The following is a 54137-nucleotide window of genomic DNA, read 5'->3' on the forward strand; positions in this document are numbered from 1 at the left end:
CTTTCTTATCGGCGTTCTTAGACGCGCTCACCGTGGTAGCGGTAATCATTGCGGTAGGTTTAGGCTTTTACACGATTTACCACAAAGTGGCATCGGGTAAAGAGTTCCACCACGACCACGATCACACCGACGACGGCAATGTTCAACTCGGTAGCGATGACCTTGAGAATTTCCGCGCATTTTTGCGTAACCTGATGATGCACTCAGCAGTAGGTACTGCCCTCGGTGGTGTAATGACCATGGTAGGTGAACCGCAAAACCTGATCATTGCCGACAAAGCCAGTTGGGGCTTTGGCGAGTTCTTTGTTCGTATGTCTCCAATCACTGTTCCTGTGTTTATTTGTGGATTGCTCACAACCGTATTTCTGGAGAAGGCAAAATTGTTCTCCTACGGCGCGAAGTTACCTGAAGCTGTACGTGACATTCTGGTGTCTTACGACAAACACATGGACCAAGGCCGCACGAATCGCGACAAAGCGCGCCTGGCGGTACAAGCATTAATTGGTGTTTGGCTGGTTGTTGGGCTTGCCGGTCACTTTGCGTCTGTGGGTCTTATCGGCCTGTCGGTTATTGTTCTGGCTACCTCCGCCAGCGGCATCATTGAAGAACACGCACTGGGCAAAGCCTTCGAAGAAGCGTTGCCGTTTACTGCGTTACTTTGCGTATTCTTTGGTGTGGTTGCCGTTATTATCGACCAGGGCCTGTTCCAACCTGTTATCCACTGGGTACTGACATTCGAAGGCGAAATGCAGCTTGTTATGTTCTACCTGGCCAATGGTGCACTGTCTATGGTGAGTGATAACGTATTCGTAGGCTCTGTATATATAACAGAAGTAATGGCTGCGCTTCAGGAAGGCCAAATCACCCGTGACGAGTTTGATTTACTAGCGGTTGCTATTAACACCGGAACAAACCTGCCTTCGGTTGCGACACCTAATGGTCAGGCGGCATTCCTGTTCTTGCTCACCTCTGCCATTGCCCCACTCCTTCGCCTGTCATATGGCAAGATGGTGGTGATGGCACTGCCTTATACTATTGTACTCACCTTAGTAGGACTGGCAGCCACCTATTTTGGATTGGCAGACTCGACCCAGTGGCTTTATGATATGCACCTTATTGAGCATCATACTGCGTCACCGATGATGGGTGGCGAATCGCACTAAGGTCATTATCGGACAATGAAAGTCATTCAATGGATTAGCAGCCAGGCGGAGCACAAACCCGCCTGGCTGTTGTTGTTTCTCTCTGCCCTCGGGCTCTTTTCTACCGCATTATATTTCCAGCACGTAAACGGCTTACAACCCTGTATTATGTGTATCTATCAGCGCACCGCTGTGATTAGTATTATGCTGTCGGCGCTGCTGGTGTTAATCGTGAACAACGGCGTAACCCGCATGCTGGCATTTGCTGGCTGGATCATAGCTTCAGTATGGGGTTTTATGATTGCCCAGGAGCAATACGAAATCATCCATAGTTTTTCCCTTTTTTCCAGCTGCGGTATTGTGCCTAACTTCCCGGAATTTATGCCTCTGCACGAATGGCTACCGCCTATTTTTGAAGCGAAAGGCGATTGTCTTGATGATGGCTGGCGCCTGTTCGGTTTGGGCATGCCTGAATGGATGATGGTGATCTTCGGGGTTTACACTACCGTATTCGTAATCGTGTTTGGCAGCCGTATTCTGGACAAGAAACCCTTTTGATAGACTTATCTACCCTCCCTTCCCGGCTTCCTGCTATCGCTACCACTGCCAGCCCAATTAGTATTGAGCGGATCAGTGAAAAGCATGCTGAGATGCTTTGTGAAGCCGCACAGTTATCTATTAACCACGTACGTCCGTGGATGGGTACTGCGCTGTGCCCGGTTACCCTACCGCAGGCCCGTCAGTGCATCGCGACGTTAAAAGCGCAACGCGATAGTGGCTATGGCATTACCTACCTGCTTGTGATGGACGGAAAGTGTCTTGGCATGGGCTTTATTAACTATATTCACCCGCTGCATGGCAATGCTAACCTTGGCTTCTGGATCCGCCCTGAGGCGTGCGGACAAGGCGTTGCGGTGCAATTAAGTCAGGCACTGAAAAAGCTGGCATTTACTCAAATGAACCTGCACAGACTGGAACTTCTGATCGAACCTAACAACAAGGCAAGCCTTCGGGTGGCAGAAAAGTTGGGGGCAGAAAAAGAGGGTTTTTTACGCAAACGGGTGAGTGGAAGAAATGCACTGCTTTATGCAGTCACAACGGAATAACATGATTGAATTAAGCGAGCAGTTAAACAAACTGCTCGCTATTGCTCTGCCTCGTAAGAAGCCAGCGCTGTGATTAATCGATATCTTTTAATGGCCAGCTGGCGATGTAATCTTCGAAGGCATCCAAATCGACATCGGTTTCAAACACCGTTTTACCTCTTACCGACATCCCTTGTTGATGCATCTTAGCTTTCTTGCCTTTATGCAGCAACGGATGCCAGGACGGCAAACCACGTCCTTCATGCAGGCGACGATAAGCACAGCTTGGCGGCATAAAGAAGATGTCTTTCAGGTTCGCTTTCGTTAGCTTTACACAATCAGGCACCAACTTAGTTCGCTCGGCATAGCGGGTACAGGCACAGGTTTTGGTGTTCAACAGTGAGCACGCGATATTGGTGTAATGAATTTCCTCGCCTTCACTGATAACGTCTGTTGGGGCAGCTTCTTCGGCCTCATCGTCCTCAATGAACTTGTGCAAACAACACTTTGCGCAGCCGTCACATAACGATTCCCACTCGCTATTACTCATTTCTTCTAGCGATTTGGTTTCCCAGAAACGTTCCATTACGCTTCCACCCGGCTTGTAACCATTAAGCCACCCTCAAGAATAGCTTCAATGTTGTCACCGGCCACTAAAGGACCCACGCCTTTTGGCGTACCAGTGAGAACCACATCGCCCGGTGTCAGCGTAAATACACGCGACATTTCGGCAATGAGCGCTAATAAAGGTCGAATCATCTTAGCGGTATGCCCCTGCTGCTTCATCTCACCATTAATATGAAGGGTAAAATGAATATCGGTAGGATCAGAAAACGTAGACGCCGGAACAAAGCCTGATAATGGACAGCTACCATCGAACGCTTTTGCACGTTCCCACGGGTAACCCTGCGACTTGAGTTTACTCTGTACGTCTCTCAAGGTGAGATCCAACGCCAAACCGTAACCTTCAATTGCACCCAACACGTCCTCTTCAGACGCATTCTTCAGCGGTTTATTCAACAAAACCGCGAGTTCCAGTTCATTGTGACATTCGCCTAAATTGTCAGGAATCGTTACCGGCTGCGACATATCGCACAGTGCGGGAGCCGGCTTCATGAAAAACAACGCTTCATCGGGAACAGCATTGTTTAATTCTGCAATGTGGTCGTGATAATTACGGCCTATACATACCGCACGAGTAACGGGCAAATCAATGACTTGTCCATCTGAAGTTTTATGCTGGTACATGCTATTGCCCTTTTTTAATGCGATCGGCAAGATAACTCACAGAAATGCCGAAATAGGAAGACCGGTTCCACTTCATCAGTGTATGGAAGTTATTGTAAACCAGATACAGTCGCCCATCGATGCCATCAGGCATAATTAACGACGCGTTAATATCGACATCCGGTAAATTGGATAGGTCAAACTTACGCACACCATGTTGTTGCCATGTTGCAAGAGGGACAAAATCCGCTTTGCCTAAGCCAGCATTTTCACCCTTATAGCCATCAACAAATTTCACCTGACGTCCCCAGGTGTAATCGTCATTCCACCCTTCGCTAGACAAGAAATTGGCAATCGACGCAAACACGTCCGCTGGGGTTTGCCAGATATCTTTTCTGCCATCGCCGTCATAGTCCACAGCATAAGTTAGAAACGATGTGGGCATGAATTGGCTTTGTCCCATTGCGCCAGCCCACGAGCCTTTTAAATCATCAACGTGAATGTGACCATCCTGAATAATTTCTAATGCGGCATAAAACTGCTTTTTGAAGAGGGTTTCCCGGCGGCCTTCATAAGCCAACGACAACAGAGCGGAAAACACCGGATAGCTACCCTGTATTTTGCCGAAGTTAGACTCGTTCCCCCACAGAGCTAGTATAAAGCGAGGCTGTACACCATATTGCTTACCGATTTCATCCAGTAACGCTTTGTGCTGGTTATACAAATCCAGTGCTTGCTTCACTTTCCAGTCTGGTACCCGGGTGGCCAGGTAATCATCCAGGGTAATTTTCTTTTCCGGTTGATTTTTGTCAGCTTTCACCACCGTGGGTCTGAACGTTACGGTGGCCAGCGCACTGTCGACCAACGCAGCGTCAAAGCCTTTATTTACGGCTTCGGTTTTGATGTCGGCTAAATAAGCATTGAAACCCGCTTCTGTTTTTTCTTCGGCGTGCACGCTGGGTATGGCTAGCGAGAGCATTATACCTGCCACCATAAGGCAGCGTTTAGTCTGATTGAAAAACATTAGCGCTTGTTATCCACATTGGGGGCTAACCCCTGCTCTACGCGATGGGTCGCAAGCATGTCCTCTTCCTTTGGCGGCATTTGTAGATAAAAGCCTTTATCCTTTAACGCGGCTTCGAGATCGGCTTTGCTCACACCGGCTAATTGAGGCCGTTTATCAAGGGGAATGAGCATCACTAATTCAGGAGTGCCGAATTTTTGCATTAGAATTTCTGGCACGTCGTCAAAGGCATTTTTGCCCGGCACATACAAATACATGCCTTCTTTGCGACGAGTTTTATACACTGCACACAACATAAGATTTCCTGGGTTTATTCGGTATTATCGAAAGCCGTTAGCCTACTTGTCAAAGGCCAGTGGGCCCAATAGAGAGGTCAGTTTTTCCTCCAGCAGCGGCCGGCGCCATCCGGAGAGAAGGTCTGGTAACAAACCTTGTGAACGGGTTTCATCTAAATCGAACCACTGCCACTTCAGTAATTGATTGATTTGTTTTTTCGACGCTATGACTTCTTCGGTTACGGATTGTGCTTGCGCCACTTCCGCACAGATCCGTTTTACTGCCGCCAGGTTTTTCTTGTATTCAGGAAAATCGATAAGTCGGCGTATAGGTACAAGCTTACGATCAGCCGGCGTGTCTTCGAATAACTCTCGGGCTTCGGCCACCAGGTTAATAAGTATGTCACCATAGCGGCGCAGCGTTTGGGGCTGCAAGCCCTCGGTGCGACTCAGTGCACTACGACTTACTGGCATTCTGACAGCAATATCAAACATCTGGCCTTCTCGAATCACAAAATTCAATGCTAGATTCTTCTGCCGCGCCACTTTTAGCCGCCATGCCGCGAGATGACGAAATACCGTGAGTTGTTCAGGTGTTAAACGCCACAGGTTTTTTAGATGCAGATATGCCTGCTCTAAAGGCACCTGGGCTTTCTTTTTTTCTGCCAGTACAGCTATCTCCTGCGTTACCCACTCGTATTTACCAACCTGAGCAATTTTCTCAGCCAATTGGCGGTAAACGGGTAACAGGTAAAGCACATCGTTGGCGGCATAACTAAGTTGCGCTTCGCGCAATGGACGTGCCAGCCAGTCTGTACGAGACTCGCCTTTATCCAGCACCACGTTGCTCATTAATTCCACCAACCTGGCGTAGCCCAACGTGGGCCCCATGTCTAATACACTGGCAGCAAACTGGGTATCGAAAATGGGAGCTGGCACCATGCCGAAGGCAGCCAGAAACGTTTCTAGATCTTCAGAACAAGAGTGCAGCACCTTAACCACATTCGGGTTGGCCATCAGATCGACAAATGGAGACAGATCGTCAATCGCCAGCGGATCGATGAGTACCAGGTTTTCGCCATCGAACATCTGCAACAAACCTAGCAGAGGCGTCAATGTGCGGGTTCGCACGAACTCGGTATCAATGGCTACCGCATCAGCTTCCGCCGCTTTTTCGCACACGCTTCTCAGCGCTTTTTCATCGGTTATTAGTTTATATTTCATCATACAAAACAGCCGGCAAAGTAGCCGGCTGTCCCAAGTGTTTATTCGAGCAGGAGCGATTAATCCCGTAATTCCCGTCGCAGGATTTTGCCTACGTTTGTTTTCGGCAGGTCATCTTTAAATACCACTTTTTTCGGTACTTTATAACCTGTGAGATGTTTCCGACAGTGGGCAATAACCTGCTCGGCAGTCAGACTTTTGTCTTTGGCCACGACGAACAATTTCACCACTTCCCCACTCACATCGTGAGGCATGCCTACCGCGGCTGCTTCCACGACACCTTCGTGCATGGCTGCCACTTCTTCAATCTCGTTCGGGAACACGTTGAATCCGGAAACCAGAATCATATCTTTTTTACGGTCAACAATATAGAAATAACCTTCGTCATCCGACTTCGCAATGTCACCCGTTGACAGCCAGCCGTCTTTTAAAATTTCCGCGGTGTCTTCAGGACGATTCAAATACCCCTTCATCACCTGTGGGCCTTTTACCAGCATTTCTCCTGCTTCACCCGGCGCCACATCGTTACCTTCATCGTCTACCAGACGAATGTCTGTTGACGGAATAGGCATGCCGATGGCCCCTTTGTACGCTTTAATTTTAGGCGAGTTCACCGCAACCACTGGGGAACATTCCGTCAGACCATAACCTTCCAACAAAACCGTACCTGTTACGGCTTGCCAGCGCTCTGCTACCGGACGCTGAACGGCCATACCGCCGCCAAGACCAAATTTGAAATGGGAGAAATCTAATTCTTTGAAACCAGGTGTGTTCAGCAAACCGTTAAACAGGGTGTTTACACCAGGCAGTATCGCAAATTGATGTTTAGACAGCTCTTTGACAAAACCTGGCATATCCCGCGGATTAGTAATAAGCAGATTAGGACAGCCAAACTTCAAGAACAGCAGACAGTTCGCCAACAGTGCGAAGATGTGATAAAGCGGCAGCGCGGTAACCACTAAATCTTTACCGGGCTCAATAACGATTTCAAGAATACCGGAAACTTGCTCAAGATTCGCAATCATATTCCGGTGCGTCAGCATGGCCCCTTTAGACACACCTGTCGTGCCGCCGGTGTACTGCAGAAAGGCTAAATCCTCACCCTTAATGTCAGGACGTTGATAGCTTAACTTTTCTCCCGATTTTACTGCCGACATAAAAGATTCGGCAGTAGGCAGTGAGAAGTCAGGTACCAGTTTTTTGATATATTTAACGCCCAGGTTGACCACCCAACGCTTCGGCGCAGGCAACATATCGCCCAGGGCTGTGCGATAAATATGTTTAAGGTTTGTTTTGCCGACCACTTGCTGCAACGTGGCAGCAAAGTTATCAACAATCACTATCGCCTGAGCATTGGCATCATTCAGTTGATGCTCCAACTCCCGAGCAGTGTACAACGGGTTTACGTTTATAACGGTTAAACCGGCGCGGAGAACGCCAAACATGGCAACAGGATACTGCAGCACGTTGGGCATCATAATAGCAACGGCATCGCCTCGCTTCAGGCCACTGCTTTGCAAATAGGCTGCAAACTGGGCTGATAATTCATCAAGTTCTCTGAACGTGATGCTGTGCCCCATGTTCATGTAAGCAACCTGATCGCCATAGGTTGTTACAGACTGCTCGAAGATATCGACAATAGAGGCATAGCGGTCAGGGTCAATGTCTGCCGAAACACTTGGGTCGTAATGCTCTAACCAAATTTTTTCCACACACCCTCCGGTAACATTTATTTTTATAGTTGATTTACAGATACTGCTTAACCAATATTTTACAACTGGTCTGATTAGTTGCGTATCTTATAGGATGACAACAAAAAGATAAACGTTCCTGTTTACAATTGTTCAACAAACTGGCGAATTGCCCTCCCCACTTCGTCAGTTTTTTCCATATGAATATGGTGACCCCCATCAAACACTTCACATTGGCTAGAAACAAACCAATCTTTACGCGCGCCATATACATCCGGCATTTTCTTAAAGCTGTTGCTAGCAGCAGCGAACCACACCGGGCAAAGCACATTTCGCATGAGCGCTTCGGCCTGCTCTTCAGTATAGCGCAGGGTAGATTTGGTTCGCAGTTTAGGATCGCTCGACCAGAAACAGTGCCCCGATGCATCTTGCGTGAGATTGCGGGAGAGAATCACTCTAGCGTTGTCTTCATCAATATCTGATACCGCACAACGGGCTTTAACCGCATCCTCTAAATCAACGATATTTAGCCGGTTTTTGCGTTTCTTAAAACGACTTTGAATCGATTCTCGCATTTGTTCAGCACTGCTTTCCGCTGATTTTGTGAGTGGTCCACAGGCATCAATGCTAATAACGGCTTTGACGTGGTCGGGAAAAGCGGCAGCGTACAGTGTTGCTAAAATACCCCCCAGGGAATGGCCTAATAGAATAACGTCTGAAAACGCATTTTCTGTGATCAGCGCATACAAATCTTGCAGGAAATCAGCTTGATGGTAATGGGCGCCAGCCGGACGATGGGAAGAGTGCCCGTGACCAGCTAAATCCAGCGCGATAAACCGGCTGTTCTGCAAATACGGGGCAAGTGGTGCTAGAGAAGCCGCATTATCCAGAAAACCATGAAGTCCGATTACCACCGTGCCAGCACCCTGGTTGTCCAATGCTGATAGTTTGATATCACCCAGTTGAAACTCTGTTTCTTTCATCGCCATTCTCTCCAGCTATGCGGCAACAAATAACAAAAGAGCGGCAATCTCTTGCCGCTCTGCCAGGAAAAACGTGTCCGCATTTTATTACTGTTCTTTTCTCACAACAGATCGTGTTGCGCTTGAAGTTGGCCGTGGGGCTGCGCGACTCGATACGCTGCTTCGGTTTGAGCGTGAAGAACTACCCACGTTATTGATCGACGTTTTTCTCATACGAATGGCCGGACCGTTGCTGTACTGATAATAACCATTGTAAATACCAAAGCCCCAAGGCGATGAGAACGGTCTATAAGCACCGTAATAGAACGGAGAGTACCAGCCCATGCGGTAATCAAAGAACAGCGGATTGATATAGTTAACCGAGTTCTTACGCCACATATGATAATTTTCACCATTTAATAACGGATACATGTACGGTTGCTCGCCAACCATGCCGGCAATCGGTTTTTGCACTTCACCCACGAACGTCACCAGGCGCCCTTTTTCAAAATGAATAGGATCAACAAATCCGTCCATCGCGACTTTAAAGCGACCGATAGTCTCCTCGCCCGCGTTAGGTTTTCCGTAATGATTCAAAGGGAAATTAACGATTTCGACGAAGGTTTTTTCGGGTTTATTTTCCACTCCAACAATAATCCCGCCCCATCGAGCAGTCTGTCCGATTACAGAATCCCCACCGGTTACAGCGCGGTTATACGAAACAAGATTCGTATCGTCAGGCAAATCGATGTCGTCCGGAACAACAGAGCAACCTGTTGCCAGTGCAATTGCAGCTAATAAGAAAAGAGAACGCAGCATAGTAGTTCCTGAATATTTGATAGGCATGTTCATTATCCTACTGCAAGCTGAATGCTAGCTGAACAATAGGTATTCCTAAACATTATACGAATGAAGCACTAAGAAGGTTAACGCCTTATCGCATTAGGCGTAGAGATCAACGCCAAGTAATTCGCGAATATTGTCCCGTTGCGCTTCCCGCTCAAGACTTTGATAAGCTGCGACAGCTTGTCTGCCCTTTCCTTCAGGCTGGTCATAACCGGTTTGCTGTTGAAATTTGCGTGCAGAATTTAATACGTCGTCAGAGGCATCGTTGCGGATAGGTTTTAGCTCAACAATGCCCTCGAGCGGTTGAGCCTGGTCTTTCTGACGGGCATCAACACGCTCAGGCTGTGCGCGTTGCGGAGCCTGTTCCGGTCTGATGATGTCAAAGCCAGATTGGATTTCCATAATGTAAACGCGTTAACCCTTACAATTTATCGATTACATTTTATACAATGAGAGCCCATATTGAGAAAGAAGTCAAGCAAAAATTGCGCCATCACTCTCTTCCAGGCAACTTTTTCCAGGTGACCTTATCGCGTAAGTAAACCGGCTCAATATGTTCAGCTTCGCTTACATCACCTAGAGCAAATTGCTGTTCGCCAAGGCTTAACATAAAGCGAGCATCGGGATACAAAACCGCAACCTCGGCGTCGCACTTGGCTGTGAGTTCCGAGTACGCTGCCCACCCTGTTCCTGCTTGACTTGCACTATCGCTAAGCAAAGACGCAGCATGTTCGGGAGGACAAACCCTCTCTTCATCCAGCAGTTGTACCAGCCCGTTTTCAGCCTGATATTGTGCAAAATACACTTCGCTCATTCGCGCATCAATAGCCACTGCAACCGATGCGCTCCCCTGTGATTCAAGGACTTGTTGCGCCATCGCAGCAAGCGTACTCACCCCAGCCACTTTCAAACCTGAGCCCAAAGCCAACCCCTGAATCATACCGGTTGCGATGCGCACTCCTGTAAAACTCCCCGGGCCACGACCATAAACCAGACCATCAATGTCTTTTAGCGTAACGCCAGCCTCTTTAAGCACCTCGTCTACCATGGGCAGCAAACGCTGGCTATGTTGTTGAGGACAGATTTCAAACCGATGAAAATCACCCTGATCAGTTCTCACAGCCACTGAACAGGCTTCTGTGGCGGTATCTATAGCAAGAAGGTTCATACAATTCCTGTTAATCGATGGTTTTTAAAAATGACTCAACCACATCGAGTGAGCGGGTACGTTTCATGTCTGGCAGACTGGCAATAAATGTCTGCGCGTAATTTTTGGTTACCAGGCGATTATCGCAAATAACCAACACCCCTTTGTCGGTAGGGTCGCGAATTAAACGCCCTGCCCCTTGTTTAAGGGTGATAACTGCCTGTGGAATTTGAATGGCGGCAAACGGGTTCGCCCCCCGCTTTTTCACATCATCCATTCTGGCCTGTAACAACGGATCGTCTGGCGAGGCAAAGGGCAGTTTATCAATCATCACGCATATAAGGTCGTTTCCACGAACATCAACCCCTTCCCAGAAGGCACCGGTACCCAGTAATACGGCTTGTTCGTCGGCAAGGTATGCATCGAGCAACGCTTGTTTTGTGGTGGTGCCCTGAACCAGCAAGGTGTTTTCTACGGCAAATTCCAGACGTTTAGCAATTTCCCGCAACATGGCGTGACTGGTAAACAACAAGAAACATCGGCCTTTACTGGCGGCAATTAAACGTTTGGCCGTTTCGAATAAGGTATCTTTCATGCTGAAGCTGTTTGGCTCAGGCAAATACCGGGGCACACATAAAATGGCTTGTTCGCGGTAATCAAACGGGCTTTCTAATTCCAGGGTTCTGGCATCATCCAGGCCCATCCGCTTTTGAAAATGGATGAATCCGCCATCAACGGTAAGAGTGGCAGACGTAAACACCCAGCCGCGGGGCACTGCATTAATGAAACGACGGAACTTGGCTGCAATAGAGAGCGGTGTCAAATGCAGAATAAGATGACGCTGGGTGGTTTCATACCATAAGCTCACCCCATCCTGCTGGCCGTCACACAACGCTGCGAGCTGGTCGCGGGTTTGTGCTACACGCTCATAAATATTGTCGAGATCTTTATCACGCCCCAAGTGCAGTTTAATGACTTCGTAGAGCACAGCAATGCCGTCGGTCAAGCGGGAAATCTGCGTTTGGACGTCCTGCCTGTCGAGGGCTTCCGCCCAGTTGCCTTTTTCCGGCTGCTCAGGAAACAGCAAGCGTAAATCTGCAGCAGCAATTCGGCATTTCTCAGCAGATTTATCCAGTTGGTCGGCGTCTTTAAGCACGGTGCGATAAAGCACGTTGATGTCTTTTGCCAGTTCCTGCAGTTGGCGTGTCGACAACGATTCACCAAAGTAGTCACTGGCAATGTCTGGAATTTGATGCGCTTCGTCGAAAATAATGGCATCAGCTTCGGGGATCAGCTCACCAAAACCCGTATCTTTTAAGGCCATATCTGCAAAAAACAAATGGTGATTAACCACAATGATGTCGGCTTCCAGCGCTTTGCGACGCGCCTTTACAAGATAACAATCTTCATAGTCCGGGCAATCCCGCCCCAAGCAGTTATCCACCGTGGAGGTGATAAGTGGCAGAACTTTGGCATCTTCCGGCAGGGTTTTCAGTTCCCCTACATCACCGGTTTTAGTCGTTTCCGCCCAGCTGCGCACGGTAGAAAGCTGCCCCAGCACTTCTTTTTCCACCAGCATTGAATTTCCGCCATGCTGTGACATTCTATGCAGACACAAATAGTTGGCGCGGCCTTTAAGCAATGCCGTTTTACGGCGACTTCCCAACGCTTTCTTCATCACCGGTAAATCACGGTGATAAAGCTGTTCTTGTAGGTTTTTGGTACCGGTGGAAATGATCGCTTTACCTTCTGCCAGTAGCGCGGGGCCAAGATAAGCAAAGGTCTTACCGGTACCCGTTCCGGCTTCTACAATCAGGCTGTGTTGGTCGTCCAGCGCTGACTTCACCGCCAGCGCCATATCGGTCTGCGCTGCACGGGGCATAAAGCCAGGTATCGCCTGAGCCAATAATCCGTCAGCAGAGAAAATTGAAGAAACAGAAGGCATAGATCACAACTAAAAATTTAAAGCGCGTAGTATGCCAGAATTATCAGGAAAATGGGGCAGCTTTTCACTGCTCGGAAGAATGGATTCTCGAAGGCGTTTTTTTAAACGGCTTCGTAAACGCGATACGCCCATGGCGACAAAATTGGCGGCTGGGAGGCATCCAGTTCCACGCGCTGTTCACTGAGCACATCGATGTATTGCCCATTGTATAAATCGGCATCGAAGGTAGGAGAAACCACATCAGCTGACAAATTAAGGATAACTAACACCTTGCCGTTATCATCTTGCCGAACATAACTGAAAACCCGAGAGAGATCGTTACACACCACCTGCAACATTGTGGCACCGTATTCACCGTTCCATAACGCTGTAGTCCGTTTTTTGAGCGCGATGAGCTGTTTATATAGATCACCGATGGGATGTTCCTGCCATTCGATGGGGTCACGTTCAAAGAACGCCAATCGCTTTGATTCCCCGGCTTCCTGACCATTATGGATGAGTGGCACACCCTCACCGGTTACAGACAACACAATCGCGGCTTCTAAGGCGTTGGCAAATTGCTCGTGTTGCGTGCCATCCCAGGCGTTTTTGTCGTGGTTACTAACGAATGTCATCCGGTAAGCGGATTTTGGCCAACTGCGCTCATTCCAGGAATAATACTTTCTTAACCGGTCAACCGGCGCTTGCCCATGAGCGATTCCATGTAGCGCCTCATTCCAACTCCAGGCATAAGACATGTTGAAGGCTTTTTCATGCAAATCGCGATTTTCCCATTCCGCCAGCAGAAAAACCGGTTTAATGGTATCTAACGCCACCCGCGCCTGCGCCCAGAAATCATTCGGCACATACCCGGCAACATCACAACGGAAACCGTCAATGTCAAAATGCTCAACCCAATAGCACATGGCTTCCACCATGTAACGTCGAAGTGCGGGTACGTTGTAATCGAATTCGATGATGTCGTCCCAATCCCACCAGGGAGATGGTCGGAAATTTCCTTTGTGATCCCGGGCATACCAGTCTGGATGAGAAACGGTTAACGGGTTGTCCCAAGCACTATGGTTTGGGATCCAGTCGAGGATCAGCTTCATGCCCAGCGCGTGCACAGCTTTTACCAGCTTTTCAAAACTGCTGGCATCGCCAAACTCCGGGTTGATGGCATAGTAATCTTTTACCGAATAAGGACTTCCCAACTCACCTTTGCGATTCATTTCGCCAATGGGATTTACCGGCATCAAATAAATAATATCAGCACCAAGTGCTTTGATCCGTGCTAAGCCTTCCCGCACGCCGTCGAAATCGCCATTGCTGCTGAACTGACGGGTATTAACCTGGTAAACAACAGCATTTTTTGACCATTCAGGTTGTGACACCTGATAGGGATTTTGCGGTACAAACGGTTCTGCCATCTTCATTCCCTTTTCAGATTGAACGCCGGTAATTCCCTCGCATTTCATTAGCAGGTTTTCACCGGCACTACATTGTTTACGGTGCAATAGAGGAAAAGTTTGTCAGGCACTACAACATTATTGGCGCTAATGAAAAACCGGCAAGCCACTTAAGCCAAGTAACAGCACCCAAAAACCAAAAAACAATTTCAGTTTTTGTACCGAAAATGCTAGCACCACATAGCGGGCCAAGCGGCCGCCGATGATTGCCCCTGCGCCTGCAAATAATACCACCTGCCAGGCTACCGCCTGCGTTTCGACAACATGGTAGATGACGCCAAACCACACGGTTACCGCAGAAAGGATAACCGCCACTGCTATAGCCATGGTGACGCTAAAACCTCGCAAAATAAGTAGCACAGCCACGAGCTCACCAACACCAACAGATAACCATGCGGTAATCGCACCGCCGACGAACCCCACCACAGGTAGCAATAATACTTCCACACTGGACATTTCCGATTTGAATGCAGTTTTACGCAGCAGCGGAATACTGGCAAAAATCACCAGGGCTAGAAATACAGAAAATACGCCAAAACCAAGGTGTAAATCGTCCACATTGCCTTGAATGGCAGAGAGAAAAGGCACACTGCTCGCCGCGTACTGCGCCATAAGTAAACCACATACCGAACCAGGTATGGAAAGCACAAGCACCTGGGGTAAAACCGACCATTGCGCATTTTGCCTTTCAGTATGCGTAAAATGTCCCCACCAACTAAATGCCCCGGCAGTCATACCACAGCATTGAATGGCAAAGCTGGTGGCAACAATATCTACCGGTGCAAACCCTAAGTGGTTAAATACGGGTACGAATACGACGCCTCCACCAGCGCCCGTGGCGTTGGCGAAAATAGCCCCAATGACACCAAGCACAAAAAAGCCGCCAAAATCCGATGCCAGGTTTAGTGGTTCAGGCTGACTAAAAAACACCACGCCCCACACAAGCAGCAGAATAGAAGGTACGGTAAAACGGTTTAACAGAGTGGACACAGATAGTTACTTCTCAAATTCGATCATATTTTCGCCACTGGGGCGTAGAATCATAATGCGGTTTGTACTTTGATGACATTAGCAGTAAATTGCATAGCGAATAAATAGGGAATCGTAGCAAAGGAGTTCACCAAATGCGAAACATCAGGGGCCGCTTTAAGCCAGTTTTTCTTTCCAGCTTGTTCACCACGTTTCTGCTCAGTGCATTATCCTGCCAAGCAGCCTCCGTATGGCAGGTTTCCAAAGGTGACAATACGATTTATCTTGGCGGTACCTTACACATTCTGAGTCCTGATGATTATCCTCTGCCCAAACAATACGAAGTCGCTTACCAGGCTGCCGATTTACTGGTTTTCGAAACCGACCTGGCGGCACTCGTTTCTCCTCAGTTTGTTGAGCAAACACAACAATTAATGACCTACAAGAACGGACGCACCATTCGTGACGATTTAAGTGAAGATACGTACCAACAACTGAAAACCTATCTTGCGCGCTACGGTGTGAGCGTAACGCAGGTAGAAAAAATGAAACCGTCGTTTCTTGGCATAACACTTTCTATGATGGCGCTTCAGCATGCCGGGCTTACTAATCCCGGCGTCGATAACTTCTTCTTCACCAAAGCAGATGCCGACGAAAAACGGGTAGACTGGTTTGAAACGCCCACTCAACAACTTGAGATCCTGTCTAAACTTGGGGAAGGCGAAGAAGATGCTTATATTCGCTACTCTCTTGAAGAATTAGATACCATGTCTGAAACCCTGGAACCCATGAAGCAAGCCTGGCGCAATGGCAACATGAACCAGTTGTTTGATTCATCGATGGACACATTCAAAAACGATTACCCACAAGTCTACGCCAACGTACTGACAAAGCGTAATTTAGCCTGGCTGCCGAAAATAGAAGAATATCTGGCTACGCCCGAAACCGAATTTGTATTGGTAGGCACCATGCATATGGCTGGCCCCGATGGCGTGCTTAGCATGTTAGAAACCAAAGGTTTCACCGTGCATCAGCTCCAGTAAATAGTACAAATAAATGCTTAGTTTTTGTTTCGCTACATAAAAAATATAATCAGATGAAATAAAAACTCTCTTCATTTGAAGTTTTAAACTATTCTTACAGCATGACCCAACGAGAACATCCCGGATCTGACGCGACTGGTCCGGGCCCTATTGAGCTTTGCTTAGCTGAGAGATAAGCATTGTCGGAGTTTCCATGTCTATTAAGCGTAAGTTTTTAATTTCTATTTCTGCGGTTATCGCCCTTTTCACCGTTGTAATTTGTATCGTTACCGTGAGTGCGATTAAAACAGACATTGACGAACGGATCTCTTCACAGGTTGATGCAACCACCAATCGTTTGCTGAACATATTCACTGTTACCGATTCAATAATGAGTGAACGCGTTAAAAGTAGTATGGCGCTGCTTAAACAACGTGGACAAGCTATTGGCATACCGTCTCAACGGGGAACGGCAATGGTTAAAGAAACCACTGCCAATCAGCTCTATCTTGGTAGCCAACCACAGGCAAATAATTTTGCGTTGGTAGATGGCCTTACGCAAATAATGGGCGGCACAGCAACCTTATTCAGTAAGACTGGCGACGACTACATTCGGGTAAGCACCAACGTTATTAAAGACGGACAGCGCGCCATCGGCACCAAATTAGCACCTCAGGGCAAAGCCATGGCAATGATAAAAAAGGGCCAGGCTTACTATGGTGAAGTCGATATTCTGGGTAGTCCCTACCTTACTGGCTACGAGCCCATGTTTAATGCATCGAATCAGGTTATTGGTATTTGGTACGTAGGCTATTCAGCGGATCTAAAAGTGTTGGAAGAAGCTATTTCGTCCAGTCACATTCTCGATAAGGGTTTTGTGGCGCTTAGAGATGCGAAAGGCAATGTAAGAATGCACTCTTCACATGTAAAGATTTCAGACGTAGACGAAGCTTTGGCAAATCGCGGCGATTGGAAAATCACAGTAGTACCTTTTAAGAATTGGGGTTATGACATCATTCTGGTTGAATCGGAAAGCGAAAAATCCGGCATGTTGACCTCTGCGATTCTCCACCTGCTGGTCAAAATTTTGCTCGCAGGTGCCATCATTCTTATCGCCCTGGTGATACTGGTTAAACGGGTTGTTGGTCAGCCTCTCGACGAATTCCAAAAAGTGGTCAGCGACTTATCCAGTGGTGAAGGTGACCTCACCTTCCGTTTCGATGTGAAAAACGATGATGAATTTGGCCGCATGGCTAAAGCGTTTAATAATCTGTTAGAGCAGCTACAAACAACCTTACAGACAGTCTGCCAAACAACACAAACCATGTTGGCGAAATCACAAACGTTGAACGATACCGCCCATGGCGCTAAAACAACGGTGGCGTCACTCACCAACGAAACGGATGCCATTACGGGCGCGATCACAGAAATGCACCAAAGCGCTGAAGCCGTGTCCAACATAGTTATTCGCTCAAGCGATGCCGCCCGCGCTGCCGATACCGATACACGAAACAGTGTGAATGTACTCAAAGCCACCATTGCTGACATCGAGAAGCAAGCCCAGGAAGTCGACGCATCAGTACAGGTAATCACCGAACTTGCCCGCTCTAGCGAAGAAATTAGCGGTGTCATGGATGTCATTCGCAATATTGCCGAGCAAACAAACCTACTAGCGCTTAACGCGGCTATTGAAGCGGCGCGCGCCGGTGAACAAGGCCGGGGCTTTGCGGTGGTTGCCGATGAAGTTCGTTCACTCGCCAGCCGAACACAGAGTTCTACCGAAGAAATCAGAGTGATGATCGAACGCCTGCAACAAGGTAGTCGTGATGCCTCTGAGCGTATGCAATCGAATAAAGAGAATGCTTATAACACAGTGGAAGTTACGCAGAAAGCCGGAGAAACTCTGCAACAAGCGCTTACCGCTGTGGCGACTATTTCTGAATTGAACCAGGAAACGTCATCCATGGCGACGCAGCAAGCTGCCGTTTCTAAAGGTATTTCTGGTCGATTAGACAGTATTCAGCGCGCGGGTCAGGAAAATCTGCAGCATGCGCAAACGGTGTCTGATAACTGTGAAGAACTGGTGCAGCAAATTTCGCGAATGCAGGAACAGCTCAAACGTTATCGCTTTTAATTGTAGTTAAATGAGCGGCGTAAATCCGACAATGTGTCGGCAATTTGCGCCGCTTTTTTATTGTTAAAAGAACTGTAAATCTCGATTCCACCGCTTAACTCAATGATAGAGTTAACTTTTCTATACTTTGCACATTAATTGCAGTCAACGCTTATAACAATATTGTCGAAAGACAAATTGCCTGTTCAGCAAGTTGGCATCAGGCTGCTTTAAAGGAGTAATGAATGAAAAGTAAAATAAAAATGATAACAAGCGCACTGGTTCTGGCGACGATTGTCGCGGTATCTGGTTGTGCGTCAATGGGTCAAGGCACCATAGCTGAGAAACGAGAAGCGATTCTTACCATGCAAGATGTCGCGCTGGCTAAATTGTATAAAGAAAAACCGGATGTTCGTGCCCAAATCGAAACGGCACCAGGCTATGCCGTGTTCAGTAATGCCAACGTGAATGTGATTTTTGTTTCTGCCGGAACAGGGTACGGCGTGGTGAACGATAATGCCACCGGTCGTCAGGTCTATATGAACATGGCTGAAGGCGGTGTCGGTTTAGGTATTGGTGCAAAAGATTACCGCATAGTCATGGTATTCCATTCTCGCAAGGCTATGGATTATTTCGAAAAGAATGGTTGGACAGCTGGCGGCAATGCCGACGCAACAGCGAAAGCCGGTCAGAAAGGTGTTTCCGTAGAAGGTGAAGGCTATCTCGGCGATATTACTGTGTATACGCTGACAGAATCTGGTCTATCGCTACAAGCAACAGTTAAAGGCACAAAATTCTGGGTAGACAAGGCCCTCAACTAATTTCAGCGAACTAACCAGACACGGTGACAACTCAGATCTGATGAAACGCCTTAAATGATAACAGACACCCGCGAATTAACGTCGCATTGTGCATCGCTTCTATGGCAAAGTCCTGTACATAGGTCTTGCTTGGAAGCGGTGGCAACAGATATGGCCAAAGCTCTGGATCAACCACAACATCAAATAATACGCCTATATCACTAACCGTTAACTCTCCTTATTGACATGCTAGCCAACATATGTGAAATTACACATATGTTTAAAAACGTATATGTGATTTGATTCATTGTATGGATGTACTGCAACTATTTAAATGCCTAAGCGACGATACCCGCCTTAAGTGTGTGATGTTAATTCATTGCTTTGGCGAGGCGTGTGTGTGCGAACTTATGGAAGCGCTGGCACTGGACCAACCCAAAATATCTCGCCATTTAGCGCAGCTGCGAAAGTGCGGCATTTTGCTCGATGAGCGCCGTGGAAAATGGATGTATTACCGCTTACAGCCTGAATTATCAAAGGCTGCACGCGCCATTATTAGCACAGCGGTTGATTGTCAAAATACTGAATTTGACGCCCTTAAAGCAAAATTCACCCGCTGTCAGATCAGTGACTCTGGCTGCTGTTAACCGCTACTGAAAACATCAAGTAAGGAATATGATGAAAATATTATTTATCTGCACACACAACCGTTGTCGCAGCATTTTAAGTGAAGCCATCACCAATAAAATAGGCGAAGGTGTGATTGAGGCGCGCAGTGCGGGTAGTCAGCCCGTTGGTGATGTGCACCCGCTGTCAGTGAAGTATTTGGAAGAAACGGGCTATCACACTGAGGACTTGCGCAGTCAGTCCTGGGATGAATTCGAGGCATTCGACGCGGATTTAGTGATCACTGTTTGTGACTCTGCCGCTGGCGAAACCTGTCCGGTATGGTTTGGGAAAAGCGTTAAAGCCCATTGGGGGCTCTCTGATCCGTCGAAGGTAACCGGTACAGAAGAAGAGATTAAAGCCGCTTTCCTTGCCTGCATCGACATCATCGAAAAGCGTGCCGCCGAATTGCTTAGCATTGCGACACATAGCAAAGAACCAGCTGCACTCAGCGCCGCTTTAAAGAAACTAGGGGCACAAGCCTAATGACCAAGATACCAGATCTACCTAATATCAATGAGGACCAGTGGCATTCGCCAACATTTGATGCTTGCGCCCCAACGTCGCTCACACATAAACCACGCATTTTACTGCTTTATGGATCATTACGGGCCCGTTCATTCAGCCGCCTTCTCGTAGAAGAAGCTGCCCGATTGCTTACCGCCATGGGCGCTGAAGCTAAGGTGTTTAATCCCGAAGGGCTCCCCCAAACCGATACCGAAGACGAGCACCATCCCAAGGTAAAAGAATTGCGTGAGTTGATGATGTGGTCTGAAGGCCAGGTTTGGTGTTCGCCAGAGCGTCATGGCGCAATGACCAGTATCTTCAAAAGTCAGATTGACTGGGTGCCGTTAAGTATTGGTGGTATGCGCCCCACCCAAGGCAAAACCCTTGCGCTGATGCAGGTATGCGGTGGATCGCAGTCATTTAACACGGTGAATCAGATGCGGATTTTAGGACGTTGGATGCGCATGGTCACCATTCCTAATCAGTCTTCGGTTCCCAAAGCTTTCCTCGAGTTTGAAGAAGATGGACGAATGAAACCCTCGCCTTTTTACAACCGCGTTGTGGATGTGATGGAAGAGTTGATCAAATTCACCCTGTTGCTGCGCGGCAACAAAGATTATTTTGTCGACCGCTATTCTGAACGGGTGGAAAGTGCTGAAGCACTCAGCAAGCGTGTAAACCAAAAATCGATTTAGGACATTGTAATGGGATTATTTGAACGCTTCTTATCAGTGTGGGTGGCTCTCGCTATTATTACGGGTCTGGTGGCAGGCAGTCTGTTTCCGGATTTATTTGCAGCGGTAGCCGGGCTGGAATATGCCCATGTAAATCTGGTAATTGCGGTTCTTATCTGGCTGATGATTTATCCAATGATGGTACAGGTGGACTTTTCCTCTATCAAAGATGTGGGTAAAAAGCCTAAAGGATTGCTATTAACTCTTGTGATCAACTGGCTGGTGAAGCCTTTCTCTATGGCGTTTCTGGGTTGGCTGTTCTTCAAAGGCCTGTTTGCTGATTGGGTCGACCCACAAACCGCCAGCGAATACATCGCCGGTATGATTTTACTGGGTGTAGCGCCCTGCACAGCCATGGTATTTGTATGGAGCCAGCTAACGAAAGGCGATGCAAACTACACACTGGTACAAGTCTCAGTAAACGATATCATCATGATTTTTGCCTTTGCGCCTCTGGCAGCTTTTCTGCTTGGCGTAACCGATATCACGGTTCCCTGGGATACGTTACTGTTGTCTGTAGTACTGTACGTATTAATTCCACTGGTGGCCGGCGTATTCACTCGCAAAGCGCTAGATAACCACAATAACCACCAGCGGTTGAACCGCTTTCTTGCCACCATGAAACCCTGGTCAATTATTGGTTTACTGGCCACCGTGGTGCTGTTATTTGGTTTTCAGTCTGAAACCATCATCGCCGATCCGCAGGCCATTGTTCTGATAGCGATTCCCCTGCTTATCCAGACTTACGGTATTTTCGCTATTGGATATTGGCTGGCGAAAAAAATGGGGCTATCGCATCAGGTGGCCGCACCGGCCTGTATGATTGGCACCTCGAATTTTTTCGAGCTGGCAGTGGCCGTAGCCATTTCACTGTTTGGCCTGCACTCCGGTGCAGCCTTGGCGACCGTAGTCGGTGTGCTAGTTGAAGTGCCGGTGATGTTGTCGCTGGTGTGGTTTGCTAACCGAACTCGACATTGGTTTGCCTGAATTCGCTGCAACCTAATAGCAAATGCAATAAAAAAGGCAGCGTCTGGGTTCAATCAGACACTGCCTTTGTTTTTTCAAAGTAGAAGATTACTCGATGTCGAGCATCACCACTTTGCCCATCTTCTCAAGTTCGGCTTTATATAACGAAGCGTCCCCTACAATCATGTAGACAATATTGTCGGTGGTAAACAGGTCAGACTGCTCGCGCACATCGTCTAGTGTTAACTTGTCATATTCCTGCTGTAGTAGCATTGGATAATTCAGAGGTTTCCCCTGCATCAGACTGGACTGAATTTCAGACAGCACACTGTTGTTAGTCTCAAATGAACCCGGCAGCTTGCGGACCTCGGTAGTAACTGTTTCTGAAAGCTCGGTTTCTGTAGCCGGATTCTTACCGTTATATTCTTTCATTTCACGATCGATCTCTTTGATAGAGTCAACGGTTTTATCGCTCTGCACGGGCGCATAGGCGAACCATGGACGCATACCCGCCGTGGTCAGCGACATGGTACGGGCACCGTAGGCCCAACCTTTGTCCTCACGCAGATTCATATTCAGACGTGCCGTGAATTTGCCGCCAACGATAGCGTTAGCGGTGTCGATTGCCAGCGCATCTTCATCGGTAACGGAAGGAATTAATTTACCCGCCAGAATCAACGACTGCGGTGAGTCCGGGCGATCAGCCAGATAGAACGTCCGGCCCTTCACCTGCGGCACATCAGCAATGTCTTTTTTACCTGCTTTACCAGAAACTTTCCACTCGCCAAAGCTATCGTTCAGCATGGCTTTCAGCGTCGATTTCTCAATATCGCCTACCACGATGATTTGCGCATTATCCGGACGTAGCCAGGTGCTATGGAAATCTTTCAGCGTTTTAGTGGTAATGTTGCCCACTGACTCATTGGTACCCGAACCGGTTAGCGGCATGCCATAAGGATGATCGTTACCAAACAGCAACGTCGGCAGTTCCCGGAAAGCAAGCTGAACGGGCTGAGATTTCTCCTGCGCAATGTTCGACAGCCAGATTGGCTTCAGTTTGGTCAGATCATTATCTCGCATTGCAGGTTTTTGAATCACTTCACTGAAAAGCGACAGTGCAGGCTTCAGATTCGCCGTCAGTGATTGTAGATGGGCATAAGAGCTGTCCAGCGATGCGCCGAAATAACTGGCTGCGCCCAACATATCCATTTCGGTTTTATATGCCTCGCCGTCAGTTTTACCACTTCCCTCTTCCAGCATCCGCATGGTCATAGAAGACGTGCCCAGCGGATAACCACTGGCATCAGCGGCGTAACCACTGTCAAATACCACGCGCATGGAAACATCAGGCACCGCATCGCGTTTTACAAAGTAAACGGAAATGCCGTTGTCCAACTTGAACTCTTCAGGCGTCGGGAACGCAAGTTCAGGCATTTCGGTGACTTCAGGGAGTTTAGCGCGATCTGCGCTTTCACTGCTCACAGCATAATTAGGGAACGGACGCACAATCACCTGATGAAACCCGCCGCTCAGCCACGCTTTTGCGACCTCGTTGAGATCTTTTGGTGTTGCACCGGCATAGCGCTCGAGACTCTCCATATAGTGATTTGAGTCATCGGCGTAAAGCTCACCTTCGGCCAGTACGTTTGCCTTACCACCGAAGCCGCCGATTTTCTCCATACCGCGAATCGTCCGCGACAGCGTGCGCATACGGGCACCGTCCAGCTCAGACTTGGTTACCTTAGACTTCACCAGCTTTGCGATTTCCTCATCAATGATAGCGGAAACCTTTTCTTCATCCGCGCCGTCTGCCAGCGTCACTTCTACATTGAAAATACTGGCAAGCGTGTGTTCTTCAACATAGGCACTGACGCCGGTAGCCAGTTTTTCTTTTTCAACTAAACGCTGATAGAGACGCGATGTTTTACCTTCACCGGCAATTTTTGCCAGCAGGTTCAGCGCTTCAATATCGTCGGTAGTACGACCTGCCACCGGCCACACCCGATAAATTCTCTCGGCAGCGACCTTATCGAAGACCTCTTCATAGCTGCTGATTTCTTTTTCCGGCACATAAGATCTCAGGCGCTTAACTGGCGGCCCAGGCGGTATATCACCGAAGTAATGTTCGACCTTTTGTTTGGCTGCTTCAGCAGTAATATCACCGGCCAGTACAATAACAGTATTCGCCGCTCCGTAATATTGCTTAAACCAGTCTTTCACGTCGTCCAGGCTCGCGGCATTGAGATCTTCCATGGAGCCAATGGTGCTCCAGCGATACGGATGGCCTTCCGGAAAAATCCCTTTCAGCAAACTATATTCAGCTTTACGATATGGTGAGTTATCGCCCTGGCGTTTCTCGTTCTGTACAACGCCACGTTGGTTATCCAACTTTTCCTGCGTAATCGCCCCGAGTAAATGCCCCATGCGGTCCGATTCCATCCAAAGCGCCAAATCTACAGCCGTAGACGGTACGTTCTGGAAATAATTCGTGCGATCAAACCAGGTGGTCCCGTTCATGTCGGTGGCACCGACCTGTTCGAACGGCTTAAAGTATTCGCCGTCATAGTTCTCAGAACCATTAAACATTAGGTGCTCGAACAAATGGGCAAAACCGGTTTTACCTGGTTTTTCGTCTTTTGAGCCCACGTTGTACCACACCGACACCGCCACAATAGGCGCCTTATGATCTTCGTGAACCAGTAAGGTTAATCCATTGTCGAGTTCATAACGTGTGTGGGGAATTTCAAGGCTGTTAACGTCGATAGATTGCGCAAATAGGCTGGTGTGCGTAACCGCGAGAGCGGCCAGCAGAAGCGTCTTTTTCATGAGTTCTGTCCGTAGTCATTATTTTAGGGGCATTGAAGCGAAGCGACCATGTATAAGCCGCAACCCGGCCAACGTCTTTGTGACCAATTTTTATACTAGCGGATATTTGAACTGGGTGTGACGAAAAAAACGTTACTAAATATAAATATCAAGATGCTTAATTTTATCTTCATTTTCTGCATCTGGTTCAGCATCCTGATGTTCCTGCTCCTCTTTCAGATTCGCATTGCTTTCCTTGGTCTCATGTTCTTCGGCCATATGCCCATCTCGACCATACAAGTCATCATGCTCATGGAGATTCTGCTGATATTGCTTCCGCTCCTGTTCACTGCTGACACGGCGCTCTTCATCGTGCTCCATTCGCTCATGTTCACCAAGCGCTTCAATACGAGTAATTTTGCCAATTTTTTTCACGCGATTTCGAAATTGAACCGGCACGCGGCTATCCCGGGGAAGAATGGGAAACAGCAAATCATTTACCATAATTTCGCCTCCATTTATGACAATACTTGCACAAACACGTCAGTTTCGACCTTTTAAACTGAAGGATATAACTTATGACCAAACATTTGGTCTAATAATTCCCTAAAAAAGCCGTTTTGGGGTTGATTTAGCGCAGCCGATTAGCTAATGTTTGCCGCGTCTAAAGATTGGAAAGAATTACGTTACATGTTTAATTGCGCTGCGAACCATCACCACCATCATAAAGCATAGCCTTTCAGGTTTGTGCTGGAAGGTTATTTGTTCCTTCCAGCGGCGCAGATAAAGAATTCTCGACCCCCGGAAGGAAACTTCCGGGGGTTTTTCGTTTTAGCAGCTTCAAATCAGGTTCATAAAAGAGGAATGTTCACATGGGTGACAGCAAACGTCTGCGTATTGCAGTTCAAAAATCAGGCCGTTTAAGCGATGACAGCATCGCGCTGCTAAAAGCGATCGGTATAAAACTCTACATTCGCGACCGCCTCCTCATTGCCCATTCAACCAATGAGCCTATCGATTTGTTACGCGTTCGCGACGATGACATTCCAGGCTTGGTCATGGACGGCATCGTTGATCTCGGCTTCATTGGCGAGAACGAGCTGGAAGAAAAGATGCTTGAGCGTCAGTCTGCAGGTAAGCCCGCAGATTTTGAAGTTCTGCGTCGCCTGGACTACGGCGGTTGCCGCCTTTCTCTGGCAGTGCCGCAAGAAATGACGTACGAAGGTGTTCAATCGCTGGAAGGCAAAAAAGTCGCAACCACCTACCCTTACCTGCTTGAGCGCTACTTTAAAGAACAAAATATTAATGCCCGTGCGGTCATGCTGACCGGTTCAGTGGAAGTTGCACCTCGCGCTGGTGTGGCCGATGCCATCTGTGACCTGGTATCGACCGGCGCCACACTGGAAGCCAACGGTCTGGTAGAAGAAGATGTGATTTTCCGCTCCAAGGCAGTGCTTATTCAGCGCGCCGACGGTGCCCTGTCCGATGAAAAGCAGGCGCTGGTTAACCGCCTGGTGCCGCGCATCGACGGTGTGACTCAGGCTAAAGAAAGTAAGTACATCATGCTGCATGCACCAAAAGCCTATCTGGAACAGGTGAAGAGTCTGCTGCCAGGCGCAGAGAACCCAACGGTTCTGCCACTGGCTGGCGTAGATGATGTAGTAGCCGTTCACGTGGTCAGCCCTGAAGATCTATTCTGGGAAACCATGGAAAAACTGAAATCCTTAGGTTGTCGCTCTATTCTGGTTATGCCAATTGAAAAAATGATGGGTTAATCTGCAATGATCAACTGGTCCTCACTCTCACCTGCCGGGCAGACCGAAGCCCTTGCCCGGCCGGTAATGAAAAATTCAGACAGTCTGCGGGTGACCGTTTCAGACATTCTTGCTGCGGTTCGCCAGCAGGGCGATGCCGCGGTGCTGGAATACACCCGCAAATTTGACTGCGCCGCACTTGAATCTCTTCCTTTGTCCGTTGCGAAGCGTGATGAACTGGCGGCCCGGGTTGCTGATGAAGTCAAAGAGGCTTTGTTAGTCGCGTTCAATAACGTAAAACAGTTTCACGAAGCACAAAAGCCTCAGGATATTAACCTCACTACTACGCCGGGCGTAGTCTGCGAGCAGCGTTTTACCGCGCTGGATGCAGTTGGCCTGTATATTCCTGGCGGCAGTGCGCCGTTACCGTCAACCGTGATGATGCTGGGTGTACCGGCGCTGGTTGCCGGTTGCGAACGCAAAGTGCTGTGTACGCCACCTAATCAGGCCGGTGAAATCGCGCCGGAAATTGCCCTCGCCGCTTCATTATGTGGCATTGAAGAGATTTACCTCTGTGGCGGAGCCCAGGCCATCGCTGCCATGGCATTCGGCACAGAAACCATTGCTAAAGTAGATAAGATTTTTGGCCCGGGTAACAGCTTTGTAACTGAAGCCAAACAGCAGGTCAGTCAGCGTGCTGATGGTGCCGCTATCGATATGCCAGCCGGTCCTTCAGAAGTATTGGTACTGGCTGACGGCAACGCCAATGCCGCATTTGTGGCTTCGGATTTATTGTCTCAGGCAGAACACGGTCCGGATTCCCAGGCCATTTTAGTGACTGACAGCGAAGCGCTGATTGAAGTCACTAAAGCACAGGTAGAAGTGCAACTGGCAAAACTGTCCCGCAACAGCATTGCCTCACAGGCAATGGAGAATGCACGTTATATTCTCACCGGCGACATTAGCGAAGCCGTGCTGGTTAGCAATGCTTACGCGCCAGAGCACTTAATCGTGCAGACCGACAATGCCCGTGATCTGCTGATCGATATCAAGTATGCCGGTTCGATTTTTGTCGGCCGGTGGTCGCCAGAGTCTGCAGGTGATTACGCTTCAGGCACTAACCACGTACTGCCAACCTATGGCTACGCAAGAAACTACTCCAGTTTGGGGCTGCTTGATTTTATGCGTCGCTTCACTGTGCAGGAACTGTCTGCCGACGGCATGCGTAATCTTGGGCCCGCCATTATGAAGCTGGCCAGCGCCGAAGGCCTTGACGCCCACGAACAGGCCGTTGCCCTGCGCATGGCTGAGCTCGATAAGGGGGATGATCAATGAGCAGCCTGGTCGACCAACTGATAAATGACAACCTGATCCCGCTGAAGCCTTATGAGTCAGCGCGCCGCCTTTACGCCGGTGGCCAGGACTGGCTGAATGCCAACGAATCACCGTTTGCCAACCACTACGATGTGGACAGCAGCCACTTCAACCGCTACCCGTCCTGTCAGCCGGACGGCGTGATCAACGGGTACGCGACTTATGCTGGTGTTGCAAAAAGCCAGCTGATGGTGACCCGCGGCGCTGATGAAGGCATTGAACTACTCATCCGCACGTTCTGTACGCCGGGCAAAGACAGCATTCTGATTTGCCCGCCTACCTACGGCATGTACGCCATCAGTGCAGAGACCTGCGACATTAGTGTGAAGAAGGTGCCTCTGAAGTCCGATTTTAATCTGGATGTGGAAGGCATTTGTAGCAATGACGATGTGAATGTGGTGTTTATCTGTGCGCCGAACAATCCTACTGGCACACAAGTCGCCAAACAGGATTTAGACACTGTACTTCGCCACTTCACTGACAAAGCGCTGGTGGTTGTGGATGAAGCCTACATTGAGTTTGACGCAGAAAACACCTGGGCGAGCAAGCTGGCCGAGTATCCGAATCTGGTAATCCTACGCACCCTGTCCAAAGCCTTTGCCCTAGCCGGTCTGCGCTGCGGTTTTACTATCGCTAATGACGATGTGATTGCTGCGCTGATGAAAGTGATTGCGCCCTATCCTATTCCGGATCCGGTGGCGCAGATTGCTGCCGAGGCGTTAAGCGAAGAAAACATCGGTCGCCTGCATGCACAAGTCAATATTCTCAACACCGAAAAAGCCCGTCTCACGGAAGCACTGGATGCGTTTGAAGAGTTTGAGATGGTGGGCGACACCAAAGCCAACTACGTGCTGTTCCGTTATGCGCGCTGCAAAGAACTTATGGCATATTTGGTTGAGCGCGGCATGCTTATTCGCGACCAATCCAAACAGCTGAATCTGGAAAACTGCCTGCGCGTAACCATCGGCAGTCCGGAGCAGGACGACCGCCTGCTACAGCTAATTAATGATTATTTTTCCCAGACAGGAGCTTCCAAGTGAGTCAGCAAGCTATTTTATTTATCGATCGAGACGGTACGCTGGTTGAAGAGCCGCCGGTAGATAAGCAATTAGACAGCCTGGAAAAGCTGGTATTTGAGCCAAACGTTATTCCTGTTTTACTAAAATTAAAAGCTGCCGGTTTCTCACTGGTGATGGTGTCGAATCAAGACGGTTTAGGCACTGACAGCTTCCCGCAGGAAGATTTCGACAAGCCGCACAATGCGATGATGGCGATTTTCGAATCTCAGGGCGTCACGTTTGATGATGTGCTGATTTGTCCGCACTTCGACCACGAAAATTGTGCTTGCCGCAAACCTAACCTCGGGCTGGTTAAAGACTACCTGCAACAGGGCCGCATCGACTTCACCCGTTCTTATGTGATTGGCGATCGCATCACTGATGTGCAGCTGGCCGAAAACATGGGCATCAAATCATTCCAGTACAATCCGGAAACCAACAACTGGAAAGACATTGAGAAAGCCCTGCTGGCGTCTTCCCGAATTGCCGAGGTAGTGCGTAAAACCTCAGAAACCGATATCCGCGTGCGGGTGGATTTGGACTCTACGTCCAAATCACAAATTCACACCGGGATGGGCTTCTTCGACCACATGCTGGATCAGATTGCTACCCATGGCGGTTTTGAAATGCAGGTGTCGGTTGACGGCGATCTGCACATCGACGATCACCACAGCGTAGAAGACACGGCACTGGCTCTGGGCGACGCGCTGAAAAAGGCGTTGGGCGATAAGCGCGGCATTGGTCGCTTTGGTTTCGCACTGCCTATGGATGAATGTCGTGCCGAGTGCATCATGGACATTTCTAACCGCCCTTACCTGAAAATGGATGCCGAGTTCAGCCGCGATCAGGTTGGCGAAATGGCCACCGAAATGGTACCGCACTTTTTCTATTCACTGGCGCAGAGCATGGGCCTATCCCTGCACCTGTCCACCAGCGAAGGAAACGCGCACCATCAGGTAGAAAGCCTGTTTAAAGTGTTTGGTCGTGCATTACGTCAGGCCATTACCCGTCAGGGCGATGCCTTGCCGAGCAGTAAAGGAGCCCTGTAATGGCGCAGAAGATTGTCATTGTAAACACCGGCTGTGCGAATATCTCGTCGGTAAAGTTTGCCCTTGAGCGCCTGGGCGTTACTGTCGATGTGTCTGATGATTTCGACATTATCAAAGCCGCCGACAAAGTGTTTCTGCCCGGCGTGGGCAGTGCCTATGCCGCCATGCGCAGCATTAACGGCAAGAACCTTACCGACACCATTCGTTCACTGGAACAACCGGTGCTTGGCGTGTGTTTAGGTATGCAGCTAATGGTCGAAACCTCGGATGAAACCAGTAATGGCCAAATTGACTGTCTGGGTCTGATGCCTGGTCACGTTGCCCGCCTGCAGGCCGGTAATCTGCGCCTCCCTCACATGGGCTGGAACACGGTTACGCCGCTTGAGAGCAACACGCTGTTCAAGGGCATTCCGGCTGACACCTATTTCTATTTTGTGCACAGCTTTGCCGTGCCGGTATACGACAAAACCCTGGCTACCTGTGAGTACGGCCAAACGTTTTCTGCCGCCCTGCACAGCAATAACTTCTTCGGTGTGCAGTTCCACCCCGAGCGAAGCGGCGAAGCCGGCGCACAACTTCTGACTAATTTTGTGGAAATGTAATGATTATTCCAGCAATTGATTTAATCGACGGCGCCGTAGTGCGTCTGTTTCAGGGCGACTACAACCAGAAAACCCAGTACCAGAAAGATCCGGTAGACGTGGTACACGACTACGCCGAACAGGGCGCTGAGTGGCTGCACATTGTCGACCTCACCGGTGCCAAAGACACCAGCAAGCGACAGCTTACGCTTATTCGCAAAATGGTCGATACACAACGCATGAAGTTTCAGGCTGGCGGCGGTATTCGCAGCGAAGAAGACGTGGCCCAGCTGTTAGATTCTGGTGTAAGCCGCGTGGTCATTGGTTCATTGGCAGTAAAACAGCCTGAGCTGGTGAAAGGCTGGATGCAGAAATACGGCGCGGAAAAAATTGTGCTGGCGCTGGATGTAAACATCAACGACGCCGGTGAACGTATGATTGCCACCCACGGTTGGCAGGAAGACTCCGGCGTGGCGCTGGAAGGCCTGCTGAAAGATTTTCAGGAAGTGGGCGTGAAACACGTGCTGTGTACTGACATCAGCCGTGACGGCACCCTGCAAGGCAGCAATGTAGATTTATACACCGACGTATGTGCCCAATTCCCGCAAGTAAGCTGGCAAGCTTCCGGCGGCATTGGCGGCTTGGATGACATTCGTGCTCTTCGTCCTACCAATGTAGGCGGCGTGATCTTAGGCCGTGCCCTACTGGAAGGTAAATTTACCGTTGAGGAGGCAATCGCATGCTGGCAAAACGGATAATTCCCTGTCTCGACGTTCGTGACGGCAAAGTAGTAAAAGGCGTTCAGTTCCGTAACCATGAAATCATTGGTGACATCGTGCCGCTGGCCGAACAGTACGCTAAAGCCGGTGCCGACGAACTGGTGTTTTATGATATTACCGCGTCGTCTGATCAACGTGTTGTCGATAAAAGCTGGGTAAGCCGTATTGCCCAGGTCATCGACATTCCGTTCTGCGTAGCCGGTGGCATTAAATCGGTAGAAGACGCAGGACGCATTTTAGAAATGGGCGCGGATAAAATTTCCATTAACTCCCCTGCTCTTTCTAATCCAGATCTCATTAACGAGCTGCACGACATTTATGGTCAGCAGTGCGTGGTCATTGGTATCGACAGTTTCTACAACGAGGCGAATGGGCGTTACGATGTGTACAAGTTTACCGGTGACGAAAGCCGCACTCAGCAAACTCAGTGGCACACCATCGACTGGATTAAAGAAGTACAGTCACGCGGTGCAGGTGAAATCGTACTGAACTGCATGAATCAGGACGGCGTGCGTAAGGGCTACGACATCGAACAGCTGAAAGCCGTGCGTGAAGTATGTAAGGTACCACTCATCGCCTCTGGCGGTGCCGGCGCCATTGAGCACTTTACCGATGTATTTAAGCAGGCAGATGTGGATGGCGCGCTGGCCGCGTCAGTATTCCACAAAGGCATCATTGATATGCACGAACTGAAAGATACTCTGGCGTCTCAGAATATTCCCATGTGTATCCGTCACGCCCGTTAAGGAACCAATTTAATGATTATTACTAAAGAAAATCTGACGCAACTGGCGTGGGATAAAATGGACAATATGCTCCCGGCTATCGTGCAGGATGCGGTGTCTGGCAAGGTACTGATGCAGGGTTATATGAACCCGGAAGCACTGGAAACGACGCTGGACACGAAAAAAGTCACTTTTTTCAGTCGCTCTAAACAGCGTTTGTGGATGAAAGGCGAAGAATCCGGCAACGTACTGAATCTGGTAGAAGTGGGCAGCGACTGCGATAACGACAGCCTGCTTATTCTGGCTCGTCCTAAGGGCCCAACGTGCCACACTGGCGCGGAAAGCTGCTGGTTCGATAATAACCCGGCTTCGTTCAGTTTCCTGGCAGATCTTGAGCGGGTACTGGCGGATCGCAAGTTTTCCGACCCGGATTCCAGCTACACGGCATCTCTGTACAGTAAAGGCATCAAACGCATTGCCCAGAAAGTGGGTGAAGAAGGCGTGGAAACCGCGCTTGCAGCGACGGTGCAAGACAAAGAAGAGTTAAAAAATGAAGCGGCTGACTTGCTGTATCACCTAACCGTATTACTTCAAGCCAGCGATATGTCCATGGACGATGTCATTGCTGTGCTACGTGCTCGTCATCAGAAGTAGCATTGATGCCAAGCTGCTGTGCAGCGTCTTTCAGGCGCTGTACCACTGCTTTGTCAGTACCTTTACTCGCCGCGAGATAGCCCGTTAACGCCAGCTCTGGAATATCGGTCACCGGTACAATCTCTTCCCCGTTGATGTTTAATCGTTTTGCCATGGGTGCAATAAGAGACGGGTCCTCAATGATAAAATCTACTGTCCCACGAACCAGAAAATTCCACGAACACTGAATGTCGGCACACACCATGAGGTTATCTCCCTCGGTAAACCCCTGCTCGACCAACCAATCATGTGCCACATCGTCGCGCTGCACGGCGAAGGTAAAACGTGAAATGGTATCCATGGTAACCAATTTGTTTGCCCGTGCTTCATCCCGAAGGCCGACTACCGATAAGTGAAATTCCGATACCTTGGCTATCCAATAAAACTTATCTTTCCGATCTGCAGTTTTAGCAAGTGAAAAGATGAGTGTATCGGCATTTTTCTCCGCCAGGGTATACGAGCGCGCCCAGGGATAAACGGAAAAATCGGCGTCCAATGCAGCAAGTTTAAGGATCTGGCGAACTTTGTCGGTACTTTCCCCCGCCACACGCCCATATTTATCTACGTAGTGAAGCGGCGGTGATGACTCTGTGACCACAGACAGTCGCGGTGATTGCGCATAAGCGAACCACGGAAACAAAATAAACAGGGCAGTAAATAAGCGCATGTTGCATCAATGAATTATGATTATAAAACATACAATATCACTGTTTTACAAGAATAGCAGCCTAAGCCTTTAATGGATTACAGGAAGCCTACCAGGCAACTCAGCCACGATTTGAAAGAATTTGTTACATCTGCAACTGAACAATACAACCCGCTTAGCGCTCTAAGCCATGAGCAATTATCGACACAGAGGAAAAGATGAAAAAAGGACTCTCACTGAAAAAGATCTGGCAGGAAAATAAATCGTTTTTTATTTTTCTGGGACTCATGTTGTTTGTTCGCGCCGGTGTGGCGGACTGGTATTACATTCCCTCCGGTTCCATGGAGCCGACTATTGAGGTTGGCGACCGAATTTTTGTGAACAAACTGGCTTATGATGTCAAAGTGCCTTTCACCGACATCAGCCTAACAGAGACTGGCTCCCCTTCCCGTGGAGATATCATCGTTTTCGACAGTAAAGCTGCAGACAATCGCTTGATTAAACGTATAGTGGGCTTGCCCGGCGACCGCATCGCCATGCGCAACAACGTGTTGTATCTGAACAATCAGCCCCTACACTATTCCGGCGATGATGAAGATAAGCAGGAGCAATTGGGTGAAGTGCTTCATCAGATCCATCTGGACAAAACCGGCTCGCCGCTATCCTCCTTCAATACGGTAACTGTACCGGAACATCATGTGTTGGTGCTGGGCGACAACCGAAATAACTCAGCAGATTCCAGAGTACATGGCTTTATTCCTATGGATGAAATCATCGGCAAAGCCTCGCACATCGCCTATTCACTGGATAACGACAACGCCTATATACCAAGGCTCGCACGCACATTTCAGACGCTTGAATAAAAAAATTTAAAATTTTTTACTTGGAGGTGTTGAAAAGTTTTTTTTAGCACCTACATAGTAATTGTCGGCGCTTGATAGCAAGGTCGACAGAACCGCTGCCGCTATGTCGGGGCAAACATTTTAAACATATTGCTTTATAAAAAGGATATGACTATGCGTACTATCGATCTATCTCCACTTTACCGTTCTTTTATTGGTTCAGACCGCCTAGCATCTTTAGTGGATGCCGCTTCACGCTCTGAAAGCCAAAGCACCTATCCCCCTTACAATGTTGAATTACTGGGCGATGATAAATACCGCATTTCCATGGCCATTGCTGGCTTCTCTTCTGACGAAGTGGAAATTGTTGCACAAGACAACACCTTAACCGTAAGCGGAAAAAAAGCTCAACAGGAAAATGCCGCAGAGAGAAAGTTCCTGCATAAAGGCCTGTCTGAGCGTAGCTTCGAACGTAAGTTCCAACTGGGTGACCATGTGAAAGTCACCGGTGCAGATTTAAAACACGGGCTGCTTCACATTGAACTCGCACGGGTAGTGCCAGAAGCGAAAAAACCGCGTCGTGTTGAAATTGGCAAACCAGCATCAGATTCCGCTGAATAAGCCTTAAATACTTTGTTATTGATTTCCGGTATCGGTTTCCGTTGAGCCGATACCGTTAAAAAACCAGCTGCCGTATTCGGGGCTGACAACTTTACATATTGCTTAATTGAAAGGATATGACCATGCGTACTATTGATTTATCACCACTTTACCGTTCATTCATCGGCTCAGACCGTCTGGCTTCTTTTATTGATAACGCCACCCGCTTTGAAAGCCAGAGTGCGTTCCCTCCTTACAACATTGAGTTGCTAGAGGAAAATAAATATCGCATCTCTATGGCTGTAGCAGGCTTCGCCGACGATGACATTACCATTGAAGTGCAAGAAAACACCCTCACCGTCACCGGCAAGAAACCGGACGATGAAAAAGATGCAGCCCGTAAATTTCTGCACAAGGGGATTTCTGAGCGCAACTTTGAACGCAAATTCCAGCTTGGCGACCATGTGAATGTTACCGGCGCGAACTTGGAAAATGGCTTGCTAAGTGTGGATCTCGAGCGAGTTATCCCTGAGGCGAAAAAGCCCCGCAAAATTGAGATTGGCAACGCGGCCATCGAACACAAAGCTGAATAACTAACAGCAGAAGAATTGAGAACGGCACCTTCGGGTGCCGTTTTTGTATTCTGCGTTTATAAACCCGCTTCCTGAAACGCATTTTCATCCGGTAATAGTTACAGCTGAAGATACTATTTTCATAGCACGCCGGTTCTTCTCTCTGAACTATTTAAAAAAAGAAGCAGTAGATAACTTGCAATACACTGAAATTAATTAAGTTTTCAACTCTTAGATATATTCCGATGAATACAGCGTACTGGCATTTAAGATGCAGCGCTTAAAGCATAACTGTTTTTTGTTGAAGCGTATTCAACGAGCCAGATAGCTTAAGGAGTAACCGATGACCATTAATCAATTACCCACACTAGCACAGGCTGAACTAGAAGCTAGAAGACATGCCCAGGAATCCGAAGCGACTACAGAAGAACCTACAGCGACGGCGGCCGTTGCACCGGCTGAAGCGCTGCAGGCAGATGAACAACGCGAACAAGTACGTGAACAAGACATACGTGAGCAGGAAATACGTCGCGAGGAAGTCCGACGCCAGGAAGAGCGACAGGACGAGATAGAGCAACGACAAGCCCAAGAGGCTGAACGTCGTGCAGAGCGTAACGATGAAATAGAGCAACGTCGTACAGCTCGTGAAGAAAATCGCCAGCAGATATTGCGTGAACTGGATGAGCGTCAGGATGAGCGACGACAGGCCGAAGCCCGTTCTGATGAACGCTTGGAACAACTACGTGAAGAACGTGAAGCTCTACGTGAGCGAAGACTCGCGTTGCAGGAACAAGACCAACTTCAAGCACAGGAACAGTTAGCGAATCGCCGTGATGCTGCAAGGTTGCAGGCTGAACGCGAAGCAACCGATGAACTTCGCAATGAGCAGGCGCTGCAACAGCCCGCGACTGACAATTATGATCAAGTGGCGGGAGATCCGTCACGCCGCACTGCATTGGCGGATGACGAGGAGGAACTGGCAATCCGACTGAACTTCGATCAGACAACGGATTTAAATGCGCCGGATGAAAACCTCGAAGGGGCAGCGCCGGTCACCACAGCGACTGAAGTAACTGAGGTACAGTCTACGGCCATTGAAACGCTGGAAGACGTAGCCACAGTAGATCCATACGGGAATGAGGATTTAGCTGACACCATACAACTACTCCGGGCAGAAGCGGATGTTCTGCGCGAAATGCTAGAAATTATCGAAGTGGATGATGCCTCTCTACAAAGTGAACTTGACGACATCGAGCAGCGACTAGAGGATGAAACAGAGCGTGAAGCGAATCGCCTGCAAGCAGACCAAGGGTCGACAGACAGGCTGGGCAACTTTATTGACTCAGTTAGCTAATGAAAAACGGGCAGCGAGTAAGCTGCCCGATTCATATCCAAAGCATTGTTACGCGAAGAATGTTAGTGACAAAATCTTTTGGGTAGCAGCAGTCAGCGCTGCTTATTTAAACATGCCGTAAGCGACCAGAAAATCAATTAATACCCGGGTGCGCTGGGGAATGTGTTTGCGCGACGGGTACACCAAGGAAAACGCCAATCGTTCACCACGCCACTGGGTAAATATCGGTGTTAACGCCCCAGAATCCACCTCATCCTGAACCGTAGAGGGTAAAAAAGATGCCACACCCAGCCCAGATGCGGCCATTTTATGAATTAGCATAGGTGAATTACAACGGTGGTAATTTGTTGGGGTGATAACGCGGGTACCTGACGCGTTATGCAACCTTACCGAGTTATTCCAATTCGGCAAATCCAGCAATACCCAAGGCAGATCGGTTAAGCCTTCAACATTTTCAGGCATACCATATTTCGCCAGCATTTCAGGCTGTGCGTATAAAGCAAAAGCCTCTTCGTGCAATACTCTTGCTATTAACGAAGCATCTTTCGGAATACCAATACGCACCGCTAAGTCGACCTTGTCGTGGATCAGATCTATGCGTTCATCGCTGACCAGAAAATCCACGTAGACGTCGGGATACTGCGCTTTGAAGGCCACCAGCGCAGGCATAACAAATTTATGGGCGATATCGTGATTGGCAGTGATAGCCACCCGTCCTACGGGGTGCTCTGACGCCGTAATACTGTCGATGTTTTGCAAGACTTCCTGTAGCACCCTCGCCCGCGCATACACCCGATTCCCTTCCTCGGTAACGGTGAGTTGACGGGTCGAGCGCTGAAGTAAACGGCTGTCCAATGCACTTTCCAGCTCGGCAATTTGCTCACTCACACGGGAACGACTGGTGTGCAGCGCTCTGGCGGCAGCAGCAAAGCTACCCGCCTCAACCACCACACAAAAAATGGCCAGATGTCGAAGGTATTGATAGTCCATCAACCTTGCCACCAATTGTACTCAAAACCAGAACACTGCATTCTTTTTTGTCCTACTTATTAATACACCGATGTTACCTCATAATAATTTCATCGAGCAACACACCGACAAATTAAACTAATTTTTCAAATTCGATTTTTTTAAGAATACGAGGTAACTAAAAATGATTGGAATTACTGGCGCAACAGGTCAATTAGGCCAACTGACAATTAAAAATCTGCTGAACAAAATCCCTGCCGATACCATCGTCTCTCTGGTGCGGTCACTGGAGAAAGCGAAGCAATTGAACCCCGGCATTGAGGCGCGAGCGTTTAACTACGATACCCCTGAAACCCTTGAGCATGGCTTGCATGGTGTAACCACGCTGTTTCTGATTTCGGGCAGTGAAGTGGGTAGCCGCGTGCCTCAGCACACCAATGTTATTAACGCGGCGAAGAAAGTGGGTGTTTCCCACATAGTGTACACTAGCCTGCTGCGAGCAGATACGTCTAAACTCGCGCTGGCAGAAGAACACAAGGCCACCGAACAGCTCATCAAAGAATCTGGTATTCCTTACGTGATCCTGCGAAATGGCTGGTACTCTGAAAACTATCTTCAGGGTGTACAAGCTGTGATTGACTCTGGTGTTCTCGCGGGTGCTGCAGGCTATGGCCGCATCGACACGGCAACAAGAAATGATTACGCGGAAGCGGCCGCGGTGGTGCTGAATAACGTCAGCCAGCATGTGGGTAACGTTTATGAACTGGCAGGCGACGCGTCGTTTACGTTGCAGGGCTACGCAGATGCTATCAGCGCGGTCACGGGTAAAGACATTGCTTATCATCCTATGACACCGGATGAATATCAACACTTCTTAACAGATGTGGCGGGACTTCCTGCTGGTCTGGCCGGGGTATTGGCGAATTCAGAACAGTACGCGAAAGAAGGAGATTTAAGTGGTTCAAGCAACACGCTGCACGAACTCATTGGCCGTGCAACGCCGTCAATCACTGACTTGTTGAGACAAGCGGTATAACGACTTACCAACCGTCGGCGCTGTCCCAGACTTCGCTGACGGTTTGATTATCGCGGGTAACGAAGTACTTACGATATTGCCCTGCTGTAGCGCAGGCATGGTTCGGTAAGATTCGAAGCTGACTGCCAAATTCGAACAGACCGTCTGGAATTGGCAGTTTATCTTTATGCTCGATAATACCATGTTCCTGATTAGTCATACTCACATACCAGCCATCAAGCACCTTGCCGGCCGCATCTGCCACCAGCCCATAACCATGATTGTTGCTTCCCTTATCACGGGAAAGTCCCATCCAGCCTGCATCAACCAATACCCAATTTTTGTCCGGCTGATGCCCAATCACGGTAGTTAGCACCGATAATGCAATATCCTCCACTGCACAAACGTTTAGATCTGCCATTACCAGGTCAAAGGTGGCATAAACCCCTGCACGAATTTCAGTTATGCCCGTTTGCTTGTAGTCTGACAATGCCGTTGGCGTAGAACCCACGGAAACCACGCGGCAAGGCAAGCCTGCATCGGCTAATCGCTCTGCGGCCATTGCGGTACGTTCACATTCCTGCTTGGCCATGGCAGTTTGCGCAGCTTGCGTGTTGCAGCCGTAAGACGCGCCTGCATGTGCCATCACGCCAGAGAACGCAAGTTGTTCAGCATCATTGATTTGTTTTGCCATGGAAAGCAGCGTATCACTTTCGGGGGCGATGCCAGCGCGATGATCATCCACATCCAGTTCTATGACTACACTGAGCGGCTTGCAGAACAAACTGCTGGCACGCGTTAAGGCATCGACAGCTGACGGATTATCTACGGCGACGGTTATCGCTACGCCGTCGGCGAGTAGTCTGTTTACCGCCTCATACTTGTTCGGCGTTAGGCCCACGGCATAGAGAATATCCTGATAGCCTGCATTGGCAAAATAGCGGGCTTCCGCCAGGGTAGAAACCGTGATTGCAAAGGGTAAAGGCGCATAAATCGCAGCAGCTTGAGTACTTTTTAGTGTTTTAACATGAGGGCGCAACGGCAAATCTACAGTGCGACATTTTGCCAGCATCCGTTCGCTGTTTTGCTCAAGACGATTTATGTCGATGACACAAGCTGGGGTGATCAAAGCAGAAAGTAAGGTCATACGCCCCTTATTGGAATCAAATCCTGTTGATTAAATAATGTAGTGAATCATAAATAAATTCGCGCAGGCGAGAAACAGCATAGACAGAAACGTCAGGATCATCCCTGATAATCGCTGCCAACTCACGCCTTCACTCAAACGCAGGCCATACGCATGAAGAATGCGGCCGAACAATAACGCACAACCGCCAGCATGGATCACCCAATGTTGTGGATGCAAGCTTTCCAGGCAAGCTAGCAGGATGAGCGTTAAGGGCACATATTCATTGAAATTACCGTGCACTCGGATAGCTCGCGCCAGCTCGGCATTGCCACCGTCGCCTACACCAATTTGGGCGCTACGGCGAACATTAATAACAGCAAATGACAGATAGATATAGCACAGGGCCAGCAAACTGGCATAAAACGCGGTGATTGGAAAACTCATAGTCGTCAGTTATCTTTATTCTGGTTATTGTTATTCTGTCAATTTAACGGGTAACAGGCAAAATGTTTTACCTATTCTGACAGACAGGCACAAAAAAAGGCCGCAACTTGCGACCTTTTCAATCTGTGTGACTTAGCCTAGCAGTTCAGCCAGCTCTTTACTGACTTCGTCTACTGGCTTGGTACCATCGAGTTTGTGGTACTGGCAGTTACCGGCTTCGGCTTCTGCAGAGTAGTAGCTTACCAACGGCTCAGTTTGCTCATGGTAAACGCCTAAACGTGCGCGAACGGTATCTTCTTTGTCGTCATCACGGATGATCAGATCGTCGCCCGACTCATCATCTTTACCTTCCACTTTAGGTGGATTGTAAACAACGTGATAAACACGGCCTGATGCAGGGTGAACACGACGGCCGCCCATACGCTCAACAATAACGTCATCTGGCACATCGAACTCGATGCAGTGATCAACGTTCACGCCAGCTTCTTTCATCGCATCAGCTTGAGGGATCGTGCGCGGGAAACCGTCCAACAGGAAACCGTTTTCACAATCGTCCTGAGCAATACGCTCTTTAACCAGACCAATGATGATGTCGTCAGACACCAGCTTACCTTCGTCCATGACGCGCTTGGCGGCAAGACCCATCTCAGTGCCTGCTTTAATGGCTGCACGTAACATGTCACCGGTAGAGATCTGAGGAATACCATAACGACCCATCAGGAATTGAGCCTGAGTGCCTTTACCAGCGCCTGGTGCGCCGAGAAGAATGATTCGCATTTTGCGCTCTCCGCTTTATTTTCTTAACTGACGGCACTTTACACACTAAGAGAAAGCGAAACAAGTCCAGAGCAGAGGCTGAATCAGATAATACGACCTATGTCGCATGCTTTATGAACAATAGTACTACTATAACAGCAGATGGAAGGGACTTGTAAAACTTTCAGGCCAGACTACATTATGTTTATAAAACAACAATTAAGCCGTTGTTTTACAGTAACATTACGTGGCTAAATAAATGTTGATGATGATTACAATAAAAACGGGTCATTAAGACCCGTTTTACTATGTTTACATTTGAAACGATGGCGTTATTTCGCCATGTTCATCAGCAAGCTGTTCAGGTTACGAACAAAGCTAGCGGGATCTTTCAAACTGCCCTGCTCTGACAATGCCGCCTGGTCGAACAGTACGCCAACCCACTGGCTAAACAACGCTTCATCCTGCACGTCAGCCAGCTTTTTAACTAACTGATGTTCAGGGTTCAGTTCGAAGTGATATTTCACCTCTGGCACAGTTTGGCCAGCAGCCTGCATCAGCTTCATCATTTGCGTCGTCATGCCATTCTCGTCGGCAGTAATTACCGCAGGAGATTCTGTCAGACGGTGAGTGAATTTCACGTCGATAACTTTTTCACCCAGTGCAGTCTTGGCACGTTCCAGTACACCTTCAACTTCTTTCTCGGCGTCTTCCTGGGCTTTTTTGGTTTCCTCGTCGTCGAGATCACCTAAATCCAGGTCGCCTTTAGAGATAGACTGGAATTGCTTCTCGTTGAACTCAGTCAGGTGAGACATTAACCATTCGTCAATGCGCTCGCCCATCAGCAGTACTTCAATGCCTTTCTTGCGGAAGATTTCCAGGTGCGGACTGGTTTTCGCTGCCTGTAGGCTGTCTGCAGTTACAAAATAAATCTTGTCCTGACCTTCCTTCATTCGGCTGATGTAATCTTCCAGCGACACAGATTGTGCATCAGACTCATCATGGGTAGACGAGAAACGCAGCAGACCCGCAATCTTGTCTTTGTTGCTGAAGTCTTCAGCCGGGCCTTCTTTCAAAACGTTACCGAACTCGCTCCAGAATGACTGATACTTCTCGCCGTCATTCTTGGCCATTTTTTCCAGCATCTGCAGTACACGCTTGGTGCAGCCCTGACGCAGTGTCTGGGTGACTTTGTTGTCTTGCAGAATTTCACGGGAAACGTTAAGCGGCAGGTCATTGGAGTCCAGCAAACCTTTCACGAAACGCAAGTAAGTTGGCATGAACTGCTCAGCGTCATCCATAATGAATACGCGCTGTACATACAGTTTCAGGCCGTGGCTCTGTTCACGGTTCCACATATCAAACGGCGCTTTGCTTGGGATGTAAAGCAGGCTGGTATACTCGCTCTTACCTTCCACCTTATTGTGCGCCCACGACAGCGGATCAGCAAAGTCGTGAGAAATGTGTTTGTAGAATTCTTTGTACTCTTCTTCAGAGATATCTGACTTATCACGTGTCCACAGCGCAGTCGCTTTGTTCACGCTTTCCCATTCGCCTGGTACAGCCGGGATTTTCTCACCGTCTTCACCATCCTGCTCAGGGACTTCATCTTTCCACATCAAAACTGGAATGCTGATATGGTCAGAATATTTGCCGATGATAGAACGCAGACGCCATGCATCAACAAACTCTTTTTCGTCTTCACGGATATGCAACGTGATTTCAGTACCGCGTGTAGGCTTGTTAATTTCAGCCACGGTAAATTCGCCTTCACCGTCTGAAATCCACTCAACGCCTTCCGATGCATCAGCGCCTGCTGCACGTGTGCGAACAGTAACTTTATCGGCAACGATAAATGCCGAGTAGAATCCCACACCGAACTGACCAATCAGCTGCGAGTCTTTGGCGGCATCGCCAGACAGCTTGCTGAAGAAATCTTTGGTACCGGACTTAGCAATCGTACCCAGGTTAGCAATAACCTCTTCGCGATTCATACCGATACCGTTATCGGCGATGGTGATGGTGCCCGCGTCGGCATCGACGCTCAGCTTAACGTTCAGCTCGCCGTCACCTTCGTACAGCGCTGCATTTTCCAACGCGCGGAAGCGTAACTTGTCGGCCGCATCGGCGGCGTTAGACACCAGCTCACGCAGGAAGATTTCTTTGTTGGAATACAAAGAGTGAATCATCAGTTGCAGAAGCTGTTTTACTTCAGTCTGAAAACCATGTTTTTCTTGTTGGGCTGCTTCAGCCATAAACCAGAATCTCCTAGCTGTTTGAAACAATTTTCAGAGTAGGAAGTAAGGTCGGCAGAAATAATTTCAACCTGAAAAGTAGGGTTTTTATCAGATTTGATGAATTTAGTAGGATGCGGCTCTGCCAGCAACGCAGCTGACAGAGCAAAAGATCAGCAATTAAAGCTTACGACGACCAGAGAATGCGTGTGTGAGTGTGCTGCCGTCGATGTATTCCAGTTCACCACCTACCGGCACACCGTGGGCAATGCGACTAGCAGTGATATCCAGCGCGTTACACATCTGCGCAATATAGTGGGCAGTGGCCTCACCTTCCACCGTGGGGTTAGTGGCAAGAATAACTTCCGACACGGGTTCCTGTTTAAGACGGGTTTCCAGTTCAGTTAAGCCAATATCCGCAGGGCCGATGCCATCAATGGGCGACAAATGCCCCATCAGCACGAAGTAAGTACCGCCAAACGACAGCGTTTGCTCAATCGCCAGTACATCCTGGGGACTTTCCACAATACACAGTACGCCCGCTTCCTGACGTTTCGGCGAACGACAAATCTCGCACACCTCATCTTCGGTAAACGTACGACACTGCTGACAATGCTGAATATGCTCCATGGCATTGTGCAGCACAGTACCCAGTTTCATTGCGCCATCGCGGTTACGTTCCAGCAAGTGAAACGCCATGCGCTGGGCACTTTTATTGCCCACACCGGGCAGACAAGTGAGCGCACTGATAAGCTCACCAAGAAGCGGACTAAATTTCATTGGTTAAAACGGCATTTGGGAGATGAATGGGCTTCAGTCATTGTTTGTGCTGACATGGGATATTCTGTGGCCTGTAGTTCTGCAATCATTGTTTTCATCACTAATTATATCTCTTTTTGTTCCCACCGCGCATCAGGAAAGAGTGTTCTTGCGCTTAGCTATGTACTCATCTAACTGGGAAAGACCAACCTTACGCGTACCCTAATTCAACATCAAGGTACGCCATTGCGATTTCTAACGTAGGATAGGCGTAGTTATCGCGTATCAAACACTATCGTAAAAGCTCAGATTCAAAATATATGAGGAAGTGAGGATTTGTGGTTTATCACGTTATACCAGACAAAATACGCTTAAAGCTTGTCATAAATTTTTACACATGATGACAATTTTAACTATAGCATTAAGCGACACCCCGTACATTTCTAACAAATTCAGTTAGTTGTACAACATTCGATAATTGGCACATTTTGTGCGATAAAAGAACAAACCCAAAGTGATCCAAACTAACACTATTATATTGTAAAGGAAGTACGATGAAGTTTTTCAAATCTATTTTTATGATTGTTGCTCTGTTAGGGGCATCTTTAAACGCTCAAGCTACTTTAATTGATTTTGACGATATAACGACCGGCGATACTGTCGACGACTTCTATTCATCAATTGGTGTAGAGTTTGAACCAAGTGATTGGTTAGTTATTTCAAATTACGGTGAAACGTCAGCCCCCAATTTTGCTGTTTCACTAGAGAGTGTTTCGTACGTGAACTTTTTAGATGGCATCATTACTGGGGTTAATTTCTCATATGGCGCTTTCCAAGATGTCACAATTTCTCTTTTCGATGGCCTAAACGGTTCCGGTAACTTGCTTTCGTCATCAATCTTAACGACTAATGACCCAAATAATTTTGATTTTACAAATATCAGCTTTACTGGTACCGCGTATTCTCTTGTGGTTACCAGTTCGCCAAGTACTTTTGGCTGGGACGATTTAACGTTTACTGATGCAAGTACTACTACCGTACCAGCACCAGCTACAGGACTGATGTTTCTATTGGGCCTTGCAACATTAGCATTTAGACGCCGGTCTTAAACTTGAAGACCGCTTATTTTGTTGCTCGCAGCTACACGATAAGCAGTAAATTTTGATTCATTAAATTCTGATCAAAAGAAACGATTTTATCTTTCGAAAATACTAAACATCGTCAGAATAACGTTTCAAAAAACAAAAAAGCTCTAGCCAAAAACTAGAGCTTTTTTTGATCTTCTCGTTTCCCCCATTTGACCCCATCAAGAGAACAGTAAATTTACAGTCTACAGGGCAATAAATAAGGGGGAAGCAATTAAAACGGCATTTTGAAGCCAGGAGGCAGTGGCATGCCACCAGTTACATCGCCCATTTTTTCTTTGCTGGTTTCCTGTACGCGACGAACCGCATCGTTACATGCAGCCGCAACCAGATCTTCAATCATGTCTTTGTCGTCGTCCATCAACGACTCGTCAATATCAACACGGCGTACGTTGTGGTTACAGGTCATAGTCACTTTTACCAGACCGGCACCGGCTTCACCGGTCACTTCGATTTTTGCCAGATCTTCCTGGGCTTTCTGCATGCGCTCCTGCATCTGTTGCGCCTGCTTCATGATATTTCCCATTCCACCTTTAAACATGGTCGATTCTCTCTTTCTAAATTGATTGGAATTGCATTAGCGGGGCTGAACGGTATCTTCAAGTACCGAGGCAGCGAAAACATCCCGCAATGTCGTAAATTTTTCGTCGTTACTCACTACTTCGTGGGCATAAGCCTGACGCATGGTATCTATACGTGCCTGCAGCGATAACGGTGTTTGTTGTGGATGCCCGTAAACAATTTCTACGTTCACTGGCTGTCCTAATGCACTGGACAGCGCATCAGTGAGCTGGGCAATCGCATTATCGTTTATTAGATGGCTCTGACTCTGGTCTAATTCAAGCGTCACTTGCTCACCATTTTGCGAAAATGCTGAATTAAGTACGATTTGTTTCGTCAGACCAACCAGACCCAGGCTGGCTACGCGCTCGCTCCAACTATCGATTTGTCTGCCAAGCAGCAATTTCGTGCCGTCAGGTAGATATGCTGGAAGCGCGTCTTTATCTACGCTTTGTACAACAGGTTTGGCCGGTTCAGACGTTTGTTCTGATACCGAGGGCTGTTGTTCATCGCTATCTGATCCCGATTGTTCAGATTCAGTAGGCAACACACTTTCAGTGCTATTTACCACTTCGGCCACATGTGTCGATGTCGCATTATCAGCAGATTCTAGAGCGTCCGCAGGCGTTTCGGCATGAACCTGATCGTCCATCGATGACGGCTGTGCAGGTATCTCATCGATAGCCCATGGTGGCGGCTCTTCAGCAGCAGGAGGTTGGATTTCCGATTGCGGTACGGCTTGTTGATTTATCTCATGGGATGAAGGCTGAACGACTTCGGATTGTTCAGGACCGATAGCGTCAGACGACGTAACCGGCTGTTGGCCCCCTCGCTGACTTAATCTGCGAACGCGTTCGGATGTATCGGCTTTATCCGCTTGCTGCTTTTTTGCCGGTGACTCATCAGCCTCTTTACGTCCATTTTTGAGTTTCTGACGTAAAGCGAGCATTTCTTCAATTGACGTGAGTGAAGCCGTATTATCTACCGGAGCAGACACTTGAGCAGCCCCGCGCTGATTATCGGGTAAAGGATAATCATCGATGTATGCTTCATCATCGTAATCCTGCGCTGGCATGTCATCATAATGGGACGTTGGAATATCATCCCATTGCGGCGGCGCATTATCTGCGTGCTTAAAAGATTGATCAACCGATTGTTCAGGTTCAGATTCAGGTGCAGCACCAGCCTGACTCTCTTCTTGGGGTTGCGATGGATGAGGCTGTTGTTGTGATTCGCTTACCTTCTCAGGCACCACTTGTGGCTGAGGTTTGGGCGCCACAGTTTCAGCAGATTGACGAAGCTTGTTCGCTATCTGCTCAATGTCTTGTTGCTCTGCCTCTAATGAGGCAACCGACGGTTCATCATCGGCAACGTCCTCAGAAGCCATTGCTTCCGGCTCCTGCGTACTTTCAGCACTGTTAACACTGGGAGTTTCAGACTGCACGCTTTCTTCAGGAGCTGCAGACGACGTTACAGTTGAAGCCTCGGGCTCTGACTTTGACTCAGTCTCGGGCTCGGCGGAGTTCTGCATCGCAGTTGAGGCTTGGGTAAAAGACGATGCAGGAGCAGCTTGCGCTGAATTAACAGGTGTTAACTGTGCCCCATCACCTTCAACAATCAATTCAAGATTACCGTCATTTGGTGGAACGGGTGCAAAAGACATCATGCGCAGCAGTGTCATTTCCAGTGCAGAACGGCCATCTACCGCGTACGGTAAATCTTTCTTACCCTGAAGCGCAATTTGATAGAACAGTTGCACCTGCTCTGCTGGCATGGCCTTCGCCAGTTGATAAATGGCTTTAGCCGAGGTGGTTTCCAATTTACAAGCATCTGGCACCCACTGCGTGAGCGCAATTTGATGTAGCAAACTAGATAGCTCTGCCAACACCTGACCAAAATCCGGTGCCTGCTCAGCCATTTGTGCCACAATATCCAATAATTCAGCTGCGTCTTTCTTCACCAGGGCAAAAAGTAACTTAAGCACTTGATGGCGATCCATCAGACCTAGCATGTCGGTGACGACCGACGCTGATACTTGATTGTCGCCCTGGGCAATGGCTTGATCTGTCAAACTCAACGCATCACGCATACTGCCTTGTGCAGCACGGGCCAGCAGCGCTAGCGCAGCGGGCTCAAAACCGATCTGCTCTTGCTGCAAAATATGATCAAGCTGTCCAGATATTTGCTCCCGAGATAACGCCTTCAAATTGAATTGCAGACAACGGGATAAGATTGTAATAGGCAGCTTTTGCGGGTCGGTAGTCGCCAGCAGAAACTTAACGTGGGGAGGTGGCTCTTCCAGTGTTTTCAATAACGCATTGAAGCTGTGCTTGGAAAGCATGTGTACTTCGTCAATCAGGTACACTTTATAGCGCCCCCGAGTTGGCTTGTACTGCACGTTGTCGAGTAGTTCCCGGGTGTCTTCTACCTTGGTACGGGACGCCGCATCGATTTCGAGTAAATCGACATAGTTGCCTTGCTCGATTTCGCGACACGTATCACAAACGCCGCAAGGATTAGCGCCCTGCCCGGTCTCGCAGTTCAGACTTTTTGAAAAAATTCGTGCGATAGTTGTTTTACCGACACCACGGGTGCCGGTGAACAGATAAGCATGGTGAAGGCGGTCGTTATCTAATGCGTTGGCGATGGCAGTAACAACGTGTTCCTGACCAACAAGCTCACTGAACTTCCCTGGTCTCCACTTCCTTGCCAGAACCTGATAACTCATAAAACCAAGTTTTCCTTATTCACCTTCAAAATCACAAATTGAGTAGCATTCGATACCCAGCGCAGTCAGCTTGTCATAGCCGCCAAGATCTGGCAGACCAATCACGAACCCGGCGTGCTCAACCACACCGCCCAAGCGTCGAATAAGATTTGCGGATGCACCAATGGTTCCGCCGGTTGCCAGCAGATCATCGATTAGCAGCACACGGTCGCCTGGCTTTATTGCGTCTTTATGGATTTCCAGCGTATCTTTGCCGTATTCCAGTTCGTAAGATTCGCTCACCACTTCACGAGGCAATTTACCGGGTTTGCGCACAGGAACGAATCCCACACCCATTTCCAAGGCCAGCGGCGCACCAAACAAAAAGCCTCGGGCTTCAGTGCCTGCAACTTTGTCGAAGGTTATGCCCTGATATTGTTCAAGCAGCATAGCCACGCAAGCGGTGAACGCTTTATGGTCTTCCAGCACGCTGGTGACATCACGAAACATGATGCCGGGTTTGGGATAGTCGGGTACAGTTTTTATTACAGATTTTATATATTCAGCAGTCACTTCTTTGCCTTATGATTACAGCCAGAAAGTGAACCAGCCAGCGATAATATGTGCCAGAGGGAAAGCGACTAACGTGACAAGGATTGCCAGAAAGTACCACCAGTTAAACACTTCTTTAAACTCGCCGTTATCAGCCATAATCATTACCTGAAAGTTTTAAGTCAAAATGGTCGTAAATGTTAATCGAAACACTGTTCGAATAACAGAGCTAATGTCCATTATAGCCAAGAATGTTAATCCAACCTCAGCACATGAAGACTATTTTCTTTTCACAAAATGCGTGCAATGTTGTTGCGATGTAAGGCTTCAATCGTTTGATGGCGGCGGGTTCAACGAGACTTTCGAGATGGTGCAATATTAACGTTTCGGTTAAGGGCTGTTCGGATTCAGCCAGAACGCCCAGCAACAACGCTGATGCCGGCGTGAGTACAGAAAATTGTACTTCATCGTTCTCATCACGATAAACACAGTAGTGGTGAGGATTAGCGGCAAGGTCTCTGCCGGCGTGCTCTGCACTGATTTGATGTACCGCATAGTTATAGCTGACAACTTCTGCCAATGGCGACAAGGTAAATCGGTGGGCAGTATTGAGGTTTACATTTACAGGAAACGATTCTTGTCGGGTAGCGATGTCGATTTCCATCCATTCATAATGCGCGAGATCTCGGGCGAATGCGGGTAGTGATGTGGTAATAGCGTGATTATCATGCAAATATTCAAGAAATGCTTTACTGATGTCTACAAAATAAGGGCTATCACATCGATGATGGATAACAAAATGGCGAAGTATCGATTGCCATTGTTCCTCACGAATAAATGACTTCAAAACCGGAAAAGCAGAATCGACAAACTGGGTGATGTTGTTTAAAACCAATTGTTGATAAACACCCAAACGCTGCCTCGTCTCAGCAGTATCGGCACCATATTTTACGGAAGGATCACGTACAGCCCTGGCGAATGCGAATTGCTCTTCGAATGTTTTATTCATGCCGATTTACCTTCCCCCCGTTTGGAAGTTTGGTGAAAGGCGGCAGTTTCCTGGATATCTTTGATGCGGGAAACTTCACCAAGTAATTCAGCCATCGGCGGCAGATTGAAATCGCGCTCTAGCAAGGTAGGAAACACACCGTGCACGGTATATGCTTGCGCCAAAAGCGACCACACCGGTTCACATACCGCATCGCCATGGGTATCTATTTTTAGCGCTTCACTTTCGTCAAAGTGCCCCGCAATATGTCCCAATGCAATCCGCGACGATGGCAGTGCCTGCAGAAATTGAGCAGCATCGTATTTGTGGTTGATGCTGTTTACGTAGAGATTATTCACATCGAGCAACAGCTGGCAATCTGCGCCATCAAGCACAGCCAGAATGAATTCCAATTCAGTGAGTTGCCCATGAGGTTGATAATAATACGAGACATTTTCCAGTACTAATGGGCGCTCGATTATATCTTGTACCCGCTTAATGCGGTCTACCACATGTTGAACCGCTTCTTCCGTAAACGGGATCGGTAATAAATCGTATAGATGACCTTCTGAGGAGCAGTAACTTAAATGTTCACTGTATAGCTGAATATTGTGGCCGTCTAAAAAGGTTTTTACTGCTTTGACAAATTGGATATCGAGAGGATCTGGACTACCAATAGACAGTGACAATCCATGGGCAATCGTTGTGGCTTGAGAAGTACAATCACGAAGTTGACGCGCAAACTTTCCCCCCATGGGGATCCAGTTTTCCGGTGCCAACTCCCAAAAATCCACTTCAGACGGTAAATTGGGCAGGAGCGAAGGCAGCATTTCACGACGAAGTCCGAGACCGGCACCGTGTAAATTCATCGCCTTGCTCCTATATTTGTGATTATCTTAGCGCTTGCTCGCACCGCATTTACCCTCTCCACACTTCCCTTCTTTGTCAGCTTTTTTCATAGCGCTGCAATTTCCCTCTTTCATTTTCTTGTCTTCACCGCATTTTCCCTCAGCGGCTTTTTTTGCCATGGTTTCCGACATCGCTTTACTGTCTTTCATGGCTTTATCAGCTGAAGGTTTTGACTCACCACATTTTCCTTCCTCAGCCATCTTTTTCATGGCCTTTTTGTCACCGCACTTCCCTTCTTCTGTTTTCTTTTCTTTACCACCACATTTACCTTCGCCGCATTTGCCTTCGACAAACGTCTGCATATATCCTGACTCGAGTGTTTGCTGCCCGAATGGGTTTGAATCTGCCAGCACAGAACCACTGCCCATCACCGCTGCACTTACAATGCCGAGAGATAAAGTACGTTTAAAATTACTCATTTGTCTTGTCCTCAAAGAATGAATAACAGCAGTAGCGTTTGAATCACCACATGCTGTTTATGTCAGGTTATTTAAAGAGACCGACTATTAGAGGTAATACTTTCATCGTATGAAATGAAAGTAAGCAAACATTTGAGATAATAAAAAAGCAGCCCAAAAGCTGCTTTAAGTATTATGAGGAAAAGTCACCAACGCTATTTAGCTGTCCATGGCTTTATAACCAATTCGGAAGCCGCCCCAGTGGCGGCCTTTCACATAAATGGGGGCCGACAAATCATGCATCACTTCGCCGGTATCCCGTTTGTAAGTTTGTAGCAAAAATGATTCGGTGTTCTTTCCGCATCGTGACCCTGTGCGATCATCGAAAATACGCTTGGTTCGGCTTTGTGCCAAGTCGACGTCGTAATCACCGGTCATCGGTTTACTGAATTTCCGGTTATGGGTTGGAAAATAACCGTTCACGTCGACAGCGCCAGCATAAATTATGAAATTATTCTGCTCGAGGATAGGCTCCTGAATCTGAGGAAGCAAGTTATCGGTGAAGCTATCAAACTGGGTTGTGAACTTTTGCGGATTCGTCCCGGCGACAGGCTGATAGTTAAAATTGAATAAATCAGACTCACTGATTTTTCCAGATGCGATCGATGATTCAAATAGCTGACCAATCTTTGCAGCAGTTTCAACGGCAATGCGCTGAACTTGCCCGTTCCTATCATTCACTTCGAAGCTCTGTAGTAAACGGAAAATCCCTTCGGTCTGATAACTCAGTGCGATGACTTTCTCAGATACCTCAATAAGATCACCTTCCAAGTGCTGTGTATTTTCATGCAATGAATCGGCATTTACGGAAATACCGCGATTTGTCTCTCCATGAACGCCCACTGTATTAGCGACCTGCCCCATGGAATCTGCTGCTTCAGCAGAAATAATACTGGTTTCTTCAATGACTGTGGAAATCTGATTTATCACTTCAGACATTGACGAGTTAGCTACGGATACTTTGCCGATGGCGTCCACTGAGGATAGACTATAACGATTAATTTCATTGAGCACATCGTCAATCCCCTGCGTTGCGTTCGTGGTTTTTTGTGCGAGATCCCTCACCTCATCAGCAACCACGGCAAAACCTCTGCCCTGCTCTCCTGCACGGGCCGCCTCAATTGCCGCATTAAGCGCTAACATGTTGGTTTGATCGGCAAGAGAATTAATGGTTGTGGTAATACCGCTTATCGAATCTGCCTTACTTTTTAACGTGGCCAACATGTCTGAAGACGATTCAATTTCTTGCTTCAATTGCTCTTGCTGAAGCACCAGTTTTTGCAGAGAATCTTTGCAGTCTTGGGTTTTACTGTCTGCCGCCTGGATCTTCGACTGCGCGTCGGTAGCAAATGACACTAACTGCTGATTACCCTCTTCAAGATGTCGAATACTCGTAGCAATACCCTGTACATTATTCGCCTGATTCTTAAACACCTCAGCTAACTTATCGAGAAAATGAGAAACGGTTGCCCCCCCGATGGCGATGCGACTAGCCGACTGACTAATGGATTCACCTAGCTGAGGATCAATATTTACCTCAGTGCCATGTCCTTCTGGTTCTTGTTCAGAGGAAATGTTAACGAGTACAGCAGACACCAGTACAACAGCGAGTGCTGTGCACATCGCTATCCACCAATAAGCTAATTGCAAAAATCCGCACACCGCCACCACGACAGCTGCAACAATACCGATAACAATAGAGTTTTTCACTTCAAACAACATCCTGTTAACTTTTATAACCTAACTATAGACCAGTTATGGAAATTTACGGAAGCATAACCTATCGACATTAGTAGTATTTATTACAGATGTTTCGCTTCAACGCCGAATTTCCGTAAGTTAAAAATAAACGTCCTATATTGAGTGAAAAACTATCACTTTGTAAACATGATAGAAGTGACGACTGGTGGTACTTGTGAGCTAAATACTTGGGATTTCAGTAATATGAAAAGGTGTCATCTACAATACGCTCGTATAACTATTGACACAGTTTACATAACTAGATTTGAATATGGTGAAGCATTACGCTTACCGCAGCTTAACTTCAAAACAAGTCGCACTCACACTCTGGAAAGAATAAAAGGATATTTATGAAAATTAAGACCCTCGCTATGGCCACAATGATAGCGTTTCTCGGCTTTTCCGCTAATGCATCAGCAAAGAAATCAGACACTAAGCATAACGCTAGTCGAGTTGTGCAAGGTAGCTACACGGTAGTTTCAGGTTCAGTTGAAACCTTTGATATATCATCTGATCCAACCAAACTCGAACAATTAGGTACATACTCTATTTTATTAAAAAATACGGAGTGGAACCAACTTCCGTGGCGCGACAAACTCCGCGTTCGAAAGTATGTACACATTACTGGTAGTTTGAAGGGCACGATTGACGTGTCTAACCTTTACACTGTGGGTCCTGTGGTTTCCCACGTGATGATAGATGATGATCGCTCTACCGTTATTCGCTCAGAGAACGACGTGTTTTATCCAGTCTCAGGCGATCTTTTCTGTTCTACAGGTTCACCGATGGAAATTCTTGAGTATGTGAACCTGGTTGGAGCAACTGGGCAATATGAGAATTTGACCAGCGGTACAATTAGTTTAAGCGGTACTGTTAATAATTGCCCAGGACAAGAAGATTACGGCAAATATGATTTGTCAGTTGTGCCTGGCGAGAGCACTCTGATCTTCGAATAAACAGGCATCATTTCATACGGAAGTTACGTAATGTAACTTCTTTTTTTGTATTTTCAGAAATACAAAAAGCCCGCTCGAATGAGCGGGCTTTTTTTGAATTGGGAGCCTGACGGTGTGCTACTCTCACATGGGGAAACCCCACACTACCATCGCCGCTAACGCGTTTCACTTCTGAGTTCGGAATGGGATC

At 48.1% G+C, this 54137-nt stretch carries 55 protein-coding genes, 1 rRNA gene and 1 other annotated feature (1 of these 57 only partly in view); of the genes, 25 read left to right on the forward strand and 31 right to left on the reverse strand.

Annotation, left to right across the window (positions count from 1 at the left end):
• The 3 genes in view from nhaB to ACXAGX_RS20020 are tightly spaced (at most 15 nt apart) and all read left to right on the forward strand, a layout consistent with a single transcriptional unit that may run on beyond the window.
• Positions 1 to 1163 carry the 3' portion of a sodium/proton antiporter NhaB gene (gene nhaB, locus ACXAGX_RS20010; RefSeq protein ID WP_474840574.1) on the forward strand. Its footprint begins 415 nt before the window's first position, so the window shows 1163 of its 1578 coding nt (coding positions 416-1578); its start codon lies off the left edge, out of view; it ends in the stop codon at positions 1161 to 1163.
• 15 nt (positions 1164 to 1178) lie between these two features.
• Positions 1179 to 1700, forward strand: a complete 522-nt coding sequence (gene dsbB, locus ACXAGX_RS20015) for a disulfide bond formation protein DsbB (RefSeq protein ID WP_474840576.1) — start codon at positions 1179 to 1181, stop codon at positions 1698 to 1700.
• Positions 1697 to 2248 (forward strand): GNAT family N-acetyltransferase, encoded by a 552-nt coding sequence (locus ACXAGX_RS20020; RefSeq protein WP_070125413.1) that lies wholly within the window; start codon positions 1697 to 1699, stop codon positions 2246 to 2248. The genes dsbB and ACXAGX_RS20020 overlap by 4 nt, the downstream gene beginning before the upstream one ends.
• Before the next feature lie 73 nt (positions 2249 to 2321).
• On the opposite strand, the gene ACXAGX_RS20025 is transcribed toward ACXAGX_RS20020, so the two are convergent.
• From ACXAGX_RS20025 to ACXAGX_RS20085, 13 genes are all read right to left on the reverse strand, one after another.
• Complete coding sequence (locus ACXAGX_RS20025; RefSeq protein ID WP_474825023.1) at positions 2322 to 2813, reverse strand: YcgN family cysteine cluster protein; 492 nt, start codon at positions 2811 to 2813, stop codon at positions 2322 to 2324.
• Positions 2813 to 3475 carry a fumarylacetoacetate hydrolase family protein gene (locus ACXAGX_RS20030; protein WP_474825024.1) on the reverse strand — a complete coding sequence of 221 codons (663 nt, stop codon included), beginning with the start codon at positions 3473 to 3475 and terminating at the stop codon, positions 2813 to 2815. Before ACXAGX_RS20030 ends, ACXAGX_RS20025 begins: the two co-directional genes overlap by 1 nt.
• A 1-nt stretch (position 3476) precedes the next feature.
• Positions 3477 to 4478 carry a lytic murein transglycosylase gene (locus tag ACXAGX_RS20035; protein ID WP_474840578.1) on the reverse strand — a complete coding sequence of 334 codons (1002 nt, stop codon included), beginning with the start codon at positions 4476 to 4478 and terminating at the stop codon, positions 3477 to 3479.
• A complete protein-coding gene (locus tag ACXAGX_RS20040; protein ID WP_474840580.1) occupies positions 4478 to 4774 on the reverse strand; it encodes a YcgL domain-containing protein in 297 nt (98 codons plus the stop codon). The genes ACXAGX_RS20035 and ACXAGX_RS20040 overlap by 1 nt, the downstream gene beginning before the upstream one ends.
• Before the next feature lie 42 nt (positions 4775 to 4816).
• Complete coding sequence (gene rnd / locus ACXAGX_RS20045; protein ID WP_474840643.1) at positions 4817 to 5977, reverse strand: ribonuclease D; 1161 nt, start codon at positions 5975 to 5977, stop codon at positions 4817 to 4819.
• 59 nt (positions 5978 to 6036) lie between these two features.
• On the reverse strand, positions 6037 to 7689 hold the full coding sequence (fadD, locus tag ACXAGX_RS20050; RefSeq protein ID WP_474840582.1) for a long-chain-fatty-acid--CoA ligase FadD: 1653 nt from the start codon (positions 7687 to 7689) through the stop codon (positions 6037 to 6039).
• A 122-nt stretch (positions 7690 to 7811) separates the two neighbouring features.
• Entirely contained in the window at positions 7812 to 8651 is an 840-nt protein-coding gene (locus ACXAGX_RS20055; protein ID WP_474825029.1) for an alpha/beta fold hydrolase, read from the reverse strand.
• An 87-nt stretch (positions 8652 to 8738) separates the two neighbouring features.
• Positions 8739 to 9449: a Slp family lipoprotein gene (locus ACXAGX_RS20060; RefSeq protein WP_474840584.1), complete on the reverse strand. Its 711-nt coding sequence runs from the start codon at positions 9447 to 9449 to the stop codon at positions 8739 to 8741.
• Between the two features lie 123 nt (positions 9450 to 9572).
• Positions 9573 to 9878, reverse strand: a complete 306-nt coding sequence (locus ACXAGX_RS20065) for a hypothetical protein (RefSeq protein ID WP_474825031.1) — start codon at positions 9876 to 9878, stop codon at positions 9573 to 9575.
• 91 nt (positions 9879 to 9969) lie between these two features.
• Positions 9970 to 10644, reverse strand: coding sequence for a tRNA (adenosine(37)-N6)-threonylcarbamoyltransferase complex dimerization subunit type 1 TsaB (gene tsaB, locus ACXAGX_RS20070; RefSeq protein WP_474825032.1), 675 nt, complete (start codon positions 10642 to 10644; stop codon positions 9970 to 9972).
• A gap of 10 nt (positions 10645 to 10654) precedes the next feature.
• Positions 10655 to 12568 (reverse strand): ATP-dependent DNA helicase, encoded by a 1914-nt coding sequence (locus ACXAGX_RS20075; protein WP_474840586.1) that lies wholly within the window; start codon positions 12566 to 12568, stop codon positions 10655 to 10657.
• A gap of 101 nt (positions 12569 to 12669) precedes the next feature.
• Entirely contained in the window at positions 12670 to 13983 is a 1314-nt protein-coding gene (locus ACXAGX_RS20080) for an alpha-amylase family glycosyl hydrolase (protein ID WP_474840645.1), read from the reverse strand.
• Between the two features lie 120 nt (positions 13984 to 14103).
• On the reverse strand, positions 14104 to 15006 hold the full coding sequence (locus ACXAGX_RS20085) for a sulfite exporter TauE/SafE family protein (RefSeq protein WP_474840588.1): 903 nt from the start codon (positions 15004 to 15006) through the stop codon (positions 14104 to 14106).
• Between the two features lie 134 nt (positions 15007 to 15140).
• Here ACXAGX_RS20085 and ACXAGX_RS20090 point away from each other — a divergent pair, with 134 nt between their 5' ends.
• From ACXAGX_RS20090 to arsB, 7 genes are all read left to right on the forward strand, one after another.
• Positions 15141 to 16028: a TraB/GumN family protein gene (locus tag ACXAGX_RS20090; RefSeq protein WP_474825035.1), complete on the forward strand. Its 888-nt coding sequence runs from the start codon at positions 15141 to 15143 to the stop codon at positions 16026 to 16028.
• Between the two features lie 193 nt (positions 16029 to 16221).
• Positions 16222 to 18141 carry a methyl-accepting chemotaxis protein gene (locus ACXAGX_RS20095; protein ID WP_474840590.1) on the forward strand — a complete coding sequence of 640 codons (1920 nt, stop codon included), beginning with the start codon at positions 16222 to 16224 and terminating at the stop codon, positions 18139 to 18141.
• Between the two features lie 224 nt (positions 18142 to 18365).
• A complete protein-coding gene (locus ACXAGX_RS20100; protein WP_474825037.1) occupies positions 18366 to 18941 on the forward strand; it encodes a lipid-binding SYLF domain-containing protein in 576 nt (191 codons plus the stop codon).
• A gap of 347 nt (positions 18942 to 19288) precedes the next feature.
• Positions 19289 to 19567: a metalloregulator ArsR/SmtB family transcription factor gene (locus ACXAGX_RS20105; protein WP_474825072.1), complete on the forward strand. Its 279-nt coding sequence runs from the start codon at positions 19289 to 19291 to the stop codon at positions 19565 to 19567.
• 31 nt (positions 19568 to 19598) lie between these two features.
• Complete coding sequence (locus ACXAGX_RS20110) at positions 19599 to 20072, forward strand: arsenate reductase ArsC (RefSeq protein ID WP_474840592.1); 474 nt, start codon at positions 19599 to 19601, stop codon at positions 20070 to 20072.
• Positions 20072 to 20788, forward strand: a complete 717-nt coding sequence (arsH, locus tag ACXAGX_RS20115; protein WP_474840594.1) for an arsenical resistance protein ArsH — start codon at positions 20072 to 20074, stop codon at positions 20786 to 20788. Before ACXAGX_RS20110 ends, arsH begins: the two co-directional genes overlap by 1 nt.
• Before the next feature lie 9 nt (positions 20789 to 20797).
• Positions 20798 to 21814 (forward strand): ACR3 family arsenite efflux transporter, encoded by a 1017-nt coding sequence (gene arsB / locus ACXAGX_RS20120; protein WP_474840596.1) that lies wholly within the window; start codon positions 20798 to 20800, stop codon positions 21812 to 21814.
• A gap of 87 nt (positions 21815 to 21901) precedes the next feature.
• Here the strand turns inward: arsB and ACXAGX_RS20125 are convergent, their stop codons facing one another.
• On the reverse strand, positions 21902 to 24619 hold the full coding sequence (locus ACXAGX_RS20125; protein WP_474840598.1) for a M16 family metallopeptidase: 2718 nt from the start codon (positions 24617 to 24619) through the stop codon (positions 21902 to 21904).
• 135 nt (positions 24620 to 24754) lie between these two features.
• Entirely contained in the window at positions 24755 to 25102 is a 348-nt protein-coding gene (locus ACXAGX_RS20130; RefSeq protein ID WP_474840601.1) for a hypothetical protein, read from the reverse strand.
• A 206-nt stretch (positions 25103 to 25308) separates the two neighbouring features.
• Positions 25309 to 25425: a sequence feature (His leader region), on the forward strand.
• A gap of 45 nt (positions 25426 to 25470) precedes the next feature.
• Between ACXAGX_RS20130 and hisG the strand changes: the two genes are divergently transcribed.
• Genes hisG through hisIE form a run of 8 tightly spaced genes read left to right on the forward strand, consistent with a single transcriptional unit; the run spans position 25471 to position 32572 of the window.
• Positions 25471 to 26373, forward strand: coding sequence for an ATP phosphoribosyltransferase (gene hisG, locus ACXAGX_RS20135; RefSeq protein ID WP_474825043.1), 903 nt, complete (start codon positions 25471 to 25473; stop codon positions 26371 to 26373).
• A 6-nt stretch (positions 26374 to 26379) separates the two neighbouring features.
• Entirely contained in the window at positions 26380 to 27687 is a 1308-nt protein-coding gene (gene hisD, locus ACXAGX_RS20140) for a histidinol dehydrogenase (protein ID WP_474840603.1), read from the forward strand.
• On the forward strand, positions 27684 to 28766 hold the full coding sequence (gene hisC / locus ACXAGX_RS20145) for a histidinol-phosphate transaminase (protein ID WP_474840605.1): 1083 nt from the start codon (positions 27684 to 27686) through the stop codon (positions 28764 to 28766). The genes hisD and hisC overlap by 4 nt, the downstream gene beginning before the upstream one ends.
• Positions 28763 to 29833, forward strand: coding sequence for a bifunctional histidinol-phosphatase/imidazoleglycerol-phosphate dehydratase HisB (hisB, locus tag ACXAGX_RS20150; RefSeq protein WP_474825046.1), 1071 nt, complete (start codon positions 28763 to 28765; stop codon positions 29831 to 29833). The genes hisC and hisB overlap by 4 nt, the downstream gene beginning before the upstream one ends.
• Positions 29833 to 30435, forward strand: a complete 603-nt coding sequence (gene hisH / locus ACXAGX_RS20155) for an imidazole glycerol phosphate synthase subunit HisH (RefSeq protein WP_474840607.1) — start codon at positions 29833 to 29835, stop codon at positions 30433 to 30435. The genes hisB and hisH overlap by 1 nt, the downstream gene beginning before the upstream one ends.
• Positions 30435 to 31172: a 1-(5-phosphoribosyl)-5-[(5-phosphoribosylamino)methylideneamino]imidazole-4-carboxamide isomerase gene (gene hisA, locus ACXAGX_RS20160; RefSeq protein ID WP_474840609.1), complete on the forward strand. Its 738-nt coding sequence runs from the start codon at positions 30435 to 30437 to the stop codon at positions 31170 to 31172. Before hisH ends, hisA begins: the two co-directional genes overlap by 1 nt.
• Positions 31154 to 31939, forward strand: coding sequence for an imidazole glycerol phosphate synthase subunit HisF (gene hisF / locus ACXAGX_RS20165; RefSeq protein WP_474840611.1), 786 nt, complete (start codon positions 31154 to 31156; stop codon positions 31937 to 31939). Before hisA ends, hisF begins: the two co-directional genes overlap by 19 nt.
• Positions 31940 to 31951: 12 nt before the next feature.
• A complete protein-coding gene (gene hisIE / locus ACXAGX_RS20170; RefSeq protein WP_474840613.1) occupies positions 31952 to 32572 on the forward strand; it encodes a bifunctional phosphoribosyl-AMP cyclohydrolase/phosphoribosyl-ATP diphosphatase HisIE in 621 nt (206 codons plus the stop codon).
• Here hisIE and ACXAGX_RS20175 read toward each other — a convergent pair.
• Positions 32538 to 33278: a substrate-binding periplasmic protein gene (locus ACXAGX_RS20175; RefSeq protein ID WP_474840615.1), complete on the reverse strand. Its 741-nt coding sequence runs from the start codon at positions 33276 to 33278 to the stop codon at positions 32538 to 32540. The genes hisIE and ACXAGX_RS20175 overlap by 35 nt on opposite strands.
• Positions 33279 to 33475: 197 nt before the next feature.
• Here ACXAGX_RS20175 and lepB point away from each other — a divergent pair, with 197 nt between their 5' ends.
• From lepB to ACXAGX_RS20195, 4 genes are all read left to right on the forward strand, one after another.
• Complete coding sequence (gene lepB / locus ACXAGX_RS20180; RefSeq protein WP_474825052.1) at positions 33476 to 34120, forward strand: signal peptidase I; 645 nt, start codon at positions 33476 to 33478, stop codon at positions 34118 to 34120.
• Positions 34121 to 34273: 153 nt separating this feature from the next.
• Positions 34274 to 34720, forward strand: coding sequence for an Hsp20 family protein (locus ACXAGX_RS20185; protein WP_474840617.1), 447 nt, complete (start codon positions 34274 to 34276; stop codon positions 34718 to 34720).
• A 122-nt stretch (positions 34721 to 34842) separates the two neighbouring features.
• A complete protein-coding gene (locus ACXAGX_RS20190) occupies positions 34843 to 35292 on the forward strand; it encodes an Hsp20 family protein (protein WP_474825054.1) in 450 nt (149 codons plus the stop codon).
• 322 nt (positions 35293 to 35614) lie between these two features.
• Complete coding sequence (locus tag ACXAGX_RS20195) at positions 35615 to 36625, forward strand: hypothetical protein (protein ID WP_474840619.1); 1011 nt, start codon at positions 35615 to 35617, stop codon at positions 36623 to 36625.
• A gap of 102 nt (positions 36626 to 36727) precedes the next feature.
• On the opposite strand, the gene ACXAGX_RS20200 is transcribed toward ACXAGX_RS20195, so the two are convergent.
• Positions 36728 to 37615, reverse strand: coding sequence for a LysR family transcriptional regulator (locus ACXAGX_RS20200; protein WP_474840621.1), 888 nt, complete (start codon positions 37613 to 37615; stop codon positions 36728 to 36730).
• 163 nt (positions 37616 to 37778) lie between these two features.
• On the opposite strand from ACXAGX_RS20200, the gene ACXAGX_RS20205 reads away from it, so the two are divergent.
• A complete protein-coding gene (locus ACXAGX_RS20205; protein WP_474825057.1) occupies positions 37779 to 38630 on the forward strand; it encodes an SDR family oxidoreductase in 852 nt (283 codons plus the stop codon).
• A gap of 4 nt (positions 38631 to 38634) precedes the next feature.
• On the opposite strand, the gene ACXAGX_RS20210 is transcribed toward ACXAGX_RS20205, so the two are convergent.
• The 5 genes from ACXAGX_RS20210 to recR all read right to left on the reverse strand — a co-directional run bounded on the left by ACXAGX_RS20210 (position 38635) and on the right by recR (position 43952).
• Positions 38635 to 39756, reverse strand: coding sequence for an alanine racemase (locus ACXAGX_RS20210; RefSeq protein WP_474840623.1), 1122 nt, complete (start codon positions 39754 to 39756; stop codon positions 38635 to 38637).
• Between the two features lie 30 nt (positions 39757 to 39786).
• Positions 39787 to 40182 (reverse strand): MAPEG family protein, encoded by a 396-nt coding sequence (locus ACXAGX_RS20215; protein ID WP_070125166.1) that lies wholly within the window; start codon positions 40180 to 40182, stop codon positions 39787 to 39789.
• 132 nt (positions 40183 to 40314) lie between these two features.
• Complete coding sequence (gene adk, locus ACXAGX_RS20220; protein WP_474825059.1) at positions 40315 to 40959, reverse strand: adenylate kinase; 645 nt, start codon at positions 40957 to 40959, stop codon at positions 40315 to 40317.
• A 311-nt stretch (positions 40960 to 41270) separates the two neighbouring features.
• Complete coding sequence (gene htpG / locus ACXAGX_RS20225; RefSeq protein ID WP_474825060.1) at positions 41271 to 43193, reverse strand: molecular chaperone HtpG; 1923 nt, start codon at positions 43191 to 43193, stop codon at positions 41271 to 41273.
• A gap of 159 nt (positions 43194 to 43352) precedes the next feature.
• Complete coding sequence (recR, locus tag ACXAGX_RS20230) at positions 43353 to 43952, reverse strand: recombination mediator RecR (RefSeq protein ID WP_474825061.1); 600 nt, start codon at positions 43950 to 43952, stop codon at positions 43353 to 43355.
• Positions 43953 to 44485: 533 nt separating this feature from the next.
• Between recR and ACXAGX_RS20235 the strand changes: the two genes are divergently transcribed.
• Positions 44486 to 45040 carry a PEP-CTERM sorting domain-containing protein gene (locus ACXAGX_RS20235; protein ID WP_474840625.1) on the forward strand — a complete coding sequence of 185 codons (555 nt, stop codon included), beginning with the start codon at positions 44486 to 44488 and terminating at the stop codon, positions 45038 to 45040.
• A gap of 250 nt (positions 45041 to 45290) precedes the next feature.
• Here ACXAGX_RS20235 and ACXAGX_RS20240 read toward each other — a convergent pair whose 3' ends face one another.
• The 8 genes from ACXAGX_RS20240 to ACXAGX_RS20275 all read right to left on the reverse strand — a co-directional run bounded on the left by ACXAGX_RS20240 (position 45291) and on the right by ACXAGX_RS20275 (position 52961).
• Positions 45291 to 45617, reverse strand: coding sequence for a YbaB/EbfC family nucleoid-associated protein (locus ACXAGX_RS20240; protein WP_070125170.1), 327 nt, complete (start codon positions 45615 to 45617; stop codon positions 45291 to 45293).
• Positions 45618 to 45653: 36 nt separating this feature from the next.
• Positions 45654 to 48365 (reverse strand): DNA polymerase III subunit gamma/tau, encoded by a 2712-nt coding sequence (dnaX, locus tag ACXAGX_RS20245; RefSeq protein ID WP_474840627.1) that lies wholly within the window; start codon positions 48363 to 48365, stop codon positions 45654 to 45656.
• Between the two features lie 15 nt (positions 48366 to 48380).
• The gene (apt, locus tag ACXAGX_RS20250) at positions 48381 to 48917 is read right to left on the reverse strand and encodes an adenine phosphoribosyltransferase (RefSeq protein ID WP_070125172.1); all 537 of its coding nucleotides are present in this window, start codon (positions 48915 to 48917) and stop codon (positions 48381 to 48383) included.
• A gap of 15 nt (positions 48918 to 48932) precedes the next feature.
• A complete protein-coding gene (locus tag ACXAGX_RS20255; protein WP_281182394.1) occupies positions 48933 to 49055 on the reverse strand; it encodes a hypothetical protein in 123 nt (40 codons plus the stop codon).
• A 106-nt stretch (positions 49056 to 49161) separates the two neighbouring features.
• Complete coding sequence (locus ACXAGX_RS20260) at positions 49162 to 49905, reverse strand: HvfC family RiPP maturation protein (protein ID WP_474840629.1); 744 nt, start codon at positions 49903 to 49905, stop codon at positions 49162 to 49164.
• Positions 49902 to 50753: an HvfB family MNIO-type RiPP peptide maturase gene (locus ACXAGX_RS20265; RefSeq protein WP_474840631.1), complete on the reverse strand. Its 852-nt coding sequence runs from the start codon at positions 50751 to 50753 to the stop codon at positions 49902 to 49904. Before ACXAGX_RS20265 ends, ACXAGX_RS20260 begins: the two co-directional genes overlap by 4 nt.
• A 27-nt stretch (positions 50754 to 50780) precedes the next feature.
• Positions 50781 to 51212 carry an HvfA family oxazolone/thioamide-modified RiPP metallophore gene (locus ACXAGX_RS20270; protein WP_474840633.1) on the reverse strand — a complete coding sequence of 144 codons (432 nt, stop codon included), beginning with the start codon at positions 51210 to 51212 and terminating at the stop codon, positions 50781 to 50783.
• A 198-nt stretch (positions 51213 to 51410) separates the two neighbouring features.
• Entirely contained in the window at positions 51411 to 52961 is a 1551-nt protein-coding gene (locus ACXAGX_RS20275) for a methyl-accepting chemotaxis protein (protein WP_474840635.1), read from the reverse strand.
• Positions 52962 to 53341: 380 nt separating this feature from the next.
• Between ACXAGX_RS20275 and ACXAGX_RS20280 the strand changes: the two genes are divergently transcribed.
• Positions 53342 to 53947: a hypothetical protein gene (locus ACXAGX_RS20280; RefSeq protein ID WP_474840637.1), complete on the forward strand. Its 606-nt coding sequence runs from the start codon at positions 53342 to 53344 to the stop codon at positions 53945 to 53947.
• Positions 53948 to 54051: 104 nt separating this feature from the next.
• On the opposite strand, the gene rrf is transcribed toward ACXAGX_RS20280, so the two are convergent.
• Positions 54052 to 54137: ribosomal RNA gene (gene rrf / locus ACXAGX_RS20285) — 5S ribosomal RNA — on the reverse strand; the annotation flags it as partial.

Source organism: Alteromonas sp. ABV4_515, assembly GCF_056160345.1.

Bases quoted from the DNA above. Each gene is read 5' to 3' on its own strand.
- ACXAGX_RS20060 (WP_474840584.1), bottom strand. From the start codon at position 9,449: ATGCTGCGTTCTCTTTTCTTATTAGCTGCAATTGCACTGGCAACAGGT.
- ACXAGX_RS20205 (WP_474825057.1), top strand. From the start codon at position 37,779: ATGATTGGAATTACTGGCGCAACAGGTCAATTAGGCCAACTGACAATT.
- ACXAGX_RS20110 (WP_474840592.1), top strand. From the start codon at position 19,599: ATGAAAATATTATTTATCTGCACACACAACCGTTGTCGCAGCATTTTA.
- dnaX (WP_474840627.1), bottom strand. From the start codon at position 48,365: ATGAGTTATCAGGTTCTGGCAAGGAAGTGGAGACCAGGGAAGTTCAGT.
- ACXAGX_RS20200 (WP_474840621.1), bottom strand. From the start codon at position 37,615: ATGGACTATCAATACCTTCGACATCTGGCCATTTTTTGTGTGGTGGTT.
- ACXAGX_RS20130 (WP_474840601.1), bottom strand. From the start codon at position 25,102: ATGGTAAATGATTTGCTGTTTCCCATTCTTCCCCGGGATAGCCGCGTG.
- hisA (WP_474840609.1), top strand. From the start codon at position 30,435: ATGATTATTCCAGCAATTGATTTAATCGACGGCGCCGTAGTGCGTCTG.
- dsbB (WP_474840576.1), top strand. From the start codon at position 1,179: ATGAAAGTCATTCAATGGATTAGCAGCCAGGCGGAGCACAAACCCGCC.
- ACXAGX_RS20215 (WP_070125166.1), bottom strand. From the start codon at position 40,182: ATGAGTTTTCCAATCACCGCGTTTTATGCCAGTTTGCTGGCCCTGTGC.
- ACXAGX_RS20065 (WP_474825031.1), bottom strand. From the start codon at position 9,878: ATGGAAATCCAATCTGGCTTTGACATCATCAGACCGGAACAGGCTCCG.
- hisIE (WP_474840613.1), top strand. From the start codon at position 31,952: ATGATTATTACTAAAGAAAATCTGACGCAACTGGCGTGGGATAAAATG.
- recR (WP_474825061.1), bottom strand. From the start codon at position 43,952: ATGAAATTTAGTCCGCTTCTTGGTGAGCTTATCAGTGCGCTCACTTGT.
- ACXAGX_RS20080 (WP_474840645.1), bottom strand. From the start codon at position 13,983: ATGAAGATGGCAGAACCGTTTGTACCGCAAAATCCCTATCAGGTGTCA.
- ACXAGX_RS20035 (WP_474840578.1), bottom strand. From the start codon at position 4,478: ATGTTTTTCAATCAGACTAAACGCTGCCTTATGGTGGCAGGTATAATG.
- ACXAGX_RS20025 (WP_474825023.1), bottom strand. From the start codon at position 2,813: ATGGAACGTTTCTGGGAAACCAAATCGCTAGAAGAAATGAGTAATAGC.
- ACXAGX_RS20075 (WP_474840586.1), bottom strand. From the start codon at position 12,568: ATGCCTTCTGTTTCTTCAATTTTCTCTGCTGACGGATTATTGGCTCAG.
- arsB (WP_474840596.1), top strand. From the start codon at position 20,798: ATGGGATTATTTGAACGCTTCTTATCAGTGTGGGTGGCTCTCGCTATT.
- ACXAGX_RS20125 (WP_474840598.1), bottom strand. From the start codon at position 24,619: ATGAAAAAGACGCTTCTGCTGGCCGCTCTCGCGGTTACGCACACCAGC.
- htpG (WP_474825060.1), bottom strand. From the start codon at position 43,193: ATGGCTGAAGCAGCCCAACAAGAAAAACATGGTTTTCAGACTGAAGTA.
- ACXAGX_RS20055 (WP_474825029.1), bottom strand. From the start codon at position 8,651: ATGAAAGAAACAGAGTTTCAACTGGGTGATATCAAACTATCAGCATTG.
- ACXAGX_RS20260 (WP_474840629.1), bottom strand. From the start codon at position 49,905: ATGAATAAAACATTCGAAGAGCAATTCGCATTCGCCAGGGCTGTACGT.
- ACXAGX_RS20100 (WP_474825037.1), top strand. From the start codon at position 18,366: ATGAAAAGTAAAATAAAAATGATAACAAGCGCACTGGTTCTGGCGACG.
- ACXAGX_RS20240 (WP_070125170.1), bottom strand. From the start codon at position 45,617: ATGTTTAAAGGTGGAATGGGAAATATCATGAAGCAGGCGCAACAGATG.
- ACXAGX_RS20270 (WP_474840633.1), bottom strand. From the start codon at position 51,212: ATGAGTAATTTTAAACGTACTTTATCTCTCGGCATTGTAAGTGCAGCG.
- hisD (WP_474840603.1), top strand. From the start codon at position 26,380: ATGATCAACTGGTCCTCACTCTCACCTGCCGGGCAGACCGAAGCCCTT.
- tsaB (WP_474825032.1), bottom strand. From the start codon at position 10,644: ATGAACCTTCTTGCTATAGATACCGCCACAGAAGCCTGTTCAGTGGCT.
- ACXAGX_RS20030 (WP_474825024.1), bottom strand. From the start codon at position 3,475: ATGTACCAGCATAAAACTTCAGATGGACAAGTCATTGATTTGCCCGTT.
- ACXAGX_RS20235 (WP_474840625.1), top strand. From the start codon at position 44,486: ATGAAGTTTTTCAAATCTATTTTTATGATTGTTGCTCTGTTAGGGGCA.
- hisG (WP_474825043.1), top strand. From the start codon at position 25,471: ATGGGTGACAGCAAACGTCTGCGTATTGCAGTTCAAAAATCAGGCCGT.
- hisH (WP_474840607.1), top strand. From the start codon at position 29,833: ATGGCGCAGAAGATTGTCATTGTAAACACCGGCTGTGCGAATATCTCG.
- ACXAGX_RS20190 (WP_474825054.1), top strand. From the start codon at position 34,843: ATGCGTACTATTGATTTATCACCACTTTACCGTTCATTCATCGGCTCA.
- ACXAGX_RS20175 (WP_474840615.1), bottom strand. From the start codon at position 33,278: ATGCGCTTATTTACTGCCCTGTTTATTTTGTTTCCGTGGTTCGCTTAT.
- rnd (WP_474840643.1), bottom strand. From the start codon at position 5,977: ATGAAATATAAACTAATAACCGATGAAAAAGCGCTGAGAAGCGTGTGC.
- hisC (WP_474840605.1), top strand. From the start codon at position 27,684: ATGAGCAGCCTGGTCGACCAACTGATAAATGACAACCTGATCCCGCTG.
- adk (WP_474825059.1), bottom strand. From the start codon at position 40,959: ATGCGAATCATTCTTCTCGGCGCACCAGGCGCTGGTAAAGGCACTCAG.
- ACXAGX_RS20040 (WP_474840580.1), bottom strand. From the start codon at position 4,774: ATGTTGTGTGCAGTGTATAAAACTCGTCGCAAAGAAGGCATGTATTTG.
- arsH (WP_474840594.1), top strand. From the start codon at position 20,072: ATGACCAAGATACCAGATCTACCTAATATCAATGAGGACCAGTGGCAT.
- ACXAGX_RS20280 (WP_474840637.1), top strand. From the start codon at position 53,342: ATGAAAATTAAGACCCTCGCTATGGCCACAATGATAGCGTTTCTCGGC.
- ACXAGX_RS20255 (WP_281182394.1), bottom strand. From the start codon at position 49,055: ATGGCTGATAACGGCGAGTTTAAAGAAGTGTTTAACTGGTGGTACTTT.
- ACXAGX_RS20090 (WP_474825035.1), top strand. From the start codon at position 15,141: ATGCGAAACATCAGGGGCCGCTTTAAGCCAGTTTTTCTTTCCAGCTTG.
- ACXAGX_RS20185 (WP_474840617.1), top strand. From the start codon at position 34,274: ATGCGTACTATCGATCTATCTCCACTTTACCGTTCTTTTATTGGTTCA.
- ACXAGX_RS20265 (WP_474840631.1), bottom strand. From the start codon at position 50,753: ATGAATTTACACGGTGCCGGTCTCGGACTTCGTCGTGAAATGCTGCCT.
- ACXAGX_RS20095 (WP_474840590.1), top strand. From the start codon at position 16,222: ATGTCTATTAAGCGTAAGTTTTTAATTTCTATTTCTGCGGTTATCGCC.
- ACXAGX_RS20195 (WP_474840619.1), top strand. From the start codon at position 35,615: ATGACCATTAATCAATTACCCACACTAGCACAGGCTGAACTAGAAGCT.
- ACXAGX_RS20105 (WP_474825072.1), top strand. From the start codon at position 19,289: ATGTTAATTCATTGCTTTGGCGAGGCGTGTGTGTGCGAACTTATGGAA.
- hisF (WP_474840611.1), top strand. From the start codon at position 31,154: ATGCTGGCAAAACGGATAATTCCCTGTCTCGACGTTCGTGACGGCAAA.
- lepB (WP_474825052.1), top strand. From the start codon at position 33,476: ATGAAAAAAGGACTCTCACTGAAAAAGATCTGGCAGGAAAATAAATCG.
- ACXAGX_RS20210 (WP_474840623.1), bottom strand. From the start codon at position 39,756: ATGACCTTACTTTCTGCTTTGATCACCCCAGCTTGTGTCATCGACATA.